General features: G+C 52.2%; 52 protein-coding genes and 1 riboswitch (2 of these 53 running past the window's edge). Of the genes, 39 read left to right on the forward strand and 13 right to left on the reverse strand.

Annotated features, from left to right (window positions below; translation table 11 throughout):
* Both ACTVDO_RS06105 and ACTVDO_RS06110 read right to left on the reverse strand, forming a co-directional pair.
* Positions 1 to 1,769, reverse strand: the 5' portion of a protein-coding gene (locus tag ACTVDO_RS06105) for a S9 family peptidase (protein ID WP_020959095.1). 250 nt of this gene lie to the left of the window's left edge; 1,769 of the gene's 2,019 nt are visible here — the first part of the coding sequence; it begins with the start codon at positions 1,767 to 1,769; its stop codon lies beyond the left edge, outside the window.
* A gap of 119 nt (positions 1,770 to 1,888) precedes the next feature.
* Positions 1,889 to 3,313 (reverse strand): amino acid permease, encoded by a 1,425-nt coding sequence (locus ACTVDO_RS06110; protein ID WP_020959096.1) that lies wholly within the window; start codon positions 3,311 to 3,313, stop codon positions 1,889 to 1,891.
* A gap of 88 nt (positions 3,314 to 3,401) precedes the next feature.
* Positions 3,402 to 3,580: riboswitch (Lysine riboswitch) on the reverse strand.
* 349 nt (positions 3,581 to 3,929) lie between these two features.
* Here ACTVDO_RS06110 and ACTVDO_RS06115 point away from each other — a divergent pair.
* From ACTVDO_RS06115 to ACTVDO_RS06155, 9 genes are all read left to right on the forward strand, one after another.
* Positions 3,930 to 5,624, forward strand: a complete 1,695-nt coding sequence (locus tag ACTVDO_RS06115; RefSeq protein ID WP_168369010.1) for a M3 family oligoendopeptidase — start codon at positions 3,930 to 3,932, stop codon at positions 5,622 to 5,624.
* Between the two features lie 79 nt (positions 5,625 to 5,703).
* Positions 5,704 to 6,219, forward strand: a complete 516-nt coding sequence (locus ACTVDO_RS06120) for a GNAT family N-acetyltransferase (RefSeq protein ID WP_020959098.1) — start codon at positions 5,704 to 5,706, stop codon at positions 6,217 to 6,219.
* A gap of 132 nt (positions 6,220 to 6,351) precedes the next feature.
* Positions 6,352 to 7,080: an ABC transporter ATP-binding protein gene (locus tag ACTVDO_RS06125; RefSeq protein WP_020959099.1), complete on the forward strand. Its 729-nt coding sequence runs from the start codon at positions 6,352 to 6,354 to the stop codon at positions 7,078 to 7,080.
* A complete protein-coding gene (locus ACTVDO_RS06130) occupies positions 7,077 to 8,102 on the forward strand; it encodes an ABC transporter permease (RefSeq protein ID WP_020959100.1) in 1,026 nt (341 codons plus the stop codon). The genes ACTVDO_RS06125 and ACTVDO_RS06130 overlap by 4 nt, the downstream gene beginning before the upstream one ends.
* 11 nt (positions 8,103 to 8,113) lie before the next feature.
* Positions 8,114 to 8,767: a TetR/AcrR family transcriptional regulator gene (locus ACTVDO_RS06135; RefSeq protein WP_020959101.1), complete on the forward strand. Its 654-nt coding sequence runs from the start codon at positions 8,114 to 8,116 to the stop codon at positions 8,765 to 8,767.
* Positions 8,768 to 9,241: 474 nt separating this feature from the next.
* Positions 9,242 to 10,990, forward strand: coding sequence for an alkaline phosphatase D family protein (locus ACTVDO_RS06140; protein ID WP_020959103.1), 1,749 nt, complete (start codon positions 9,242 to 9,244; stop codon positions 10,988 to 10,990).
* A 123-nt stretch (positions 10,991 to 11,113) separates the two neighbouring features.
* Positions 11,114 to 11,314: a twin-arginine translocase TatA/TatE family subunit gene (locus ACTVDO_RS06145; RefSeq protein WP_071990871.1), complete on the forward strand. Its 201-nt coding sequence runs from the start codon at positions 11,114 to 11,116 to the stop codon at positions 11,312 to 11,314.
* Positions 11,315 to 11,697: 383 nt separating this feature from the next.
* Positions 11,698 to 11,967, forward strand: coding sequence for a hypothetical protein (locus ACTVDO_RS06150; protein ID WP_442901209.1), 270 nt, complete (start codon positions 11,698 to 11,700; stop codon positions 11,965 to 11,967).
* 256 nt (positions 11,968 to 12,223) lie between these two features.
* Positions 12,224 to 13,633 (forward strand): MFS transporter, encoded by a 1,410-nt coding sequence (locus ACTVDO_RS06155; RefSeq protein ID WP_020959106.1) that lies wholly within the window; start codon positions 12,224 to 12,226, stop codon positions 13,631 to 13,633.
* 166 nt (positions 13,634 to 13,799) lie between these two features.
* Here ACTVDO_RS06155 and ACTVDO_RS06160 read toward each other — a convergent pair whose 3' ends face one another.
* Positions 13,800 to 14,969, reverse strand: coding sequence for an ROK family transcriptional regulator (locus ACTVDO_RS06160; protein ID WP_020959107.1), 1,170 nt, complete (start codon positions 14,967 to 14,969; stop codon positions 13,800 to 13,802).
* A gap of 299 nt (positions 14,970 to 15,268) precedes the next feature.
* Here ACTVDO_RS06160 and uxaC point away from each other — a divergent pair, with 299 nt between their 5' ends.
* The 10 genes from uxaC (at position 15,269) to ACTVDO_RS06210 (ending at position 26,053) form a co-directional block, all read left to right on the forward strand.
* Positions 15,269 to 16,672, forward strand: coding sequence for a glucuronate isomerase (gene uxaC / locus ACTVDO_RS06165; protein ID WP_442901210.1), 1,404 nt, complete (start codon positions 15,269 to 15,271; stop codon positions 16,670 to 16,672).
* 89 nt (positions 16,673 to 16,761) lie between these two features.
* Positions 16,762 to 18,561, forward strand: coding sequence for a beta-glucuronidase (uidA, locus tag ACTVDO_RS06170; protein ID WP_442901211.1), 1,800 nt, complete (start codon positions 16,762 to 16,764; stop codon positions 18,559 to 18,561).
* 132 nt (positions 18,562 to 18,693) lie between these two features.
* Complete coding sequence (locus tag ACTVDO_RS06175; RefSeq protein ID WP_020959109.1) at positions 18,694 to 19,962, forward strand: lactate racemase domain-containing protein; 1,269 nt, start codon at positions 18,694 to 18,696, stop codon at positions 19,960 to 19,962.
* A 21-nt stretch (positions 19,963 to 19,983) separates the two neighbouring features.
* Positions 19,984 to 20,754, forward strand: a complete 771-nt coding sequence (locus ACTVDO_RS06180; protein ID WP_020959110.1) for an SDR family oxidoreductase — start codon at positions 19,984 to 19,986, stop codon at positions 20,752 to 20,754.
* A 27-nt stretch (positions 20,755 to 20,781) separates the two neighbouring features.
* Positions 20,782 to 21,585 carry an ATP-dependent sacrificial sulfur transferase LarE gene (gene larE / locus ACTVDO_RS06185; protein WP_168368308.1) on the forward strand — a complete coding sequence of 268 codons (804 nt, stop codon included), beginning with the start codon at positions 20,782 to 20,784 and terminating at the stop codon, positions 21,583 to 21,585.
* A gap of 147 nt (positions 21,586 to 21,732) precedes the next feature.
* Positions 21,733 to 23,214: a gluconokinase gene (locus ACTVDO_RS06190; protein WP_442901212.1), complete on the forward strand. Its 1,482-nt coding sequence runs from the start codon at positions 21,733 to 21,735 to the stop codon at positions 23,212 to 23,214.
* Positions 23,215 to 23,222: 8 nt separating this feature from the next.
* Positions 23,223 to 23,972, forward strand: a complete 750-nt coding sequence (larB, locus tag ACTVDO_RS06195; RefSeq protein WP_041267862.1) for a nickel pincer cofactor biosynthesis protein LarB — start codon at positions 23,223 to 23,225, stop codon at positions 23,970 to 23,972.
* A 5-nt stretch (positions 23,973 to 23,977) separates the two neighbouring features.
* The gene (locus tag ACTVDO_RS06200) at positions 23,978 to 24,892 is read left to right on the forward strand and encodes a LarC family nickel insertion protein (RefSeq protein ID WP_442901213.1); all 915 of its coding nucleotides are present in this window, start codon (positions 23,978 to 23,980) and stop codon (positions 24,890 to 24,892) included.
* Positions 24,893 to 24,927: 35 nt separating this feature from the next.
* Positions 24,928 to 25,410, forward strand: a complete 483-nt coding sequence (gene larC / locus ACTVDO_RS06205; protein ID WP_442901214.1) for a nickel insertion protein — start codon at positions 24,928 to 24,930, stop codon at positions 25,408 to 25,410.
* Positions 25,388 to 26,053, forward strand: a complete 666-nt coding sequence (locus ACTVDO_RS06210) for an urease accessory protein UreH (RefSeq protein WP_442901215.1) — start codon at positions 25,388 to 25,390, stop codon at positions 26,051 to 26,053. Before larC ends, ACTVDO_RS06210 begins: the two co-directional genes overlap by 23 nt.
* Before the next feature lie 95 nt (positions 26,054 to 26,148).
* On the opposite strand, the gene ACTVDO_RS06215 is transcribed toward ACTVDO_RS06210, so the two are convergent.
* Positions 26,149 to 28,284 (reverse strand): AAA family ATPase, encoded by a 2,136-nt coding sequence (locus ACTVDO_RS06215; RefSeq protein WP_442901216.1) that lies wholly within the window; start codon positions 28,282 to 28,284, stop codon positions 26,149 to 26,151.
* A gap of 256 nt (positions 28,285 to 28,540) precedes the next feature.
* On the opposite strand from ACTVDO_RS06215, the gene ACTVDO_RS06220 reads away from it, so the two are divergent.
* Positions 28,541 to 29,275 (forward strand): FixH family protein, encoded by a 735-nt coding sequence (locus tag ACTVDO_RS06220; RefSeq protein WP_442901217.1) that lies wholly within the window; start codon positions 28,541 to 28,543, stop codon positions 29,273 to 29,275.
* A gap of 196 nt (positions 29,276 to 29,471) precedes the next feature.
* A complete protein-coding gene (locus ACTVDO_RS06225; protein WP_020959119.1) occupies positions 29,472 to 30,509 on the forward strand; it encodes a YkvI family membrane protein in 1,038 nt (345 codons plus the stop codon).
* A gap of 170 nt (positions 30,510 to 30,679) precedes the next feature.
* Here the strand turns inward: ACTVDO_RS06225 and ACTVDO_RS06230 are convergent, their stop codons facing one another.
* Entirely contained in the window at positions 30,680 to 32,293 is a 1,614-nt protein-coding gene (locus ACTVDO_RS06230) for a methyl-accepting chemotaxis protein (RefSeq protein WP_442901218.1), read from the reverse strand.
* A gap of 143 nt (positions 32,294 to 32,436) precedes the next feature.
* Between ACTVDO_RS06230 and ACTVDO_RS06235 the strand changes: the two genes are divergently transcribed.
* The 8 genes from ACTVDO_RS06235 (at position 32,437) to ACTVDO_RS06270 (ending at position 39,487) form a co-directional block, all read left to right on the forward strand.
* A complete protein-coding gene (locus ACTVDO_RS06235; protein WP_020959121.1) occupies positions 32,437 to 33,948 on the forward strand; it encodes a spore germination protein in 1,512 nt (503 codons plus the stop codon).
* A 12-nt stretch (positions 33,949 to 33,960) separates the two neighbouring features.
* Positions 33,961 to 35,046: a Ger(x)C family spore germination protein gene (locus tag ACTVDO_RS06240; RefSeq protein ID WP_442901219.1), complete on the forward strand. Its 1,086-nt coding sequence runs from the start codon at positions 33,961 to 33,963 to the stop codon at positions 35,044 to 35,046.
* A gap of 25 nt (positions 35,047 to 35,071) precedes the next feature.
* Positions 35,072 to 36,184 carry a GerAB/ArcD/ProY family transporter gene (locus ACTVDO_RS06245; protein ID WP_442901220.1) on the forward strand — a complete coding sequence of 371 codons (1,113 nt, stop codon included), beginning with the start codon at positions 35,072 to 35,074 and terminating at the stop codon, positions 36,182 to 36,184.
* A 179-nt stretch (positions 36,185 to 36,363) separates the two neighbouring features.
* Positions 36,364 to 37,029 (forward strand): 7-cyano-7-deazaguanine synthase QueC, encoded by a 666-nt coding sequence (gene queC, locus ACTVDO_RS06250; protein ID WP_041267863.1) that lies wholly within the window; start codon positions 36,364 to 36,366, stop codon positions 37,027 to 37,029.
* A complete protein-coding gene (gene queD / locus ACTVDO_RS06255) occupies positions 37,026 to 37,463 on the forward strand; it encodes a 6-carboxytetrahydropterin synthase QueD (protein WP_020959125.1) in 438 nt (145 codons plus the stop codon). The genes queC and queD overlap by 4 nt, the downstream gene beginning before the upstream one ends.
* Positions 37,463 to 38,197 (forward strand): 7-carboxy-7-deazaguanine synthase QueE, encoded by a 735-nt coding sequence (gene queE, locus ACTVDO_RS06260; RefSeq protein ID WP_020959126.1) that lies wholly within the window; start codon positions 37,463 to 37,465, stop codon positions 38,195 to 38,197. The genes queD and queE overlap by 1 nt, the downstream gene beginning before the upstream one ends.
* A gap of 51 nt (positions 38,198 to 38,248) precedes the next feature.
* Positions 38,249 to 38,746: a preQ(1) synthase gene (gene queF / locus ACTVDO_RS06265; RefSeq protein ID WP_020959127.1), complete on the forward strand. Its 498-nt coding sequence runs from the start codon at positions 38,249 to 38,251 to the stop codon at positions 38,744 to 38,746.
* A 45-nt stretch (positions 38,747 to 38,791) separates the two neighbouring features.
* Positions 38,792 to 39,487, forward strand: a complete 696-nt coding sequence (locus ACTVDO_RS06270) for an NAD(P)H-binding protein (RefSeq protein ID WP_020959128.1) — start codon at positions 38,792 to 38,794, stop codon at positions 39,485 to 39,487.
* Positions 39,488 to 39,520: 33 nt separating this feature from the next.
* Here ACTVDO_RS06270 and ACTVDO_RS06275 read toward each other — a convergent pair whose 3' ends face one another.
* The 3 genes from ACTVDO_RS06275 to ACTVDO_RS06285 form a co-directional block, all read right to left on the reverse strand.
* Entirely contained in the window at positions 39,521 to 39,703 is a 183-nt protein-coding gene (locus ACTVDO_RS06275; RefSeq protein ID WP_020959129.1) for a YkvS family protein, read from the reverse strand.
* 117 nt (positions 39,704 to 39,820) lie between these two features.
* Positions 39,821 to 40,405, reverse strand: coding sequence for a cell wall hydrolase (locus ACTVDO_RS06280; protein WP_442901221.1), 585 nt, complete (start codon positions 40,403 to 40,405; stop codon positions 39,821 to 39,823).
* A 192-nt stretch (positions 40,406 to 40,597) separates the two neighbouring features.
* Positions 40,598 to 40,792, reverse strand: coding sequence for a hypothetical protein (locus ACTVDO_RS06285; RefSeq protein WP_020959131.1), 195 nt, complete (start codon positions 40,790 to 40,792; stop codon positions 40,598 to 40,600).
* 171 nt (positions 40,793 to 40,963) lie between these two features.
* On the opposite strand from ACTVDO_RS06285, the gene ACTVDO_RS06290 reads away from it, so the two are divergent.
* The 4 genes from ACTVDO_RS06290 to ACTVDO_RS06305 all read left to right on the forward strand — a co-directional run bounded on the left by ACTVDO_RS06290 (position 40,964) and on the right by ACTVDO_RS06305 (position 44,320).
* Positions 40,964 to 41,656 carry a hypothetical protein gene (locus tag ACTVDO_RS06290; protein ID WP_442901222.1) on the forward strand — a complete coding sequence of 231 codons (693 nt, stop codon included), beginning with the start codon at positions 40,964 to 40,966 and terminating at the stop codon, positions 41,654 to 41,656.
* Positions 41,657 to 41,909: 253 nt separating this feature from the next.
* Entirely contained in the window at positions 41,910 to 42,659 is a 750-nt protein-coding gene (locus tag ACTVDO_RS06295) for an SDR family NAD(P)-dependent oxidoreductase (protein ID WP_020959133.1), read from the forward strand.
* Positions 42,660 to 42,723: 64 nt separating this feature from the next.
* A complete protein-coding gene (locus ACTVDO_RS06300) occupies positions 42,724 to 42,969 on the forward strand; it encodes a YueH family protein (protein ID WP_442901263.1) in 246 nt (81 codons plus the stop codon).
* Between the two features lie 55 nt (positions 42,970 to 43,024).
* Positions 43,025 to 44,320: an ATP-binding protein gene (locus tag ACTVDO_RS06305; RefSeq protein WP_442901223.1), complete on the forward strand. Its 1,296-nt coding sequence runs from the start codon at positions 43,025 to 43,027 to the stop codon at positions 44,318 to 44,320.
* Positions 44,321 to 44,603: 283 nt separating this feature from the next.
* Here the strand turns inward: ACTVDO_RS06305 and ACTVDO_RS06310 are convergent, their stop codons facing one another.
* The gene (locus ACTVDO_RS06310) at positions 44,604 to 44,732 is read right to left on the reverse strand and encodes a hypothetical protein (protein WP_008878800.1); all 129 of its coding nucleotides are present in this window, start codon (positions 44,730 to 44,732) and stop codon (positions 44,604 to 44,606) included.
* A gap of 26 nt (positions 44,733 to 44,758) precedes the next feature.
* On the reverse strand, positions 44,759 to 45,523 hold the full coding sequence (locus tag ACTVDO_RS06315) for an alpha/beta fold hydrolase (protein WP_020959137.1): 765 nt from the start codon (positions 45,521 to 45,523) through the stop codon (positions 44,759 to 44,761).
* Positions 45,524 to 45,685: 162 nt separating this feature from the next.
* On the opposite strand from ACTVDO_RS06315, the gene glcT reads away from it, so the two are divergent.
* From glcT to ptsP, 4 genes are all read left to right on the forward strand, one after another.
* The gene (glcT, locus tag ACTVDO_RS06320) at positions 45,686 to 46,543 is read left to right on the forward strand and encodes a glucose PTS transporter transcription antiterminator GlcT (RefSeq protein ID WP_020959138.1); all 858 of its coding nucleotides are present in this window, start codon (positions 45,686 to 45,688) and stop codon (positions 46,541 to 46,543) included.
* Positions 46,544 to 46,782: 239 nt separating this feature from the next.
* Positions 46,783 to 48,798 (forward strand): glucose-specific PTS transporter subunit IIBC, encoded by a 2,016-nt coding sequence (ptsG, locus tag ACTVDO_RS06325; RefSeq protein WP_442901224.1) that lies wholly within the window; start codon positions 46,783 to 46,785, stop codon positions 48,796 to 48,798.
* Positions 48,799 to 48,900: 102 nt separating this feature from the next.
* On the forward strand, positions 48,901 to 49,167 hold the full coding sequence (locus tag ACTVDO_RS06330) for a phosphocarrier protein HPr (RefSeq protein ID WP_442901225.1): 267 nt from the start codon (positions 48,901 to 48,903) through the stop codon (positions 49,165 to 49,167).
* Positions 49,167 to 50,888 (forward strand): phosphoenolpyruvate--protein phosphotransferase, encoded by a 1,722-nt coding sequence (gene ptsP / locus ACTVDO_RS06335; protein ID WP_442901226.1) that lies wholly within the window; start codon positions 49,167 to 49,169, stop codon positions 50,886 to 50,888. The genes ACTVDO_RS06330 and ptsP overlap by 1 nt, the downstream gene beginning before the upstream one ends.
* A 48-nt stretch (positions 50,889 to 50,936) precedes the next feature.
* Here ptsP and yyaC read toward each other — a convergent pair whose 3' ends face one another.
* The 3 genes from yyaC to ACTVDO_RS06350 all read right to left on the reverse strand — a co-directional run bounded on the left by yyaC (position 50,937) and on the right by ACTVDO_RS06350 (position 52,528).
* A complete protein-coding gene (gene yyaC, locus ACTVDO_RS06340; RefSeq protein ID WP_442901227.1) occupies positions 50,937 to 51,488 on the reverse strand; it encodes a spore protease YyaC in 552 nt (183 codons plus the stop codon).
* A gap of 80 nt (positions 51,489 to 51,568) precedes the next feature.
* On the reverse strand, positions 51,569 to 52,249 hold the full coding sequence (locus ACTVDO_RS06345) for a GNAT family N-acetyltransferase (protein WP_023817539.1): 681 nt from the start codon (positions 52,247 to 52,249) through the stop codon (positions 51,569 to 51,571).
* An 81-nt stretch (positions 52,250 to 52,330) separates the two neighbouring features.
* Positions 52,331 to 52,528 (reverse strand): YbxH family protein, encoded by a 198-nt coding sequence (locus ACTVDO_RS06350; protein ID WP_020959144.1) that lies wholly within the window; start codon positions 52,526 to 52,528, stop codon positions 52,331 to 52,333.
* Between the two features lie 145 nt (positions 52,529 to 52,673).
* On the opposite strand from ACTVDO_RS06350, the gene ACTVDO_RS06355 reads away from it, so the two are divergent.
* Together ACTVDO_RS06355 and ACTVDO_RS06360 are read left to right on the forward strand one after the other, a co-directional pair.
* Positions 52,674 to 54,650: a methyl-accepting chemotaxis protein gene (locus ACTVDO_RS06355; RefSeq protein ID WP_020959145.1), complete on the forward strand. Its 1,977-nt coding sequence runs from the start codon at positions 52,674 to 52,676 to the stop codon at positions 54,648 to 54,650.
* Between the two features lie 368 nt (positions 54,651 to 55,018).
* A protein-coding gene (locus ACTVDO_RS06360) for a 2-oxoglutarate dehydrogenase E1 component (RefSeq protein WP_442901228.1) crosses the window boundary here: on the forward strand, positions 55,019 to 57,671 show its 5' portion. The gene runs 203 nt beyond the window's last position; 2,653 of the gene's 2,856 nt are visible here — the first part of the coding sequence; its start codon is at positions 55,019 to 55,021; the stop codon falls past the right edge of the window.

Below are 57,671 nucleotides of genomic sequence, written 5' to 3' on the forward strand. Positions count from 1 at the left end.
GGCGAATGATGCCAAAGCCGCTCGGCGTCTTCCCAGACGTCGCACCCAACTTCCCATTTCGTGAAAAAGTAGCCGATGTCGCTCACGCCGGCGAAGCTGAGCCAGTTGGAAATCGAGCGCTGGGTGACGGCGGCCCGGAAGCGGTCGGTGTGCCCGACGATCCAGTTCGTCATAAATCCGCCGTAGCTGCCGCCGGTAACGCCAAGACGTGTCTCGTCAATAAAGGCGAACTGCTTGATGGCGGCGTCGACGCCGGCCATAATGTCTTCATAATCCATGCCGCCGTAATCGCCGCGCACTGCATTGACAAACGGTTGGCCGTATCCATGGCTTCCGCGCGGATTCGTAAACAGCACAGCATAGCCGGAAGAAGCGAGCAGCTGAAATTCATGGAAAAACGTAAATCCGTACATTGTATGCGGGCCGCCATGAATTTCGACGATAAGCGGTGCTTTTTCTCCGCCGCCAAGCCCGGGCGGCTTCATGACCCAACCTTGAATGTCCGAACCGTCTGTTGATTGGTAGGTAAACGGTTCGGCATCAGCGAGCGCGACTTCGTTCTCGAGCGCTTCATTGACCGTGGTGAGCCGCGTTTTTGCGCCGCTTTCAAGTGAGATGGCATATAAATCCCCAATCACTGTCGGCTCGCTAATCGCGGCAACGGCCTGCTGTTCGTTCGGATGGATGGCGAGGCCGTATACATGGAAGTCCCCTTCGATGATCGGAACGACGGGTCCGTCAAGCGGGATGAAAAATACGTTGACGCGTCCGCGCTCCGAGGCGGTGACGTATACACCGGTTCCGTCATGTTTCCAAACCGGGCCTGGGCCTTTTGCATCGGCGTGTGTATCGCCGACCATCGCATCGCCGAGATGAACGTCCCAATCGGCGGTCAGCACCCGCTTCGTTTGACGTTCTAGTTCAAAGACGTAGAGACGGTGAATGGTCGCTCCGAGATAAGCGAGATCATGGCCGATGGCCGCGAGCTTCATTCCGTCCGGCGACCAGGCGAGCGAGGCGAATGTGCCGCATCCGTTCGTCAAGTTCGTTTCTGTTTTTTTCTCGAGATCGAGCAAAATGATGTCGCGCGTAAACATGGTGTCAGGATCATTGTTCCGATTGGCGACAAAGGCGAGCGTCTGCCCGTTTGGCGAAACGGCAAATGAGCCGATTTCTTCCTCGAGGTTTGTCAACGCTTCCGCTTTTCCTGACGTTGCATCGATGCGCACGAGCACCGCCTGTTTGCCGTCAAGAAAACCCGATGCGTCTGATTTGTAGTAGAGCCGCTCCACCACGCGCGGTTTCAGGTCAGCCGGCTTCGTTTCCTTTTTTTCCGGCTCTTCCCGGTCGTCGATCGTTTCGTTGTCGCCAAGCGTTGTCAAAGCGATGAGAAACGCCCCGTCCGGCGTCCAAACGTAATCGCGCACCCCGTTTTTGAAAAACGTCAGCTGGCGCGCTTCGCCGCCGTCAGCCGGCAACAGCCAAAGCTGTGTGCGCCCGGAGCGGTCGGACAAAAACGCGATCGTTTTGCTGTCCGGGGAAAAGCGCGGCCTCGTGTCGCGCCAGCGGCCGAACGTCCACTGGCGGACGGCGCCGCCTTCGGTCCATATGTATAGATGGGAACGGTATTGTTTTTCCTCATCGATCGATTTTTGCACGAACACGCCGCGCGTTCCGTCCGGCGCGTAGTGCGGATCGCGCACCGAGCGGAGGCGAAGCAGATCTTCTACAGTCATGCCGCGGTGTTTCAGCGGTTGTCCATTGTTCATGAGCGACCTCCTCTTTCCATAAAGTAAAGTTAGGATAGTATCTTATTTCGTGTTTCGAAAGAAAAATCCTGCCGGCAATAAAAAAAAAGAACGTCCCGTTGAAGGACGTTCGGTGTTCGTTACGCTGATAATTTTTCTTTTTCGTTTGTTTGCTGCGCCGCTTTTTTCACTTGCGGGTAGAAGATCACGCCGCTGGCCAGCAAGGCGACGCCGAGCAGGAACGTTTTCATGTCCGCTGTGCCAGCGATGACGACCCAGACGGAGTAGACGGTCGCCAAAGCAGCGATCACGCCGTCAGCCAGCCGTCCGTGCGCTGCCCCATACGTTTCCCCGGTGAGCACGAGTTTCAGCTGGAAGACAGAGGCGATCAAATACGGAACGAGATAGGCGAGCGTAGCGATGTAAATGACAAAGTCGAACGCTGCCGCCATCGAATGGGAAATGGTCGAGAAAATGAACAGCTGGGCCAATGCATTCGATAGCGTCAACGAGAAGCTTGGCACGTTTTTCTTGTTTTCTTTCAAAAAGGCCGGCAGAAACAGCCCTTGTTTCGCCGCCTGGTACGGCACTTCTGCGCTCAACAAAATCCAGCCGAGCGTCGAACCGAGCAAGCTGATGAGACCAAGACCAGCAAGCACGTAGCCGCCGCCCGGGCCGACGATGGCGACAATGGCATCAACGAGCGGCTTCTCCGATTGAATGAGCTTGTCTTGCGGCAAGACGCCCATTACCAAAAAGCTGATGCCAATATAAATGGCCAAAGCGATCAAAAGACCGGCGATCGTCGCCCGCTTCACATCCGCCTGTTTGCGCGCCCGCGAAGCGAACACCATCGCCGATTCAACACCGACAAACGCCCAAAGCGTCGCTAACGCGGCGTTGTTAATTTGTCCAAGCAGGCCGAGCGGCTGTCCGTCTCCGTCATAACGCGGGGCATCAAGCGGACCGACGATCGCTCTGTCAAAAGCGAATAAGGCAATGACAATAAACAGGAAAAAGCCGAGCACTTTCGCCGCTGTCGCCGCGAAATTCAACTTGCCGGCATCTTCTACGCCGCGCAAAATAATGGCGTGCATCACCCAAAGAAGCGCCGTGCAGACGAGAAAGGTAAGCAAATTCCCAAGCTTTAGCGTAAACGAGCCCATCGTGAGAACGGTTTTGTCGCTCGTTAATACAGGGAAAAATGTCGACAAGTAGCTCGCAAACGTCGTGATGATGGCGACATTGCCGGCAAAGTTGCCGACCCAATAGCCCCACGACGACATAAAACCGGATAAAATCGACAAGTTCGAACCTTTCGGGAACAGCTCTTTCGCATAAATTTGCGGCCCGCCGCCCAAGTTCGGCTTGCGGATCGCCAAGTTGCCAAACACAAGCGCCGTCATTAACACGCCGACGCCGGTCAATAGCCAGGCGAACATGACGCCAATCGGGTTCGCCGCCTCTGCCAATGAGCGCGGCAGCATAAAAATGCCGGATCCGACCATATTGCCAACGACTAACGCCGTTAACACCCAAAATCCGAGTTGCCGGTTGTTATTCAAGATGGAAAACTCCTTTCTTCACCAAAGATAAACAATAAAAAAGCACCCTTATCGTTTCAACGGGTGCATGACACATCCGCATCCAACTGAATGCGATAGCGCTCCATCGCCCTAGAACGATGGCAGTCCTGCGTCTGTTCGGCCGCAGGCCCAGCTTGCGCCGCCGGAGCGCGCCGCAAACTTCGGCGATGAATCCTTTCATTCCGCTTCATCAGCGCTCCGGCCTCAGCGAAACTACTTTTACCCATCGCAACCTCTATCCCATTGAAGTGGAGAGGGGGATATCGTTGCCGACATTATCTTACCCGATTCGACAAAAAACGTCAATATATTTTTCTGAAATAAGGTTAAGCGTGTAGGTCTTCCGTCTGTTGCCGCGACCTCCGGGCGTGCGAAAAAAATTGGCGATCGTTATGTTTTTGGAGAAAATAACGTAGCATTTGGACGGCGACAGCATAGTTGCCTCACTTCTGAAACATGCAATAAAATGGAATTATATTCAGAAAGTTGGCAATGAGAAGGATTTTTGCGACAAACGGCGAATAAGCAATTGGTTGAAGCAAAAGAAGAAATTGCCGCCGTGTTTGGCGAAAAAATAAAGAAAGAAGGGATTGGCTTGAAATTTTCCGCATTTCATTATGAGCGGCCCGACATGGATCAGCTGCAGGCATCGTTTCAGGAGGCGCTCGATGCGTTCCGCCGCGCCGGGAGCGCTGCCGGGCAGCACGAGGCGATGAAACGGGTCAACGAACTGCGCCGCCGCTACAGCACGATGGCGAACCTTTGTCATATCCGCCATACGATCGATACAAACGATGAGTTCTATAAGAAAGAACAAGACTTTTTTGATGAAACGGAACCGGTCGTCAAAGGGCTCATCAACGATTATTACCGCGCCCTTGTCGAGTCGCCGTTTCGCGCTGAGCTCGAAAAAACGTGGGGCGCGCAGCTGTTTGCCTTAGCGGAAACGCAGCTGAAAACGTACGCTCCGGCAGTGATGGAAGACTTGCAAAAAGAAAACAAGCTGGCGAGCGAATATACGAAGCTCATCGCATCGGCAAAAATCATGTTTGAAGGCGAAGAGCGGACGCTTGCCCAGCTGCAGCCGTTCGTCGAATCGCCGGATCGCTCGATGCGCAAACGGGCGAGCGAAGCAAGGTTTTCGTTTTTCACCGATCATGAAAAAGAGCTTGATGAGCTGTACGATGAGCTCGTCCATGTCCGCACGGCGATCGCCGAGAAGCTGGGGTTCAAAAATTTTGTCGAGCTCGGTTATGCCCGTTTAGGCCGGACCGATTACAATGCCGAGATGGTTGCCAACTTCCGCCGGCAAGTGAAAACGCACATCGTCCCGCTCGCCGCCAAGCTGCGCGAGCGCCAGCGGCAGCGGATTCAGGTCGACCGGCTTACGTATTATGATGAGCCGTTCATGTTCCCAAGCGGCAACCCGGCGCCAAAAGGGGACGCCGCTTGGATCGTCGACAACGGCCGGCGCATGTATGAAGAGCTGTCGCCGGAAACGGGCGCGTTTTTCCGCTATATGGTCGAACATGAACTGATGGACCTCGTCGCCAAAAAAGGGAAAGCGAGCGGCGGCTATTGCACGTATATTGACGACTACCAGGCGCCGTTTATTTTCTCGAACTTTACCGGAACGTCCGGCGACATTGACGTATTGACCCATGAAGCGGGACATGCGTTCCAAGTGTACGAAAGCCGTCATTACGATATCCCAGAATACAATTGGCCGACGCTTGAGGCGTGCGAAATCCATTCGATGAGCATGGAATTTTTCACATGGCCGTGGATGGAGCTGTTTTTCGCCGAAGACGCCGACAAATACCGGTTCTCCCATTTGAGCGACGCGCTCTTGTTTTTGCCGTACGGCGTCGCCGTCGATGAATTCCAACACGCCGTCTACGAGCGCCCGGACATGACGCCGGCCGAGCGGAAGAAAACATGGCGTGACATTGAGAACGTGTATTTGCCGACAAGGGATTACGACGGCCACGATTACCTTGAACGGGGCGGCTTTTGGCAGCGGCAAGGGCATATTTACACCGACCCGTTTTATTACATTGACTACACGCTTGCGCAAGTGTGCGCGTTCCAGTTTTGGAAGCGGGCGCAAGACGACCGGGCTGCGGCGTGGCGCGACTATGTGGCGCTTTGCCGATTGGGCGGCAGCCGGCCGTTTACCGAGCTCGTCCAATGCGCCAACCTCCAGTCGCCGTTTGCCGACGGGGCGGTCGCTTCAGTCGCCGGCCATATCGAACGGTGGCTGGACAGTGTCGATGACAAAGCGTTGTGAATGAAAGAGGTGGAACGGCATCGTTTCACCTTCTTTCTTCAAGACGGAGAAGCACTCATTGCGCTAGGGGGGAAGAACGATGATCCGGAAAGCAGCTTTCAGCGATGCGCCGGCGATTGCTGCTGTCCATGTGGACAGTTGGAAGACAACGTACCGCGGCATCGTGCCGGACGCGTACTTGGAGACGTTGGCAGTGGAAGAAAAACAAGCGTTATGGGAGAAGGGGCTCAGCCAAGCGGACCATTCCGTGTTTGTCGCCGAGGAACACGGGCGCGTCGTTGGATTCATCTCCGGCGGACGAAACCGGGCGAGCGACGGCCCAGCGGCCCGATATGACGGGGAGCTGTACGCGGTGTATTTGCTCAAAGAGGCCCAAGGAAAAGGATGGGGACGGCGGCTTGTGCAAGCCTTGGCCCGCGACTTGGCGCAAAAAGGCATTCATTCGCTCGTCGTCTGGGTGCTTGCCGCCAATCCGTCGCGCGGTTTCTACGAACGGCTTGGCGGTGAAAAACTGGCCGAGGAAAGGGTGGAAATCGGCGGAACAGTGTTATCGGAGTGGTGCTACGGCTGGCAAGACATTCAAACGATGAACTAGGAAGGGGCTGCCGAACCGTCGGCAGCTTAAAAAACGTATTTTGTGAGTGATTACTCACTTTACAAAAAGATTTATCTTCATTATACTGTAAATGAGTGATTACTCACTGCCGTGTAAAAGGGGAGAAAAACAATGACCGCCAATCCATGTATTCAAGTCGAGCGTGTTTCCAAGCGGTTTAGAAAAAAAGTGGTCATCGACGATGTGTCGTTGGATGTTCGCGCGGGAGAAATTTTCGGTCTGCTCGGCCCGTCGGGAGCCGGCAAGACGACGTTGGTGCGCATGATCGCCGGCATTGATCAAGCGAGCGAAGGCGCGATTCGTGTGCTGGGCGTGAACATGCCTGATCTTGGCGCCATGAAGCGGATTGGCTTTATGGCGCAGTCGGATGCCTTGTACGGAGAATTGACCGCGCTCGAGAACATGCAATTTTTTGCTTCGATTTATGGGTTGCGAGGGAAAAAACAAAAAGAACGGATCGATAACATGCTCGCGCTCGTCAACTTGACGGATGACCGGAAAAAGCCGGTGCACCAATACTCGGGCGGGATGAAGCGGCGGCTGTCGCTGGCGATCGCCTTGCTTCATGAACCGAACGTGCTCATTTTGGATGAGCCGACGGTCGGCATCGATCCGGTGCTGCGTCAATCGATTTGGGCGGAACTCGAGCGGATTCGCCGGCGCGGCACAACCGTTGTCGTCACGACCCATGTGATGGATGAAGCGGAAAAGTGCGGGCGGCTTGGCATGATTCGCGAAGGTCGGTTGATCGCCGTCGGCCGCCCGGATGAGTTGAAACAAAAAGCAGGCGCGGAAACGATTGAACAAGCGTTTTTGGCGTTTGGAGGTGTCCGGCGATGAGAGTGTTGGCGATGGTTGTCCGCATCATCCGCCAGTTTTTCCGCGACAAGCGCACGCTGGCGCTCATGATTGTCGCCCCGATGTTCGTCTTGTTGTTAATGGATTTAGTATTCAACGGGGAGGAATACAAACCAGCCATTGCCGTCAGCGACAATGTGCCTGAGGCGGTTGTTGATAAGTTAAAAGAAGCGGGAGCGAACGTGAACGAGCTGTCAGCAAAACAAGCGCAAAAGCAGCTGGACGGCCAAGATATTGACGCATGGCTTGACATGGGCGGAAGCGCTCCGCACCTTACGCTGGAAGGAAGCGACCCGACGGCCAATCAGGCGGTGATGGCCGCGGTGCAGCAGGCGTTTCAGTCCATGGCGCCCAAGCCCCCGTTTCAGTTGAAAACAACGTATTGGCACGGGTCAAGCGACATGGCGTCGTTTGATTATTTCGGCCCGGTGCTCATCGGCTTTTTCATCTTCTTTTTCGTCTTTTTGATCGCCGGGGTATCGTTTTTGCGTGAACGGACGAATGGGACGCTCGAGCGGTTGATGGCGACGCCGCTCAGGCGCTGGGAAATGGTCGCCGGCTACATGGTCGGGTTCGGGCTGTTTACGACGATTCAAGCAAGCTTAATTTCATGGTTTGCTATTGATGTGCTCGACATGATGATGGAGGGTTCGTTCGGGTATGTGCTGCTCATTACGTTTTTGCTGGCGATGACGGCGCTGGCGCTCGGGATGCTGCTGTCGGCGTTTGCCAACAACGAGCTGCAAATGATGCAGTTTATCCCGCTTGTCGTCGTGCCGCAAGTGTTTTTTTCCGGCTTGTTCAACCTTGACACGATGGAAGAATGGCTGCGTTCGCTGAGCGTCGTCATGCCGCTCAACTACGGGGCGGATGCGCTGCGCGATATTATGGTGCGCGGAGAGGGGTGGAGCGCTATCGCTGTTGACGTATACGTGCTGCTTGGTTTCACGCTGCTGTTTATGGTACTAAATGTAGTAACGCTGAAAAAATATCGCAAGCTGTAAGGGGTAGAGCAATGAGCGAGCATTCATGGATTCAGGAATTGCTGCAAATCGGCGGCAAGGACGGGAAGTTCAGTGAAAAACAGCTGAAAATTTTGGAAGCGGCGGTGGAAATGTTTGCTGAAAAAGGCTATGCGGCGACTTCCACGAGTGAAATCGCCAAAAAGGCCGGGGTGGCGGAAGGGACGATCTTCCGCCACTATAAGACGAAAAAAGACTTATTGTTGGCGATCGTCACGCCGACATTGTTTCAGTCCGTCGCCCCGTTTTTGGCGAAAGAGTTTGTTCGCGAAGTGTTTGACAACGAATATGAGACGTACGAACAGTTTTTGCGCGCGGTGCTCGCTAACCGCTACGCGTTTGTGAAAACGTATTTGCCGGCGATTCGCGTGCTCTGGCAGGAGCTGGCCTTTCATTCCGAGATCAAACAGTGCTTTCAACGCGTGTTTGTCGAGCATGTGTATCCGAAATTCGCCCGCATTGTCCGCCACTTTCAAGAGAAAGGGGAGTTGGCCGAGCTGCCGGTCGATTCGGTCATCCGCTTGACGATCACATCGCTCGCCGGCTTTTTGGCCGCCCGCTTTCTCCTTTTGCCTGACCACAACTGGGACGATGAGGCGGAAATGGAACGGACGATCCGCGTGTTGATGAACGGTCTGCGGCGCTAACCGGCCGGCTTCCGCGCAGGAGCCGGCCTAGTTGTTTTCTTTTTTTACATTCACCCACCGTCCCGAAGCGCCGACAACGCTTGATCAATCGGTGTCCCCGATGACTGTTGAAGATACGGGATGTTCTGGTGCATCACATCCGCCAACAACCGTCCTGCCTTCCGTTACTAACACTTGTATACAGTTTTTACACAGTTCAACACTGATATTTGCAAAATTTACGTAAAGGAAATGTAATCAAAAAAGGGAAAAAGGACATAGCGACCGGGAAGGAAAATAGTCAGTCTTTTTATCGATATGAACATTTGTTTTTTTTGTACTTTTTTCATTTTGCTGATTTCCTCCTATGATCAAACTCCTTTTTTGCTGCTGCTGCCGTTTTCCCCCTTTACCTCGACTTTATACTCCATTAAAAAAAAGTTCCTATAATCAGTCGTGTATGGAACATCTTTCATAGCTGGGAGGGAACGAGAAATGAAAGAGGAGAATGTTGTCAATGAACTGATGAAACGGTTGAATGAGGAGGTGCTGAACAAACGCATAGACCGCCGCACTCTTTTGCACAGCGCCGGCAAAATCGCGGGCCTGTCTCTCGGGATGGCGATCGCTCAGTCTTTAGGAGGATTTGACGTTCATGCGGCCCCGAAATTCGCCGATTATCCGTTTCAGCTTGGCGTTGCTTCTGGCGATCCGTTAGCAGACAGTGTCGTCTTATGGACAAGACTGGCTCCGGATCCGCTGAACGGCGGCGGAATGCCCCCGCATCTCGTTCCTGTTCATTGGGAAGTGGCGGCCGATGAACATTTTCGGCATGTTATCCGCCGCGGCACCGAAATGGCTTCGCCTCGTCTTGGACACTCTGTTCACGTCGAGGTGAACGGCTTAAAGCCCAACACGGTCTATTACTACCGTTTTAAATGCGGAAATGAGATGAGCCCGGTCGGCAGAACAAAGACGATTCCTGCACCGGGGGCTGAGGTGCAGGAAATGCTATTTGCCTTTGCCTCGTGCCAGCAGTTTGAGCACGGGTATTACACAGCGTACAAACATATGGCAAGAGAAAACCTCGATCTCGTTTTTCATCTCGGCGACTACATTTACGAATATGGACCGAACGAATACGTATCTTTTACCGGCAATGTGCGCACCCATAACAGCCCGGAAATTATCACCGTTGAAGATTACCGCAACCGCTATGCGTTGTACCGGTCTGACGCAGACTTGCGGGCGGCGCATGCGGCCTTTCCGTGGGTCGTGACGTGGGATGACCATGAGGTCGAAAACAACTACGCCAATGTGATCCCAGAGGATGGACAGTCTGTGGAAGCGTTCATTCACCGCCGCGCGGCGGCATACCAAGCGTATTATGAACATATGCCGCTTCGGAAATCGTCGCTTCCGCACGCAGAACATATGCGTCTGTACCGCTCATTTGCCTATGGCGACTTAGCTAGTTTCTATGTTTTAGATACGCGCCAATACCGCGATGATCAGGCAAACGGAGATGGGACAAAGGCGCATTCGCCGGAATCGCTCGACCCAAACCGAACCCTTCTTGGGGCTGAGCAGGAGCAATGGCTGCTCGATCACCTCGGCCGTTCAAAAACAAAATGGAATGTCTTGGCCCAGCAAGTGTTTTTTGCCCAGCGAAACTTTGGGACAAGCCTAGCGCCTAAATACAGCATGGATGCTTGGGATGGATATCCGGCGGCCCGTCAGCGCATTACTGAGTTTGTGGTGCAAAACAAGATGAAGAACTTGATTGTATTGACTGGCGATGTCCATGCGAATTGGGCGTCCAACTTGGCGACAGACTATGATGATCCGGATGCGCTGATCTTTGGCGCGGAGTTCATCGGCACGTCTATCACGTCCGGCGGAAACGGTTCAGATTGGCGGGCGGATACAGAGCGAGTTTTGGCGCAAAATCCACATCTTCGCTTTTTTAATAATTATCGGGGATATGTCCGCTGTCGGGTCACTCCGGAGCAGTGGCGCGCTGACTACCGGGTTATTCCGTACGTCACCGAACCTGGGGCCGATATTTGGACGAGAGCATCGCTCGTGTATGAGAAAGATGGGCGGGGAATCCGGGAAATTTCGTCTACATCATTGCCGATCGGCGCTAAAATGTCTAGCGAGGTGGAAGAAGACCGCCACCGCGCCCATGCGCGCGCCAGAGAAAAGCAAAAAGAAAAGAAAAAAGGAAAAATCGCAAACTGAAGCAACGAGTATGGGCATTCGTCCCGCTGTTTGGGCCGAATGCCTCGTTTTCTCCTAAGGGGCGAGCATAGATGTTGAGCAATATCGGGATTCTTGGATTCACTCTCCTTTTGATTTTTTGCCTTGCTCATCTTCGGCCCTTTGAAATTGCCGGAAATTGGGCAGACGTTAGGTGAATTTCAGAGTGCCACACGCGACTTTGCCTCTAACGAAACAAAAGGAGGAACAGGGCCTTTGAAAAAGGTGAATGGATCAAAGAAGCGGGCGGCGGTCACCCGCTTCTTTATATTTTCATACACCGCTCGCCTTCCGTCTTTCGTTTGAATACCGGCATTCACTTTTTATCCAGCCCCGCATACATTGTCAACGTTTTGATTTCAACCTTCGCAAATGATTATGAGTCATGTTTCTCCACATATGAAAAGTGTTTGCATTTTCTGGACGTTGCCTATTGTCTGTTCGTTCCACGTTTTGCAATGGAAATGACCGATAGAAAACGTTTTCTGAATTTTGTTGACGAGGAAATGAGACAAGTGATATCATTTCAATAGAATGATGTTTTATTAGTTAAGTAAACAAATTATTTAAGGAAGGGGGCGGCCCATAAATCTTGACCATGTCTAGACGGTTTTATCACTCTAGGATGATCAAAACGAAAAAAGGGGGGACGATTAATTATTACTTGGTTTGCAGCGTTGGTGGGGCCGATGTCCGTTCCGATGATTTTAGGGTTGCTTCCGCAGTTTAAGCACAGTGATGGGAAGATAGCGATTGCTTCCATTATTGGGGGAGTTTTCGGATTTGTCGTTACACAGACAACAGATTGGGTCCCTGCCGATATGGAAACAGCGTTTCCACTTTTCGTTACGTTGCTTGCCTTTATCGTTGGGGGAGTGCTCAATAAGAAACGTGGAGGAAGTGTGCCCCCTGCTGTCGATGAACTGTTAATGTATTTAGGTAAGGAAGAACGGAAATAATATCTTTTGGAAAGCGGAGAGCCCATGTTCTCCTGTTAAACGATCAGGGACATTTGTTTTCCTATCTTTTGCGTGCTAGGTTCTTTGAATGTTACGAAAAAACTATTGACGACTGGACTGTGCCGTGATAGGCTAAATACACGGGGTAAATTTATTAGTTTACTGAACTAATTAAATAGTTAGTGAAGGAATTTAGTTTGTGCATCGGTGTAAGGGGTTTCAAAAAGGAGTTTTTGGACACTAGGGAGGGGCTGCTATGAGTCAAGTAACAAAAATGGAGACGAGGGCTACAACGTCTGGTGAAAACAAGGTACGGCCGTTTGGAATTAGGGACCAGATCGGTTACTTGTTTGGTGATTTCGGCAATGACTTTTTCTTCATTCTTGTCGCTTCATTTTTGATGGTTTATTATACGGATGTGTTTGGGTTGAACGCAGCGCTGGTGGGGACACTCTTTTTAATCGCTAGGCTGTGGGATGCGGTCGCTGATGTGGCGTGGGGCCGGTTTATTGACACGAGAAACCCGAGCAAACATGGGAAGTTTAAGCCTTGGATTTTCCGGATGTCGTTGCCGCTTGTCATTTCCGGTGTGCTTATGTTTGTCTATATTCCTGGCATGACGACGGGATTTTATGAGGCGTATGCTTTTGTGACATACCTCCTTTGGGGGACGCTGTATAGCACGGTCAACATTCCATACGGCTCGATGGCGTCAGTCATTACGAGCGATCCGGTTGAGCGCACATCGTTGTCCACGTTCCGGACGATGGGGGCGATGTTGGCGGGACTCATTATTAACACGGTTGGTCCGCTCATTTTATTTGTCAATAACGAGGCGAACGCCAATCGCTTTTTCCTCGCTGCGGTCATTTTCGGAATTTTGTCGCTTGCCTGCTATATGGCGTGCTACAAGTTATCAACGGAACGGATCGTCTTACAAGAATCGGAAAGCACGAAACTGAATTTAAGCAAAACGTTAAAAGGATTGCTAAAAAACAAGCCGCTCATTTGGATTTTAATTGCTTCGCTCACGTTTATGGTTTGCTTTATGTTAATCGGAGCTGTAAACGTCTATTTATTTAAAGACTATTTTGGAAGCGCTAAATCGCTGAGCCTTGTCGGGCTGTTGCAGTCGGTTGCCGTATTTGTCGCCATGCCATTTGTGAAACCGCTTGTAGCGAAGTTTGGGAAAAAGGAAACGGCGGCAGCGGGGTTGTTGCTGGCTGCTGCAGTGTACATTCTGCTTTACTTTTTGCCGCAATTGACGGCCATGCAATTTATCGCTCTTTTAACTGTAGCGATGTTCGGGTACGGATTTTTCAACTTAGTGATTTGGGCGTTTGTTACGGACGTTATTGACTATCACGAATATTTGACCGGTTTGCGCGAAGATGGAACCGTTTACTCGATTTACTCGTTTTCCCGCAAAGTCGGCCAGGCGGTCGCCGGCGGTTTGGGCGGATGGGCGATTGCGGCGGTCGGGTATAATGCCGGGTTGAAAGAACAGACAGAAAGCACTCTTCACGGCATTTACATGTTAGGGACCCTAGTGCCTGGATTGACCTTGTTGGTCATTGCCCTTATTTTAATCTTCTTGTATCCATTAAATAAGGAGCGGGCAACCCAATTGGCGATTGAACTTGAGGAAAAACGGAAAGCGAAATGATAAAAACGGTTGATTGGATATCCCCCTTCTGGACAAGCTGTCCATTGAAGGGGGATGTTTTTTGGGCAAAGAAACCTTCGTTTCAAAGCGAAGTAAAATGAACTTGCTTTGAGCAAAGGGGAACGTAGAATCCCTCGCTTCAACTGCCGATCAGAGGGGGAGAGGGTCAAGGCTCATACGGCAAGTTCACGATCGGAACGTCCAAAAAGTGGGTGATGGCGAGCGCACAGGCGCCTAAAATGCACGCTTTTTTTCCAATGGAAGAGAGCGATAGTTCCCGGTAATGGCTGATTGAAGAGCGCAAGTGCTGCTGAATATGCCCGAGAGCGTCCGGATGCATGCCGAGCAGCCGGCTGTTGAGCACGACGACTTCGGGATTGTAAAGGTTAATAATATTGTTAATGCCGACCGCTAAGTAATAAATGAACTGTTCCATGATGCGTTCCGTTTCTTCATCGCCTTCGGCCAACAGTTTTTGAATATACTCGTACGTGACGTATTTGACTTGTTTGCATTTGGCCAAAGACTCAAATACACACGATTCGGAAGCGTATTTTTCCCAGCATCCTTTATTGCCGCAGTTGCACAGTCTGCCGTCGGGGACAACGATCATATGGCCCGCTTCGCCGGCAAACCCGTCATGCCCTTGAAAAAACTCGTTGTTAATGATCATGCCAAGGCCGATGCCGGAATAAAGGGTGACGCATAATAAGTTATTCGTTTGATGGTGGATAAATACCCGCTCAGCCAAGGCGGAGAGATTAGCGTTGTTTTCAAGGAAAATTGGAATATCTTGCCCGATTTCGTTTTCCAAGTCTTTTTTTAAGTTGAGATGATGCCAACGGAAACGCGGCACAAAATGGATTGACTCCCTTTTAGAAACGAGACCGTGAATAGCGATGGCAATGCCGACAATGCCGTAGCGGCTCGGTTTGTATTCCTCGATATACGCGCGAATATGGTGGGCAAGTAGGCGAACGATCTCTTGATATTCCGGCGTCTCGAGCGTGACCGTTTTGGACGATACCGGTTTGCCGAGAAGGTCGGTGACGGTGAAGGAAATTTCGCCATAGTCTAAGTCAATGCCGATGGCATAGCCGGCTTGAGCGTTCAAGGAAAGCATAATCGGCTTTCGGCCGACGCTGCTATGCTCATGCTCGATTTCACGAAGAAGTCCTTCTTCTAATAAATCCGCCACTTGTGCGGAAATGGTTGCCCGCGTTAAGGAGGTTGCCTTCGACAAATCGGCCCGCGAAATCATTCGCTCGTTGACGATCGTTTGAATGATCAAGGAGCGGTTCATTTTTTTTATATAGGCTGCATCTCCGGTCACCATGAATGAAAGTCCTCCGTTCCCGGCCGCGTGAACACGTTAGAAAAGAGTGGCGATAGACAGAATGAATGGTTGTAATCGCTCCGATGGCGGCCAATAGTGTTGTCTGAAGAATAGGCTATCATATTAGAAAGAAATCGACAAGAATCCATCAGTTATTCGTTGACGAAATGAACAAAAAGTGATATCGTTAAAGTGAATTAATTAGTTAAGTAAACAAATTAAATAGGAAGAGTCTATTCTTTTTTTACTTGCTTTTGAAAGTGTTTGCAAAAACGGGTAGGGGAGATGAAGGGAAACGTATGAAGACGTTTTTAGATGACCATTTTTTGCTTGAGACAAATACAGCCGTCCGGCTTTATGAAGAAGCGGCGAGACACTTGCCGATTTTTGATTTTCACTGCCACTTGGACCCGAAAGAAATATGGGAAAACAAGCCATATGATAATATCACGCAACTTTGGCTCGGCGGAGACCATTATAAATGGCGGGCGATGCGCATGCATGGAGTGGGCGAGAAGTTCATCACCGGCGATGCGAGCGATTGGGAAAAGTTTCTCGCCTGGGCTGAAACAGTGCCCCATTTGATCGGCAACCCGCTTTATCATTGGACCCATATGGAACTGAAGATGTTTTTTGGGATTGAAAAGCCGCTAAACCCAAAAACAGCAAAAGAGATTTACGAAGAATGCAACGAAAAGCTGCAACAGCCGGAGTTTCGACCGCGGGCGCTCATCCGGCGGGCAAATGTCGCTTTTATTGGCACAACGGATGATCCGCTATCGACGCTTGAGTTTCATCGCCGGCTTCGGGATGATGAGTCGTTTCAAACGATCATTGCGCCGACGTTCCGTCCGGATCAGGCGCTGTTTATTGAACGCCCGTCGTTTACGGATTGGCTGAGGAAGCTGTCGGAAGCATCGGGCATCGCGATTGACTCGTTTGCTGATTTTTTGGCGGCTCTCAAGCAACGGATCGATGAGTTTCATGAACACGGTGGCCGGGCGTCAGACCACGATATTCCGAAAATGGAGTATGTCGCTGTTACGGAATCAGAAGCGGCGGCGATTTTTCAAAAACGGGTGAACGGCGGGGCGCTTTCCGCTGCGGAGCTCGTTGCTTATCGGTCGTTCTTGCTTACGGAGTTAGGAAAAATGTACGCCGAAAAACAATGGGTGATGCAGCTGCACATCGGGGCGATGCGCAACAACAATACGAAAATGAATCGGCTTCTTGGCCCGGACGCCGGATTTGATTCGATCGGGGAAACGAATATAGCCGAAGGACTGTCGCGTTTTCTTGACGCCCTTGACCGGGAAGACGCGCTGCCGCGAACCGTATTGTTTAACTTGAATCCGAAAGACAATGCTGTGATTGCTGGGATGATGGGAAACTTTTATGAAGAGGGCGTGCCGGGAAAAATCCAATTCGGTTCGGCATGGTGGTTTAATGACCATATCGATGGAATGGAAAAGCAAATGCGCGATTTGGCGAATGTCGGAGTGCTCAGCCATTTTATCGGGATGTTGACAGATTCGCGCAGTTTTCTTTCTTACGCCCGCCATGATTATTTCCGCCGCATTCTTTGCAATCTTCTTGGCGACTGGGTGGAAAAAGGGCTTGTCCATAACGATATCGATTTTCTTGTCCAGATGGTGAAAAATATAGGCTACTACAATGCCGAAAGTTATTTTTTGCAACGCTAAGCGGCTTTTCCGATGGTGGATCCCCCTTCCTGCTCTGCCATGCTGGAGTGGGGAGCAAAAATAAATGACGGCTAAGGAGTGGAGAGAGAATGCTGTATCCAATTGTGACTGAAACGCGCCATATCATCGACTTAAACGGTGTTTGGAACTTTAAGCTCGATTCAGGAAACGGGTTTGAAGAAAACTGGCAACGCGCGCCATTAACCGATCCGCAGCCGATGGCGGTGCCGGCGTCGTTTAATGACCTCGGTGTGACTTCTGATATTCGCAACCATGTCGGCTGGGTTTGGTACGAGCGGGAGTTTGTCGTTCCGTCGAGCTTATTGTCAGAGCGGGTCGTGTTACGGTTCGGTTCGGCGACACATGTGGCAAACGTTTATGTGAACGGCCAATTGGTTGTCGAACATAAAGGAGGGTTTTTGCCGTTTGAAGCGGAAATCAATTCGTATATTCAACCAGGGAAAAACCGTCTGACCGTAGCAGTGAACAATGTGATCGACTCGTCGACATTGCCGGTCGGCCTTTATCAAGAAAAGGAAGTAAAAGGACTTGGCACGGTGGTGCGCAACAATCCGAACTTTGACTTTTTCAATTATGCAGGGCTGCACCGACCGGTGAAAATTTATACGACACCGCATGTTTACGTGCAAGATGTGACGATCGTAACCGATGTCGCCGGTTCGACAGGAACTGTCCGTTACGCGGTGGAACAGATTGGCGAGGCGGATGTGCGCGCAGCTGTCATTGATGAGTCAGGAAACGAAGTGGCGAAAGGGGAAGGGGCGGCAGCCGAGCTGACCATTCCGGACGTCCGTTTATGGGAACCGCTGAATGCGTATTTGTATACACTGCGCATTGAACTTGTGAAAGATGGAAAAACGGTGGACGTTTATGAACAACCGTTTGGGGTTCGAACGGTAGAAGTAAAAGACGGCCAATTTTTGATTAACGGAAAGCCGTTTTATTTCAAAGGATTCGGAAAACATGAAGATACCCCAATTCACGGAAGAGGATTCAATGAAGCGGCGAACGTGCTTGACTTCAACTTGATGAAATGGATCGGGGCCAACTCGTTCCGCACAGCCCATTATCCGTATTCGGAAGAACTGATGCGGCTTGCTGACCGCGAAGGGTTCGTCGTCGTCGATGAAACGCCGGCTGTCGGTCTCCATTTGAATTTCTATGCGCTTTTATCCGGCTCGGAGCGGAAAAACAACACATGGGAATTGCTTCAAACGTTTGAACATCATAAGCAAGTGATCAAAGAGCTGATCGCCCGCGACAAGAATCACCCGTCGGTCGTGATGTGGTCGATCGCCAACGAGCCGGCTTCAGAGGAAGAAGGGGCTTACGAATATTTCCAACCGCTTGTTGAGCTGGCGAAACAGCTTGACCCGCAAAAGCGGCCGGTGACAATTGTCGTCCACCTTGGGGCCACCCCGGAAACGGACCGCGTCGCTGAGCTCGTTGACGTGATTGCCTTAAACCGTTACTACGGCTGGTATATCGACAGCGGCGATTTGGAAGTGGCAAAAGTAAAGCTGCGCGAAGAGCTGGCCGGTTGGACTGAGCGCTGCCCGGGCAAACCGATCCTCATGACTGAATACGGCGCCGATACCGTCGCCGGATTGCATGACGTCGACCCGGTCATGTTTACGGAAGAATTCCAAGTTGCCTTTTTACAAGCGAATCACCAAGTGTTTGATGAGTTTTCCAACTTCATCGGCGAACATGTATGGAATTTTGCTGATTTTGCGACAAGCCAAGGCATTATACGGGTGCAAGGAAACAAAAAAGGGATTTTCACCCGCGAGCGCAAACCAAAATATGCTGCTCATGAACTGCGCCGCCGCTGGATGTCTATTCCAGACTTCTACTATAAATGGTAAAATAAAAAGTGAAGATGGCAGACGAAACGCCAGCGCATCCTAATTGGACGGCCCGCTGGCGTTTCCAACGATGAGGGATCAAAAATGGAGACATTGGGCAATAGGGCCGACATGATGAAAAGGAGGAAAAACATGGGCATTTTGCATGACCTGTTAAAAGATATTCCGATTCCGAAAGTGGCGAAAGTGAACGTTCATTTTGATGACACTTGCATTGAAAACGTGCCGCTCGCTCTAATGGAAAAGTTGCAGCAAGACCATATCCGCAGTCTCATTCGTCCGGGCATGGAAATCGCGGTGGCGGTCGGAAGCCGCGGGCTGGATCGGTTGGTGGAGATTGTCGCTACAACTGTTGCCTTTCTAAAGGAACAGGGGGCGAAACCGTTTATCGTCCCGAGCATGGGAAGCCACGGCGGTGCAACGGCGGAAGGGCAGCGGGCGGTGTTGGCCCATCTCGGCGTAACCGAGGAAACGGCCGGCTGTGAAATTCGCTCATCGATGGACGTCGTCCAACTTGGGCAGCTGCCAAACGGCCTTCCGGTGTATATGGACCGGTTTGCGGCCAACGCCGACGGCATTGTCGTCATTAACCGCATAAAACCTCATACCGCTTTTCGCGGCCCGGTTGAAAGCGGGCTGATGAAAATGTTGAGCATCGGGCTCGGAAAACAAAAAGGGGCGGAAGCATGCCACCAGTTAGGATTTAAATACATGGCGGAAAATGTTCCGGCGATGGCGAAAATGATGATGGAGAAAAAACCGGTGCTGTTCGGGGTGGCAACGATTGAAAATGCATTTGACAAAGTAGCGATCGTGGATGTGTTGACGCCAAAGGAAATCATTGAGAAGGAGCCAGAGCTGCAGAAAAAAGCGAAGCAGCTGCTGCCGCGCCTGTTTTTTGACCAAATTGACGTGCTTGTCATCGACCAAATCGGAAAAAATATTAGCGGCGACGGAATGGATCCAAACATTACGGGCCGCTATCCGACTCCGTACGCGCATGGCGGTCCGGATGTGAACAAAATGGTCGTGTTGGATTTAACCCCGGAAACGGAAGGGAACGCCAACGGGGTCGGGACGGCCGATTTCACGACCAAACGGCTTGTCGATAAGATGGACTTGGAAGTGACATATGCAAACGGCCTGACTTCAACTGTTGTCGCCCCGACGAAAATTGCGACGACACTGCCAAACGACCGGATGGCCATTCAGGCTGCCATTAAAACGTGCAATATTTTAGATTTTACAAAAGTGAAATTAGTGCGCATTCAAAACACCTTGAAAATCGGTGAAATCGAAGTGTCGGAAGCGTTAATTCCTTATGTGGAGAGCCACCCGAATATGGAAGTCGTTGCCGGTCCATATGAATGGGTGTTTGATAAACATGGACAATTATTTTAACAAGCAAAGGGAGAGGACAACATGGATCGCTTATTTGACTTGACAGGAAAAGTAGCTGTAGCCATCGGGGGAAATAGTGTATTAGGGTCAGCGATGGCCAAAGGATTGGCTGCATACGGAGCGAAGGTCGCCATTGTGGGGCGCAATTTGGACAAGGCGGAACAAGTCGCCGCAGACATCCGCCATCACGGCGGGACGGCTCAAGCGTTTCAAGCCGATGTCAGCGACCGCGCTTCGCTTTTGCAAGTGGCTGAGCGCATTGAACAATGGGCAGGAGGCTGGGACATTTTGCTCAATGCACCCGGGAAAAACAGCTCGACCCCGTTTTTCGAGCTTGATGCGGACGAGTGGGATGACATTATGGATGTCAATCTAAAAGGGATTGTGTTTACATGCCAAATTTTCGCCAAACGGATGATCGAGCAAGGGAGAAAAGGAAGCATTATTAACATTTCGTCCGTGTCGTCAACGACGCCGCTCTCAAGAGTATTTACGTACTCTGTATCAAAGGCGGGGCTCAACAGCGTCACGCAATATTTGGCGCGCGAGTTGGCGCCGTATGGCATTCGGGTGAATGCCATTATTCCTGGATTTTTTCCGGCTGAGCAAAACCGGAAAATATTGGATGATGAACGGGTTGAAGCGATTATGCGCCATACGCCGATGAAACGGTTCGGCGAGCCGGAAGAACTGCAAGGAGCGGCGGTATGGCTGGCATCCGACCGTGCTTCAAGCTTCGTCACCGGCGCGCTCATCCGCGTTGACGGCGGGTTTGGCGCCATGACGATTTAATATAAAGTAGGCAGGGAGGTGAAGCCGATGCTTGAGCAAAAATATGAAAAGCTGCAGTCCATTCTTCGGGATATGGGATCAGTGGTGGTCGCGTTTTCCGGCGGGGTCGACAGCACGTTTTTGCTGAAAGCGGCGGTGGACACGCTCGGAGCAGATCATGTGCTGGCCGTTACCGCTGATTCGGAGACGTATCCGTCCAGCGAACTCGAGGAAGCAAAGCGGCTGGCGAAATGGATCGGGGCTCCGCATGAAATTATTGAAACGTCGGAACTGGCGATCCCGGGTTATGCGGAAAACTCGAAAAACCGCTGTTATTTTTGCAAAAGCAGTTTGTTTGACCATTTGATCCCCCTTATGGAGGCAAAAGGGTTTCAAAATGTCGTTTACGGTGTCATTGCCGATGACGCCAACGAATATCGGCCGGGAATGAAGGCGGCGAAAGAAAGAGGGGTGCGCGGCCCCCTTCAAGAGGCGAACTTATACAAAAAAGAAATTCGTGAACTCTCCCGCCGGCTCGGCTTGCCGACATGGGACAAACCGTCTTTTGCCTGTCTGTCGTCGCGCATTGCCTATGGCGAATCGATTACAGTGGAAAAATTGACGAGGGTGGAAAAAGCAGAACAATTTCTCAGACAGACGTTTCAGATTCGCCAAGTGCGGGTCCGCACTCACCAAGAGATTGCAAGAATTGAAGTGGAGCCAAACGATATGGCGGTCATTTTGGCGCATCGCGACCGCATTGCGAAACAGCTGCAAACGTACGGCTATCAATATGTGACGCTCGATTTAGTCGGCTATCAGAGCGGAAGTATGAACAAAATGTTGCCGTAAGCGATCGATCAGCGAACGGGCCAGCATGTCGAAAGCAGGTTCTTAAGCGTAAAGATTTCTGACGTGTTTCTGTTCCGGAATAACTTTTTTCGAATTAATGGACTAGCGTTCGAAATGGTTGGTTGAATGCGAAAAAGGAGAGGCATCATGGCAAAAGAATATGTGATCGGGTTGGATCTTGGAACGACAAGTGTGAAAGCATGTGTGTTTCATAGGAGCGGCCAATTGATGGCCGAGGCTGAAAAAATGAATACGTTCCATTACCCGAAACAAGGGTGGGTGGAACAAGATGCGGCGGAAATTGAGCGTTCCGCGGTCTTGGCCGTGCGCGAAGCAATCAGACAGGCTGGAATCAGCCAAAAGGAACTGTTGGCGGTCGGTTTATCGGCGGCAATGCATTCGCTCGTTTGCGTGGACAAGGACGGACATCCGCTTTCTCCGGCGCTCATTTGGGCTGATGGGCGAAGCGCTCCCCAGGCGGAACAGCTGCGGAAAACGATGGGGAAAACGGTGTACGCCAAAACGGGAACTCCGGTTCATCCGATGACCCCGTTGGCCAAATTGTTATGGATGAAAGAAACGAAGTATACGCCATATGAGCGGGCGTTTTCCTTTCTGTCGATCAAAGAGTATGTCGTGCGGCGCTGGTTTCATACCAATGTGATCGATTACTCGATGGCATCGGCGACCGGGTTGTTCAATCCGAGCACATTTCAATGGGAACCGGAGTTGCTCAAGTTAGCGGGGATTCGTGAAGATCAACTGTCCGAGCTCGTCCCGCCCACATATGTGATGACAGGGGTGGATGAGGCGGTTGCTGAGCAGATGGGAATTCCCCGTGATTTGCCGTTTGTCATAGGTGCTGCCGACGGCCAGCTCGCCAATTTAGGCATTGGCGCCATTTTTCCCGGCGAAGTGGCCGTCTCGGTCGGCACGAGCGGAGCGGTTCGCCAAATCACCCGTGAACCGAAAATGAGTGAAAATGGCGAGACTTTTTGTTATGCTTTTACAAAAGAGCGGTTTATTATTGGCGGGCCGTCAAACAACGGCGGCATTGCGCTGCAGTGGCTGAAAGACATCATGAACGATCAACGGAGTTTTAGTCAGTTTTTGGAAGATGCTGCACGAGCAGTGCCCGGGGCGGACGGTCTGATTTTTCTTCCGTATATTAACGGTGAACGGGCGCCGCTTTGGGATCCGCGGGCGAAAGGCGGCTTTTACGGAGCGACGGTCACCCATAAGCAAGAACATTTTATCCGGGCAGTGATGGAAGGGATCACGTTCAATCTTTACCAAATCGGAAAGGCGTTGGAAACATTGGCTGGAAAGCCAAAGAAGTTATACGTCAGCGGTGGGTTGGCGCGTTCTCCGCTATGGCTGCAAATCTTAGCGGACGTGTTTGATGCAGAAATCGGCGTTCCAAAAAGCCATCACGGGGCAGCGTGGGGCGCGGCATGGACAGCGCTTGTCGCCATCGGCGAAGCGGAATCGTTGGAAGCGATTAAGGCGCACATTCCGATGGGGGAAACAGTCATGCCGAATGAGGACAACCGGAAAGCCTATAAAGAGGTTTATGAACGCTACGAGCGCCTTGTCCGCCATATGGCGAGCTACTTTCAAAAGGAATAGGTGATGTGATGCTCGAAGACATTTTGCGACAAGTACAAACAGGGGAACTGAGTGTCGAAGAGGCGAAGGAGCGGTTGAAGCCGTTTGACCGCTTAGGATTTGCCAACGTCGACCTTCATCGCCCGAAACGGCAAGGGTTTCCGGAAGTGGTGTTCGGGGAAGGAAAAACGGCAGACCAAATCATCGCCATTGTCCGAACACTAAAAGAACATCACGACCGCGTGCTCGTCACCCGCGTGACACAAGACAAAGCAGCGGCTGTGCGTGCGCTGTTTCCTGAGCTGGTGTATCATGATGCCGCGCGTCTGTTATATTGGAAAAAGGAACAGGCGAAAACGAAGGAAACGGATGCGTATATCGCTGTGATTTGTGCCGGCACGTCAGATCTCGGCGTCGCCGAGGAAGCGGCGATCACCGCCGAGATGTTCGACTGTGAAGTGCGGCGGTTTTACGATGTCGGCGTGGCGGGCATTCACCGGCTGTTTCACCATATCGAAGCCATTCGTGCGGCGACCGTTTCGATCGTCGTGGCCGGAATGGAAGGGGCGTTGCCAAGCGTCGTCAGCGGCCTTGTCTCCCACCCGGTGATCGCCGTGCCGACAAGCGTCGGCTATGGCGCCCACTTCCAAGGGTTATCGGCATTATTGACGATGTTGAATTCATGCGCGCCGGGCATTAGTGTCGTCAATATTGATAACGGATTTGGCGGCGGATATAGCGCTGCCTTAATTCACCGGCTCGCCTGCCAAAAGGGGTGAAACGAATGACGATAATCTATTTCGATTGTTTCTCGGGAATCAGCGGAGATATGGTGATCGGCGCGCTCATCGATGCCGGCGCCGACCCGAAGCTGCTCGAAGCAGAATTAAAGAAACTCCCGTTGGAAGAGGAATACACGTTAACATGGCGGAAGATCGTCAAAAACGGCATTACGTGCACAAAGTTTGATGTTGTCCTCAAGCATGATGACCATCATCGACATCACTCCGGCGATGATCATCGTGACCACCATCACGAGCACGCTCATGATGACGGACACCATCATCATCACGGGCACGGTCATGATGACAATCATCACCATCATCACGAACATGATCACGGCGATGGCCGTCATCTCGCACACACTCATGGCGGCAGCGATCATCATCATGGGCACGGCCACCATCACCGGTCATACAAAGAGATTGCGGAGATGATCGACGCATCTGATCTGGCTAAGGAGGTCAAAGAAACAGCGTTGGCGATTTTCCGCCGCATTGGCGAGGCGGAAGGGCGGATTCATAACGTTCCGTTAGACCGCGTTCATTTTCATGAAGTCGGAGCCGTTGATTCGATTATCGATATTGTCGGGACAGCGATTCTCATTCACCAGCTTGGTGCCGTTTCGATTCAGTCGTCCCCGATTCCGGTCGGATCGGGAACAGTGCAGATTGATCACGGGGAATATCCGGTGCCCGCTCCGGCGACATTGGAATTATTAAAGGGTATTCCGATTGAACAGTCGGCAATCAAAGGAGAGTTGACGACACCGACAGGAGCGGCGATCGTTTCGGTATTGGCCGAACATTTCGGCCCACTTCCATCTATGAACGTCACCGCTATTGGGTATGGGGCCGGAACGAAGACGTTTCCCCACCGCCCGAATGTGTTGCGCGTCGTCATTGGCGAACAGCGGTAGGAGCGGACGCCGGATGGAAGGGAGGGATGTAGACGGTGGGCAACCATCCTCCTCATCACGAACATATTGATGAACAAATGATGAAAGTGGAAGTGAATCTTGATGATACGCCCGGGGAATGGCTTGGCTATGTGATGGAGCTGCTGTTGGAAGCAGGGGCAAACGATGTATTTTATACGCCAATTTATATGAAAAAAAACCGCCCGGGCGTTTTGCTGCAACTATTATGTTCGCGCAAAAAGCTAGAACAGATGAAAGAGATTTTGTTCCGCGAAACGACGACGCTTGGGGTGCGTTACTATCCGTTGACGGTGCACCGGCTTGAGCGGCGGTTTCGTGAAGTGCAGACCGACTGGGGGACGGTGGCGGTAAAAGAAGGGATACATCGCGGCCAAGTCGTCCAGAGAGCTCCAGAGTTTGAACAATGCAAAGCGATCGCCAAAGCGAACGGCGTGCCATTAAAAAAGGTGTACGAGCAAGTTTGGAAACAATTAAATGAGAAACTGGAGGAAAATTAGGGGGAAGAAACCGGTGGAAAGTGTAGCGTTGACGTTGTTATTTGGCCTTTTGTTAGGAATGAAGCATGCGACAGAGCCGGACCATGTCGTGGCGGTGTCGACGATCGCAAGCCGCACGAATAAACTGTCTCTTTCTTCGCTATCCGGCGTTTTTTGGGGGATCGGCCATACGTTGACATTGCTTGTCGTCGGCATGATCGTAATCAGCTTGAAACAACATATCCCGGAAACGATCGCTACATGGATGGAAATGGCAGTCGGCGTGATGATTATCGTTTTATCGATTGCCAGTTTCCGTGCTGTACGGGCGGCGGGTGATGCTCAGGCAGTCCACGTTCACCGTCTCCACATGAAGTCGCTGCTCGTCGGGGTGGTGCACGGCATGGCCGGCAGCGCCGGAATGGTGCTTCTCACTTTGACGACAGTAGAGACGTCGTGGCAGGCGTTTGCGTTTATTATTATTTTCGGACTTGGAACGGTTATCGGCATGATGATTTTTACGACATTGTTCGGCTTGCCGTTTTTGTTCGCCCGCCCGAAACAAACGTTGTATCGCGCGCTTGTGCAGGTTGTTTCTGCCATCAGTCTCGTTTATGGCGTTTATTATCTCTATGAAGTCGGTCGGGAAGGCGGATTGTTTTAACCAAAAAAGGCTGCGCAACATCGGAGCGCAGCCTTTTTTTGATTCAAAAAACCGCCCCACCCCGAACACGGGGTGAGGCGGCATTCGTCAGACGGTTATGATGCGATTTGCGCCACAATGGCATCGCCTTTGACATCGATGCGGATCGCACGCACCGATTGATCGGCGTCAAGCAGGCAGTCGGCGATGTTGTCTTCGACATGTTCCTGGATGGCGCGGCGGAGCGGGCGGGCGCCAAAGGCCGGATGGTAGCCGAGCTCAGCCAGCTTTTCTTTCGCCGCTTCGGTCACGTCGAGTTCGATGCCTTGTTCGCGCATTGCCGCTTTGACATCGGCGAGCATCAAGTCGACAATCTCAAGCAATTGCGCTTTTTCAAGCGGCTTGAACTCGATGATGGCGTCGAAGCGGTTCAAAAATTCCGGCTTGAAGTAAGCGTTTAAGGAGTCGAGCACGCTTGATGCGCCACCGCTTTGTTTTTCAAAGCCGACGGTGATTTTTTTGTCTGTTACACCAGCGTTGCTTGTCGCGATGATGACCGTATCTTTGAAGCTGACGGTGCGGCCTTGGCTGTCGGTCAAGCGGCCGTCTTCTAAAATTTGCAGGAAAATGTGCTGGACATCCGGGTGCGCCTTTTCCATCTCGTCGAGCAAGATGATGCTGTACGGGTTGCGGCGCACTTTTTCTGTCAGTTGGCCGGCTTCTTCAAAGCCGACATAGCCCGGCGGTGAACCGATCAGCTTCGAGACGGAATGTTTCTCCATGTATTCGCTCATATCGAGGCGAATCATGGCGTCTTTCGTGCCGAACAACTCCTCGGCGAGCGTTTTGGCGAGCTCCGTTTTCCCGACGCCGGTCGGGCCGACGAACAGGAACGAACCGACCGGACGGTGTTTCGCTTTCAAGCCGGCGCGGCTGCGGCGGATCGCTTTGGCGACTTTTTTCACCGCTTCCGCTTGGCCGATCACTTTTTTCGCCAAGTTGTCTTCGAGATGTTTCATTTTTTCTTTTTCATCGGCTTGCAACTTGCCGACCGGGATGCCCGTTTTTTCAGCGATGATTTGCTCGATGTCAGCGACATCGACCGTCGGGCGTTCTTGCGCGATGCCTTGTTCGAGTTGTTTTTCGAGCTTCAGCTCTTCATCGCGCAGTTTCGCCGCCCGTTCATAGTTTTCTTCTTTCGTCGCTTGTTCTTTTTCTTTCGCGATTTGCATCAACCGCTCTTGCAGCTGTTTTTCATCGGTCGGTCCGAGGCGCAAGTTCGCTTTCGAGCCGGCCTCATCCAACAAGTCGATCGCTTTGTCCGGCAGGAAGCGGTCTTGGATGTAGCGGTGCGCGAGTTTGACGCACGCTTCGATCGCTTCGTCCGTATAACGGACATGGTGGAACTGTTCGTATTTCGGCTGGATGCCTTTTAAGATCGCGATCGCTTCGTCAACGGTCGGCTCGTGGACGAGAACCGGCTGGAAGCGGCGCTCAAGGGCGGCGTCTTTTTCAATTTGCCGGTATTCTTTCAATGTCGTCGCCCCGACGACTTGCAGTTCACCGCGGGCGAGCGCCGGTTTTAAAATGTTGCCGGCGTCCATCGACCCTTCGGCAGCGCCAGCACCGACGAGCAGATGAATTTCGTCAATGAACAAGATGATGTTTTTCCGCTCTTGCAGTTCGGCAATCATCCGTTTCATCCGCTCTTCAAATTGACCGCGGATGCCGGTGTTGGCGACAAGCGACGCCACATCAAGCAGGTATACTTCTTTGTTTAACAGTTTTTCCGGCACTTGCCCCTCGGCGATCTTCAGCGCAAGCCCTTCGACGATCGCCGTTTTCCCGACACCCGGCTCCCCGATCAACACCGGGTTGTTTTTGTTGCGGCGGTTTAAAATTTCAATGACGCGCGCAATTTCTTTGTCGCGGCCGATGACGGGGTCAATTAAGCCCGCTTTCGCCATTTGCGTCAAGTTGCGGCCAAATTGATCCAAAAATCCACCGCCATGGCGCTGCGGGCGTTTGGTCGCCGTTTCCGGCGCGGCCGCTTGCGCGTTGGCCGCCGCCAAATGGCCGGTGAAGAAATCATCGAACGAAAACGGCGAAAAGCCGAAGTTCATTGGAATGGACAGTTGTTGCTTTTGCTTTTCATAGCATGTATGGCAAAGGTGAAGTTCTTGTTTTTCCCCGTTCCATTGCAAGTTGACGAACACCGATGCTTTATTTTTTTGGCATGCTTGACATAGCATAAGGCATACCCCCTTTTTTGCTGTTTGTCTTTGACTTTCTTTGACCTTCTGGTTTTATTATACTTTGACCTTTTTTGACTTTCAAGTGTTTTGTACAAAAAAATTGTGATAACGGTGAAATGTTTTTGAAAAAATAGTGAATACTAATGTAGGTGCAGCCAAACTATGATAAAGTGAAAAACAGAAAAAGAGGCGAAAAACAGCCTGTTGCCGCCGTTTGCCGTAAAGTTTTATTGCTAAAAGGAGAAAGGTGAAGATGAGAAGACGTTTGCTTTTTACGTGGATGGCGTTGTTGGTTGTCGCTATGCTCGCGGCTTGCTCGAACAACGATGAGCAGGCGGAAACGCCGGCTATGCTCGAAGTCAAACTGGATGTTCCCGACCATATTGAATTGAACAAGGCGGCGACACTTGCCTGTGTCGTGACGTATGACGGAGAAAACGTGGACGATGCGAGTGAAGTGAAGTTTGAAGTATGGAGACATGGAGACGGCGAGCGGGAAATGCTTGAGGCGAAGCATGACGGCGATGGCCGCTATTCGGTGGAAAAAACGTTCACGGAAGCAGGGACGTATTCCGTTGTCGCTCATGTGACGGCGCGCGATATGCATAATATGCCGAAAAAAGACATTGTCGTCGGCCAGCCGGAACAAGCCGCCAATGGCCCCGATGCCAGCAGCCTGGATGATGAGAAAGGCCATCACAGCAGTGTGGCGATGTCGTTATTATCCCATTCATTCGAAGCCGGGAAACCGGCCTCATTGGTTGTCCATCTGACAAAAGACGGACAGCCGCTGACAGGTGCAACCGTGCGCTTTGAAATTTGGCAGGCCGATAATAAACATGAATTTGTCGATGCGGCCGAAAAAGGGAACGGTGAATACGAAGCGGCTGTCACGTTTGCGAATCAAGGCACGTATTCAGTGAAAGTACATGTTGAAGGAAGCGGCGGGCTGCACGAACATCAAGTCGAACAAGTGACAGCGAATTGATCGAGCAGAGATGACAAAAACTGTCTTTCCTTTTCAACAAGATGATGCAGTTTGTTTCTTCTACACACCGGCAAGAGGAGGGGGTCCTGTTGATTGGATGGGATCCCTTCTTTTTTTCATTCCGGCGTCTTTCTTGTCCATGCCGGACATATATATGGCAATGAGCAGCGGACAAGAGAGAAGGGGATGGCAAACAGTGGGCAAGAGAAACGAGTGGTCGGAAGCGTGGCAAATCGCCGCTGTTTACATCGGTACCGTCATTGGAGCAGGATTTGCGACCGGAAGGGAAATCATCGAATTTTTTACTCGCTACGGGGCGGCGGGAACCGTCGGTGTGGCCGTCAGCGGTTTTTTGTTTACATGGGGCGGGGTTCGCCTTATGGTGATGGCGCGCCGCATTGGAGCGTCGTCGTACGATGAGTTGAACCGGTATTTATTTGGAAAAACGGTGAGCCCGTTCGTGACCTTGATGATGACTGCGATGATCGGCGGAGTAACGGCGGTGATGATCGCTGGAGCGGGGGCGGTGTTTGAAGAGCAGCTCGGTTGGACACGGCAGGGGGGCGTTGCACTGACGCTTGCTTTGGCGCTTATGGTGATGCTGTTGGGGCGGAAAGGGCTGTTTGGGGTCAATGTCTTTGTCGTGCCGATGATGGTCTTATTTAGCGTTTTCACTTTTATGAAGACGGTGATGGCCGGGGAGTTGTGCCGCGCGGATGTTGTGGCCTCCGACTATTCTTTAAAAGCGGTGTTGTCGCCGTTTTCTTATGCGGCGTTCAATTTGGCCATGGCACAAGCGGTGCTCGTCCCGGTCGCCCGTGAAGCGAGCGACGAACAAATCGTAAAGCGCGGGGCGGTCTTGGGCGGAATCGTCTTGACCGTTTTGTTGCTGTTAAATCATATTGTGTTACTGTCGTTTCCGTACAAGGGCAGTTACGACATCCCGATGGCGGAAATCGTTCATACGTTTTTTTCAGTGTTGTACTGGTTTTACGTCTTTGTCATTTACGGGGAAATTTTCACATCGGTCATCGGTGGCCTATTTGGGTTGGAGCGCCAAGTTCGCGTGTGGGTTCCGGTTCGCGGAAAATGGCTGGTGATATTGCTCGTTGTACTGTTCGCGGCCGTCAGCCCGTTTCATTACGGCGAGCTGCTGTCTTTCATCTATCCGTTGTTCGGCTATATCAGCCTCATATTATTATGGCTTCTTTGGCGCCGCAAGTTGCCGCGCTAGCAAACAGGCCCTTTCGCTTTCCCCGCCTCTTCCGTTCTGGAGCGGGGGCGAAAGGGCTTATTGTTTTTCTGTACAACGCCCGCCCAATCGGCATCCCTTCGCTTTCATGGCGTTTCGCAAAACGGGGGCTTTTTTCGAAATGGTCCTCCCGCATACGGATGTTGAAAGCATCATCGCGAGCGAAAACGGGCGATCATCGTTTCCAAATCGCGGGCTGCGGAGGCCAAGGCATCCGCTTCCCCCGCCAGTTCGTGAAGGGCGAGCGTTTGCCGCTCGAGCCCCGCCGCCGTCTCTTGCACCATATCGGAAAAATCGGCGGCGACCGCGCGCACGCCGCTCATCAGCCTGCCCAGTTGCTCGCCGTCGGCGGTGATGGTGTTGACGTGGGCTTCGTTTTGCTGGAGCAAGTCGTTCAGCTGGGAGAACATGCCCTGAAACGATGTGAACGTCTCGCCTGTTTTCCAAAGCGAGTCTTTTGTCGTTTCAACGTGGCGGCCGCTTCCTTGCACGGCCTGCACGGCGGCTTCCAACGCGCTCGTCATGTCGTCGAGCGAGGCGAAAATTTTGGCAGCGAAGGCGTTCGTATTTTCGGCGAGCGTCCGCACTTCTTGGGCGACGATCGAAAAGCCGCGGCCTGCTTCCCCTGCGCGCGCCGCCTCGATCGAAGCGTTTAGGGCGAGCAAGTTCGTTTGTTTGGCAATCGTGCGGATGGCGGCGATCATGTCATGGACGCGCGCCGCTTCTTTAGCCGCTTTGTCAATGAGAGCGGTCGTCTCACCGATGCCGCGCTGCATCGCATCCATGTTTGCCTTTGTTTCATCGATCAGGCGGATTCCTTCGGATGCGGATGACCAAGCCTGACCCGCCTGTGTGACGACGCGTTCCACCGCCGCACGCATGAGCTGCACGCGTTCCACCATCTGCCGGATGACGTCATCCGCTTGCTCGACGGCGGCTGTCTGTTGTTTCGTCCCTTCCCGGAACGTTTCAACCGCGGTGGCGATTTCATCAAACGATTCGGACAAACGGCGCATTTCCGCTTGCTGCTCATGGCTGACGTCATGCACCGTTTTTGCCGCTTTCGCCAGTTCGGCGATGATCGTGCGGATGCCGAGAATCATCTTATTGATTTCATAAGCGATTTGGTGAAATTCGTCCCGTTTCCCTGTCGTTTGAAGTTCCGCTTGCAATTGGCCGGAAGAAACGGTACGGGCAACGCTGTACCATTGGCGCAGCTGGGCGGTGAGCACCCGGTGCCAAACGGCGCTGAGCCCCACCCCGGCTGTTATGGCAAACAGCGCGGCCCAAATAGGCGGCGCCCCGGCGAGGGAAGAAGTCAGCCCAACCACCGCCGGGGTGATGGCGATGCCGGCTAGCACCCATTGCAAATACGGGCGGTGCATAAGACGGCCCATCCGCAGGTTAAGACGTTTTCCGCCCGGTTCGGTCCAAAGCGGACAGCTGGCGTCAATCAACACTTCGCCGGTATCCCGTTCGTACACTTGCAATAGCGGCTCATGCGTGCGGGCGGCGGCGAGCCCGACCGGGTCGGCAAACACTCTTCCCTCGCGGAGGCGATTCGTATGGACAAGCCCGTATCCGCTTTCATCGACGACCACAAAATATTCATCATGCCCGAGATGGTCGTCTAAAAAGGAGCGGATGCGGTCGAACTGCTCGGCAATGGGCCGCTTCGAATCCATCAACTGCCGCAGCGCTTCCGCCGTTTCCGTCACTTTTTTTAACGCCTGTCTTGCCCGGCGCCGTTTCGCCAGCCCCCTCATTTATGATTCTCCTTTTTCTAGTTTTTTGTCTATCTCCAATAATATATAGAATATTCCGTCCAATCAATAGGAAATGTGGGGATGCATAAAAATATTCGTTTATTGGAAGACTATGCCGTAAACGGAAAGGCGAGGGGATGGCCGTGGGCTTTTTATCATTTTTTAAAAAGAAAAAGCGCCCTCTGGAACAAACGATGCCGCAGCTATGGGAAAAACTCCGGCGGTCGAGCGATTTTGTTGAAGTGTCGTTTTCAGCTGGGGACAAGGAGCTATCGATTTGCTATTTCGATTCGCTCGTCGACCCGAAAGTGCTGCAAGAGCATGTTCTTTGCCATCTACAAACTGACCTTTCCCGCCATCCGGGTGTGCGGTTGGAAGATTTGCAACAAATCGTGCCGATTCAGCGGATCGAGGTGAGCGAAGATCCGGCGCTGATTGAAGAAAAAGTGTTAAAAGGATTCGTCGCTGTCAGCTTCCGGGAGCAGCCGGGCAAAGCGGCGCTGATCAGCGCGGCGAACGAAAACTTGGGGTTGCGGGAGAACAACGATTCGGAAAACGAGTTTAGCGTTGTCGGTCCGAAAGTCGGCTTTGTCGAAAATGTTGGGACGAACTTGCATCTCATGCGCCGGCAAATTGCAACGCCGAATCTTGTGTTTCGGGAAATGATGATCGGCTCAATGTCAAAAACGAAAGTCGTGATCGCATATATTGACGGCGTGGCGAATCCAGAAACGATCCAGACGGTGATGCAACGGGTTAAAGCCATTCATTTTGACATTGTGTTTGATAATGCGATCATAGACCAGCTAATCGCCGACAATTCGCGGACGCCGTTTCCGCTTTTCGTCTCTACCGAGCGGATTGACCGCGCCGTTTATGCGCTCGCATCGGGACAAGTTGCTGTTTTTTGCGACGGTTCACCGTATGCGGTGATCGGCCCTTCCACGTTTTTTGATTTTTTTACTTCACCGGAAGACTATTATTTGCCGTGGGTGCTCGGCTCGTTTTTCCGGCTCATCCGCTTTTTCGGCGTCATGTTTTCCATCTTAGCATCGCCGGTTTATGTGGCGGTATTGACGTATCATTATGAAATGATTCCGGAAGACCTGCTTGGCCCCATTATTTATTCACGTTCGAACGTGCCGTTTCCGCCGGTGCTCGAAGTGTTGTTTTTAGAGATTACGATTGAACTGCTGCGCGAAGCCGGGGCGCGGCTGCCGACGAAAGTTGCGCAAACGCTCGGGATCGTTGGCGGGATTGTGATCGGACAGGCGACGGTGGATGCCGGACTGGCAAGCACGATTTTGTTGATCGTCGTCGCCCTAGCGGCGCTCGCCTCGTTTACGACGCCGATTTTTAAAATGTCAAACACCATTCGGTTTATCCGGTTTCCGTTTATTTTGTTTGCCGCATGTTGGGGCGGGATTGGCATCATTTTTGCCGTCTGCGGACTGCTCATTCATTTAGGGCGGCTACAGTCGCTTGGTTATCCGTATTTAGTGCCGTTTTATCCGTTACGCCTGCGCAATTTCCGCGATACGTTCGTCCGCTCACCGTACAGCGCGACAGCGGAGCGGCCGACGCTTTTCCGCCCGCAGTCGCGGTTTCGCTATGACCCGGAAGACGCTAAGCAAAAACGCGATATTGACGAGTAAGGTGTGATGGGGATGAAGCGTTGGCTCGCATGTTTGGGGGGATTGTTGCTGCTCACCGGCTGCACGAGTTCACGGCCGATCGATGAAATTCAAATTATTCAACAGATGGGCTATGATTTCGAGGATGAGCATTATACCGGTACCGCCGTCTACCCGACGTTTAAACAAGGACCAATGACAAAGCCGAATCTGTTGACAACGTCATCGCCGACCGTCTACGATCTCATCCCGCGCCTGTCGGCAAAATCCGCATTGCCAATCGAGGAAGGACAGCTGCGGCTCATTTTATTCGGAAAGCGGTTTGCCGAACGGGGGATTGAACAAATTACACACAGCCTTGCGCGCAATAACAAAGTGGGCAGCGATTTGTTTCTCGGTGTAGCGGAGGGAAGTGCGAAGGAGCTGTTAGAAATTACGGCGAAGACGACATTGAGCGATACGTTGTATTTGCCGAACCTCGTTAGGCAAAATGAACAGTCAATGAATTTGCCAAAAACGAACTTGCATTTGTTTTTGTACCGTTATTTCTCCCCGGGGAGCGATCCGTTTTTACCGTATTTTGAAAAAAAAGGGGAGTTCGTCAAGTTAGAAGGGGTGGCGTTGTTTCGCGATGGCCGGTATGTCGGACGCGTGAGTTTGCGTGATTCTTTTTTGATGAAAATCTTGCTGGGCGAAACGAAAAACGGCGTCTATCAGCTAAAGATTGGGGAGCGCGGCAAACAAGGCGAAGATCGGGTCATGTTGCAAAACTTATGGGCCAAACCGACCTATGAATGGAGGCGGGACGGCGGCCGCCATGTGTTGGATGTTTCCGTCCATATTCACGCTTCCGTGAAGGATTACCCGTCATGGCTCGATAAACCGGGAGCCAATTTGTTTGCTGATGTAAAGGAGAAAATGGAAGAGGAATTGGAACGGAATATGCGTCGATTGTTTCACTATTTTCAGGAAAAACGTATTGATCCGCTTGGCATTGGCGACTTTGTCCGGAGTGTCACGAGACAGTGGGACCGTGAATCGTTTTACCATGAATATCCAGATTTAGAGATTCGTCCGCGTGTAACGGTGGATATTATTCATACGGGAATTGGCGAATAAGACGGGATCATGAGGAGGGATAACGGTGAAGCAGGCGATCGATGAACGGTTTCTCATCTCCCCGTTTCTCGTCTTTTTTGTCATCCATGCCACCCAAGTCGGCGTCGGGGCGCTTGGCTTCCAGCGGACGGTGATGAAAGAGGCGGGGCAAGATGCCTGGATGGCTGTATTGTTGGCCGGATTGGCTGCGCACGGGCTTATTTGGTTGATGTACCGTTTGCTTGCCTATGCCCCGTCCGGTGGTGATATTGTGTCGCTTCATAAGCATTATTTCGGGCGCTGGTTCGGCGGGGTGCTAAGCGCCGGGTTGCTCTTTTATTACGCCTTGGCCGCGTTCACGGTGCTTCAATCATATATTGAAATCATTAAAGTATGGGTGTTCCCTCTTATGGGAACATGGCAGTTCAGTTTGCTCTTTTTGGTGTTGACGTATTACGCGGTCTCTGGCGGATTTCGTGTCGTTGCCGGCTTATGCTTCTGGGGGGTTGTCATCCCGCTGTTGACGATTTTTCCTATGTTGTTTTTCCCGCTCGAGTATGCACAGTACCGGAACTTATTTCCGATGTTTGACCATTCGCCCATACAGCTGGCGCAAGCAGCAAACGATATGGCGCTTCAATATTTAGGATTTGAAATGTTGCTTGCGTACTATCCGTTTTTAAAAAACGCCTCGTCATCGCAAAAATGGGCTCACGCTGCCAACGCGCTGACGATGTTGATTTATTTGATCATCATGTTTATCTCCATCATTTTTTACAATAAAGAGCAAATCAAGCATATTACATGGCCGACATTGACGCTCGCCAAAATTCCGGAAGTGCCGTTTATTGAACGGATGGAGTATATTGTCATCTCCATCTATGTGCTTGTCGTATTTCCGATTATTACCGTTTCGGTTTGGGCGGCGACGCGCATTGTGAAACAATTGTTTGCTATTCAACAGCGACGCTCCCTTCCCGTCCTGCTCGCCTGTTTGTTTGTCGGTACGTTGTTTTTCGAAGAAAAAAGCGAAATGGAACGGCTGATGGAATGGACGGCCAACGTCGGTGTTTATCTCGTTGCCGGCTATATCCCGCTTTTGTATGTGCATGTGTGGGCGGCGGAAAAAGTGAAAAAGGCGCTACAACAAAAGCGGTAAGTGTGGTATAGTAAAGAGCGAGAACAGAAGAATCACAATTCCGTACACTTGTGCGGGAGAGGTTTCTAGCAAAACCCTCTATAAAAAACTAGGGACGGCTGTATCCTAGGGGGTATGGCCTTTTTTGTTTTGGAAACCTCTTCTTCTGTCCATTCAGAAGGAGGTTGGTCAAGGTGAAGATGAAGGAAGAAAAAGCGGTCGTCGTCTTCAGCGGCGGCCAAGACAGCACGACGTGTTTGTTTTGGGCAAAACAGCGGTTTGGCGAAGTGGAGGCGGTGACGTTTGATTATGGCCAGCGCCATCGCCGCGAAATTGATGTCGCTCAAGCGATCACTGCCGAGCTTGGCGTCCGCCATACGGTGCTCGATATGTCGCTGCTTGGGCAATTGGCGCCGAACGCCCTAACGCGCCGCGATATCGCCATCGAGCAAAAGGAAGGGGAGTTGCCGACCACGTTTGTCGATGGGCGCAACTTGTTGTTTTTCTCGTTTGCGGCGGTGCTCGCCAAACAACGGGGAGCGCGCCATTTGGTCACCGGAGTGTGCGAGACGGATTTCAGCGGTTACCCCGACTGCCGCGACATCTTTATGAAGTCGCTCAACGTCACACTGAACTTAGCCATGGATTATCAGTTTGTAATCCATACACCGCTCATGTGGCTGACAAAAGCGGAAACGTGGAAGCTTGCTGACGAGCTTGGGGCGCTTGAATTCGTCCGCACAAAGACGCTCACATGCTATAACGGCATCATCGCCGATGGCTGTGGCGAATGCCCGGCGTGCGTGCTGCGCAAGCGCGGGCTGGATGAGTATTTGCGGGAGAAAGCTGAGGTGGAGTCGCGATGATGCATCAGCTCTATCCTCAAGTTTGGCATGATTATCGGTATGAGTTGAACAAAGATATGCATATCGCCGCCGCCCATTTCATTCCGCATGAGGCGGCGGGGCGCTGCATGAATATGCACGGTCATACGTATATCGTCAATGTGACGATTGCCGGCGATGAGCTCGATGAAAGTGGATTTTTAGTCAATTTCCAAACGATCAAACAGCTTGTGCACGGAAAGCTGGATCATACGCTGCTCAATGACCATGCCGATTGCTTTGATGAAAACGACCCGAACCGGTTTCCGACGACGGAAGTGGTGGCGCGCACGATTTATGAAACGATTCAGCGCCATCTTGATACGTTGCCGCACAAGCCGAAATGCTTGCAAGTGTTTGTGCGCGAGACGCCGACGAGCTATGTCGTCTACCGGCCGAAAGCGGGGGGACGGTGATGGCGCGCACGATTCCGGTATTGGAGATTTTTGGGCCGACGATTCAAGGCGAGGGAATGGTGATCGGCCAAAAGACGATGTTCGTCCGCACGGCCGGCTGCGATTACCGTTGCCGTTGGTGCGACTCCGCCTTCACGTGGGACGGATCGGCCAAAGAAGAGATCGAACAGCTGACGGCGGAAGACATTTGGCGGCGGCTTGAGGTCCTTGGCGGCCGCCGCTTCCGCCATGTGACGATTTCAGGGGGCAACCCGCTTCTCATTGCCGCTCTTGGAGAACTTGTCAGCCTTCTTCATGAAAAAGGGGTGCGCGTCGCGGTTGAAACGCAAGGGAGCCGCTGGCAAGACTGGCTGCTCGATGTGGATGACGTCACCATTTCCCCGAAACCGCCAAGCTCGGGGATGGATACGGACTGGGCGGCGCTCGATCAACTCATCGGGCGGCTGCAGGCGGACCGAAGCAGGGCGCGGCGCGTCAGTTTGAAAGTCGTCGTGTTTGATGATGCCGACTTGGCGTACGCGAAAGAGGTGCACCGCCGCTACCCGGGCGTTCCGTTTTATTTGCAGACAGGCAACCAAGATGTGGCCGATGCGGATGTCGATGCGCTTCGCGCGAAGCTTCTTGCCCAGCTCGACTGGCTTGTCGGGCAAGCCGCCGAGTCGGAGGAGCTGGCTGATGTCTACGTCTTGCCGCAGCTGCACACGCTCCTTTGGGGAAACAAACGCGGCGTATAAAGCAGAGGCTCGGCGGCTCATTTTGCATGAATCAAAGGGAGGAATGAAGGAATGGCAGGGAGAAAAGACGAGGAATTGAAAGAGTTGACGCTGCTTGGCCATCAAGGGACAACGTATTCGTTTACGTACGATCCCAACCTTCTTGAAGTGTTTGACAACAAACATCCTGACCGGGATTATTTCGTGAAGTTCAATTGCCCGGAGTTCACATCGCTATGTCCCAAAACCGGTCAGCCGGACTTCGCGACGATTTACATCAGCTACATTCCGGACAAAAAATGCGTCGAAAGCAAATCGTTGAAATTGTATTTGTTCAGCTTCCGCAACCACGGCGATTTTCATGAAGACTGCGTCAACATCATCATGAACGACTTAATCAAAGTCATGGAGCCGCGCTATATCGAAGTATGGGGCAAATTCACCCCGCGCGGCGGCATTTCGATCGACCCGTATTGCAACTGGGGGCGCCCCGGGACAAAATACGAAAACATGGCTGAATACCGGCTGCTCAATCACGACTTGTACCCGGAAAACATCGACAACCGCTGAAGACGGCAAAAAAAGAGGTAGTTTTTTCGCCAAAACTCATATATAATGAACAATGAATTTTTTGCCTTGGAGGTTTTGGCGTTGGAGCGAAGAACAGCTCTTTTGCTTGGAGCGAGCGGTTTGGTCGGCGGCGAGCTGCTCGGGTTGTTGCTTGAGTCGGATTTGTACCGGCAAGTCACCATTTTCGTCCGCACCCCGCTGCCGATCGAGCATGAAAAACTGCAGCAAGTCGTCGCCGATTTTGCGCGGCTTGAGTCGTATGAACGGTATTTTTACGTGGATGACGTCTTTTGCTGCCTCGGAACGACGCGCAAAAAGGCGAAAACAAGGCAGCAGTTCATTCAAGTCGACTATGAATATACGCTGCGCGCTGCGGCGCTGGCGGAAAAATGCCGCGCGAAAAGCTTTCTGACCGTCTCCTCGATCGGCGCCAACCCGTGTTCGCTATTTTTTTACCAGCGCGTCAAAGGGGAAACGGAAGAGGCGCTGCAGCGGCTTTCCATTCCGTCGCTCCATATTTTTCGTCCGTCGCTGCTTATCGGCAAGCGTCGGGAGTTCCGTTTCGGCGAGACGCTCGCCGGATGGCTGTTATGCCGGCTGCCGTTTTTGTTTGTCGGCAAGTGGAAAAAATATAAGCCGGTTGATGCCAGACAGCTGGCTTTGGCCATGTTTTACCGGGCGGCGTCAGCGGCGAACGGTATCCACATATATGAATGCGATGAACTGGCCCGTATTTCATAAACAAAAAAAGAGGCTCCCGGCAGCCTCTTTTTTCTATTCAACAATTTTGTAATTTTTATGATTGACCACCGTTCGCTCTTGCAAGTCGAGCTCACGGTAGTTTTCCATATATGTTAAATCGACGATAACCGAGTTTTCATTCACTTTTTCCACAATGCCGCGCAATCCATTTTTAAATTCAATAATATCCCCGACTTTTGCTTTTTTATTAATCATCATCATTCCCCTTTTTCATCGTCTTTTGTTCTAGTTTGCCTTATTTCCCGTTGTAAGTAAAGGGGTTTCTTTCCTAAAATTTAAAAAACAAGGAGCGAAGTCGCCCCTTGCTTTCGTTTACTTGGCAAACACATGGTTGCCGATGACAACGGTCACCGGACGAGAGCGCAGCCAGTTGCTTTTCGCCGTTTTCGGATTATAGAAATAGAGCGAGCCGTTTCCTAAACCGCGAAAAGCAAGTGCTTCTTCAACGGCGCGATATACCTCACGATCGGCCGGTTCGTTGATCGTTCCGTTTGCCACCGGTGTGAAGGCATAATGGCCGCCAGAGCGCTCATAAATCACTTCGCGAATGGTGTCCGGAAAATCAGGATGATCGACGCGGTTGAGCACGACCGTCGCCACAGCCACTTTCCCGGCATACGGTTCTCCCTTCGCTTCGGCATGAACAAGGCGGGCCAGCAACTCTTTTTCCGCCGCTGTAATGCCGGCATTCGGGATGATGAGTGTTTCCCCAGGATAGAGCAAATCACCTTTGCGATTTTTTTGTTTTAGCTGTTTTAGCGGCACACCGTATTGTTTCGCGATTTTCCAAAGCGTGTCGCCGCGTTTGACCGTATGGACTGTTGCGGCATCAGCGTGGCCGGCAAAGAAAAACATTCCGCACAATATCGCCATCATCCATGCTTTTCTTTTTTTCATTCACATCCCTCCTCTCGTAAACTCGCTACTAGAGTAACAAGGATGAGGTGGTTATTCATTATCTAAATGTTGGAAAAACGCATGAAGCATTGATACAGCTAGTTTTATAGAGAGGATGGAAATTTCTCCGCGAAAAGAAACATCCGACTTTCAGACCGGAAAGTCGGATCGGCAACGATGGAAAACAGAAGCTCAGCTGCGCGGGGTATCCATGTAATGGTAGAGGACGTGACCGCCGCGTTGGGCGATGCCGCGAAACTGTTTAAAGTCGGGCTGTTTGACGAGCACGGCCCGAAACGTGAGGAAGTCCTCTTTTTTTACTAACAGCTCGGCTATGGCACCGTTGCGCAGTTCGGTGATTTGTTTGGTTGCTAATGCTTCGTCCATCCGATTCCCTCCCAGCGTCCATGTGAGGTTGCTGCTGTTATTTATCATAGCGCAACCGGCGTTTAGGATAAATACCTATATTTTGGCCGGGCAAACACCCTTTGCTTGTTCCGACATACAATATGGGTGGGTACGCGCCCCGACAACTATGAGCGAGAAAGGGAGAGGACAATGAATCATTGGGACCCGCATATGAATGATCCGTTTCTGAACGCCTCAAGCCAAGGCGACGAGGCCGGGCGAATGGACAATAATGCACCGCCGATGGCGCCAATGCCGGCAGCAATGCCGACGGGGGTGATGCCGACAGCGTATTACCCGCCGGTGACTCCTTATGGCTACTGGTGTCCGCCAGCCGCGCCGATGGCTCCTTTAGTCAGCCCGGCCCACCTTGACAGTCCAGACGGATTTGACAGTCCGGATGGATTTGACAGCCCGGACAGCTCTGATATGATGCCCCCGGCACCGCCGCTTGGCTTGGGAGCAGTGCCGAATGTGGCTCCAACCTTCGCCTGGCCGATGGGAGGGGAAGAAAATGCACCGCCGCTGCCCGCTGACGGTGCTGTCGCTCCATACGATATGGCAGCTCCTTATGCAGGGGCGGGAGCCGCTGTTGCCGGTATGGCGCCCGGCGTCGTTCCTAGTGCGCTGCCGACGATGGGTGTTACGCCCGGTGTTGCCCCTGGCATCGCCCCCGGCGCTGTTCCGTATCCCCCGATGTACTATCACTATCCGCCGGCTGCGCCGCTGCCATACGCCCCAGCGGCACCGTATGGTTATTCTGCTGCACCACTGCCGTCGTATTATGGCGGGGTGGCTCCATATGTGCCCGGCTTTCCGGCACCGTACGGCCCATATCGGTAAACCGCCAACAAGACCGCTTCCACGCGGTCTTTTTTCATGTTCCATAGGGGGCGAGCCTGGCATAGAGGCTCACCGGCTTGCCAGGCGGCCGCTGCTCGTACGGGCGCCAGCATCAACCGCATTGTTCCAAACGCCCCCTTATTGCGGCATATATATGTTCCGGCTGCTGGCAATGGTATAATAAGGAACGTAGTTTTTCCCTCAAGATAGGGATGAGAAGACGAGGTTGGAGAAAAGAAAGGAGAAGAGGCAAATGGGCATGGAGCGGAAAACAGTGATTGTCACCGGTGGAGCGAACGGCATCGGCAAGGCGGTCTCCGCGATGTTTGCCAAACAAGGCGCGAATGTGGCCATCGTGGATCGGGATGAAAAAAAAGGGGAAGCGTTTGCCGAACAGTTGCGGGCGGACGGACGACATGCCATATTTGTGGCGGCTGATGTCCGGGAAGTGAGCGACATCGAACGGTTTGTGAACGAAACAGTCAGCCGTTTTGGCCGCATCGACTATCTGATTAATAACGCCGGCGTTTCGCGTTGGAAATCGCCGTACGAGCTGACAGTGGACGAGTGGGATGATGTGTTGGCGACAAATTTACGCAGCGCCTTTTTGGCTTCACGGGAGGTGGCGAAACATATGCGTCGCAGCGGTAGAGGTGGGGCGATCGTGAATATCGCCTCGACAAGGGCGCTCATGTCCGAGCCGAATTCAGAGGCGTACGCGGCATCCAAAGGCGGCCTCGTCGCTCTCACCCATGCGCTGGCCGTGTCGCTTTCCGCCGATCGCATTCGCGTCAACTGCATCAGCCCCGGTTGGATTGAAACGGGCGATTACGGAAAATTGCGGGATATCGACCACGAGCAGCATCCGGCCGGCCGCGTCGGCAAACCGGATGATATCGCCCGTGCCTGCCTTTATTTATGCGATGAGGAAAACGATTTTGTGACCGGAGTGAATCTTGTCATTGACGGGGGGATGACGAGGAAAATGATTTATATTGAGTAGGTGGCAAACATTTGGTAAAATAAATGAAATAGAGACGGCTTTGCAGCAAAGGTGGGAGTCAATGATGAAAATCCGTAAAACGCCGCTAGTAGACGGACAAGCTCCAGCCTATGTATATATTTACGAAAACCGAAAAGAGGAATATGTCGTGCTGGCCATTCCGGCGCTCGAGTGGTCATTTTCGTTCTCTTATGAGGAGGAAGCAGAGGCAGTGGCACAGCGGCTCGGGATGTCGCTGCAAAAGCGGATCGGGCATGAACGCGCTGCCGTGCTGGCCGACCGATTGCTCGGGTGGGCGCGTGAAATGTAACCAGGCGGACGGCGCGGCCGCCACTGACTTTGCATGTTAGGGGTTCGATGACAAAGTGTTAAACAAATCAAAAGTCATGGCAAGTTACATTGTATGCAGTGTTTTATGGGTAACTTTGACCGACGCCCTGCTCAATGTGCTGCCGGTCAGCCGCGGCGTGTACGTTGCGCTTAGCGCCGCCAAAGGAACAATCTTTATTTTGCTGTCAGTCGTGTTTTTGTACCAGCTGCTAAAAAAGCGTGAACAGCTTGAGAAAGCGGAAGAAAATGAGCAGCAGCTGTTAACGCTCATTAACTCGATGCCCGACTTTGTTTGTTTTAAAGACAGTGAAGGGCGTTGGCTTCGCGTCAATGATTTTGGCCGGCGGCTCTACCATCTCGAGCATATTGACTATGTCGGAAAAACGGATCGCGAGCTAGGTGAACTCGTGCCGTTTTTTAAAGCAGCGTTTGAGCAGTGCATCGAATCGGACCGCGAAGCGTGGGAAAGTGGGACGTTAACCCGGCGTGAGGAGTCGTTCGAGACGCTCGAGGGGGAATTGAAGACGTTTGACGTCATTAAAGTGCCGCTGTTTGAGGAAAACGGCGCGCGCAAAGGATTGTTGACGATCGGCCGCGACATTACTCAACAAAAGCTTACCGAGGAGCTGCTGCTGAAAAAGGAGAAGCTATCGGTGCTCGGAGAGCTGGCCGCCGGCATTGCCCATGAAATTCGCAATCCGCTCACATCAATGAAAGGCTTTATGCAAATGATGCAAGAAACGCGCGAAGTGAATGAGGATCACGTGCGCATTATGCTGAGTGAGCTTGGCCGCGTCAACCAAATCGTCAGCGAGCTGCTTGTACTTGCCAAGCCGCAAAGCCATGATTACCGGCTGTTTTTGTTGGGTGAGGCCATCTCGTATGTCATTAGTTTGATCGGCCATGAGGCCACATTAAATAACGTTTCCATCTCCGTCCATAACAACGCGCCAAAAGCCTGTGTGTACGGCGATCAAAACCAAATTGTTCAAGTGCTTTTAAACGTGATGAAAAACGCCATTGAAGCAATGCCAGACGGCGGGAGCTTATATGTCCGTGTTTCTGAAGCCGAAGGCCTGATCCGCTTGGATATTGTCGACACGGGTATCGGCATTTCGAAAGAGCGGTTACAAAAGATCGGTGAACCGTTTTTTACCTTGAAGGAAAAAGGGATGGGGCTCGGACTGACAACAAGCATGAAAATTGTTCAGGAACATAAAGGAATCATGCAGATTGAGAGTGAAGTCGGGAAGGGAACGGTCGTCCATTTGACGTTTCCGTCCGGCTATGCGTTTGCCGACGCGAATGACCGGCAGAAGGTGCCATCATGAAAACAGGCGTCCCCGCATGGTGCGGGGATGCCTGTTTTGCTATTGACCCCCTGTGTCGACACGGCCTCGAAAGGCTGACGGATTACATGATGGGCGAGAGCGGTTGCCTTGCCGATTGTAATAGACGGCGTCGGTACATAGTAGTTCGAAATGCGTCCCTCGTTTTTGTTGTTGTATTTTTCCTGCTTGGAAAGTAGCTTCGCCCGGTTTCGGATGGTTGCTCCGCTGTGTGCGGCTGCAGCGGCCAAACGGCGAGGGGGGGGTTGGGTCAGCTCCGCTGTCGTTATGAGCGGTTTTTCTTCGCTTGTTTTGCTGTATCAATGCTATCTTTGGCCATTTCTGCTTCCGCCTTTGAAACGGTCGGATTGGCCACCTCTTGGCTGACTTTGTTTTGTCTTCCCTTTTTTGACATGTTTTCTCCTCCTTTCCTTCTATAACTTATCGCCGGCCGTACACACGCAAAATGTGATTTAACTCCCCGCTATGTTTGGTCGGAATTTGATGGCGGGCCCGGTCGATCAACACGATGTTGGCATGCGGCACATAGTGGCGGAACATAGCGATATAGGCATGGATGTAACGGTCACGCGCTCCGTAAATGAGCAGCAAAGGCAAGCGGAGGGAAGCCAGCTGCTCTGTGCAGCAGTAGACAAGCCCGGCCCGGTAGGTTGTGTCTAAATCTTGTTTGTCAGCCAGCCGGACGTACTGTTTGAACAGCTTCCGTTCGCGTCGGTTCGTTCCATGTCCGATGGCAAGCGCCGAGGAGAGCAAAGAGAAGGCCCCAAGTTTGGAAGCCAAAATGCCAAGCCAAAACTCACCGTACAAAAGCGGGGTGCATACTTCAGGAAACCCGCCGATCAAAACGAGCTGTTCGACGTGCTGCGGGTAGCGAAGCGCAAACTCGAGCGCAATCGACCCGCCGTTCGAATAGCCGCAAATGATGGCGCGCCTGACGCCAAGGGAGCGGAGCAATATGGAAACGTCGTCCGCGAGCAGCGGCACGGTAATCGGTATATCTGACGGACTGCTTCTCCCATTTCCGCGCATATCGTACAAAATAAGACGAAAATGGCGTGCGAGCGGCTCCTGCTGGCGAAAAATGATATGTCCCAGCCCCGGAGGGTGGATGAACAAAAGCGGTGGTCCTTCCCCTTTTTCCTCATAATAAAGACGGACGCGCTCATTAATGGAAACGTATGGCATATAAATCCCCCCTCTCTTGGCTTGGCCTCTATAGTATGGAAAGAAGGACAATATCCCATCCAAAAAAACGCCATCTTTTTTCATTGAGCAGGACGGTGTTTCCGGTTTATAATTAGTCGCGTAATGAATAACGGGCAAGCGTCACGGAAAGGAGGGAGCTTGATGGAACAGTCGTTTCGTGTAGAAAAGGCGCTCAATAACAATGTGTTAATCGCTTCCCATCCAGCGTATGGCGAAGTCGTCCTGCTTGGCAAAGGAATCGGCTTCGGCAAAAAAAAGGGGGACGAAATTGCTGAGAGCGCTGTTGAAAAGTGCTTTGTTCTCAAAAATGAACGTGAACAAGAGCAATACAAAAAACTGCTCCCTGAATTGAGCGAAGAGTTTATCGCCCTTATGAACGAGGTGATTCAACATATTAAGCAGCGCGTCGGCGTGCCATTAAACGAGCACATCCACGTCGCGCTGACCGATCATATCGCGTTTACGCTAAAGCGGCTTGAGCAAGGATTGGACGTCAAAAACCCGTTTTTGGCCGAGACGAAAAGTTTGTACCCGCTTGAGTATAAAATCGCGGCTGAAGTCGCCGGGCTGATTGGCGATAAGCTCGGGGTCGCACTGCCGGAGGGGGAGGCTGGCTTCATCGCCCTTCACATTCATAGCGCCATTTCAAAACAAAGCTTGTCGGAAGCGAATCAATATTCCCAGCTTATCGCGAAGCTCGTCGGGATTGTCGAACGGCAACTTGGCATCGACATCGATCGTGAGAGCATTCACTATTTGCGTTTCGTCCGTCATTTGCGCTATGCGATCGATCGACTGAAGAAAGGCGAAAAAGTCGAAGAACCAAAAAATTTGTCGAAAATCTTGAAAGAGGCTTATCCGCTATGCTATAATCTAGCATGGAAGTTAGTTAAAGTCATGCAGCAAACGCTTCATCTGCCGGCTGACGACGCCGAGGCAGTCTATTTGACGCTGCATTTGCAGCGGTTAGCGGAAAAAAAGAGCGGCACAACTATATAACACTGTCTCGCTTTACGTGTTACTGATTCGATCAGGCATGAGTAAAGAGGGCGAAATAGAGCGGCAACAACCGAGAATTCGCATTCGGGTTGTTGTAAGCGTTCTTTTTGTCTCTCTTTATTCATGCCTTTTTTATTGCTGGCGGTTTGTCTGAAAAATGATCGCCTGCCCATTTTCAGTACATGAATCCGCTGTTTGCTGCAAAACTTAAGAAAAGGAAACTAAAGGAGGTCGTAAAGATGAAACGAGCGTTTGGCACGCTGCAAAAAGTCGGGAAAGCGCTCATGCTTCCGGTAGCTCTCTTGCCGGCGGCGGGGATTTTGTTGGCGCTTGGCAACGCCTTGAAAAACCCGGCGCTCACCGACAAAGTCCCGGCCTTAAAAGCCGACTGGGTCGTGCTCGTCTCAAACGTCATGGAGCAGGCGGGCGGCATTGTTTTCGCCAACTTGTCGCTCTTATTCGCGGTTGGTGTCGCCATCGGCCTGGCGGGCGGGGACGGAGTTGCCGGTTTGGCGGCGATCATCGGCTACTTAATTATGAACGTCACGATGGGTGTCGTTTTAGGCGTGACGGCCGATATGGTCGGCGCGAATCCGTCGTTTGCCAACATTCTTGGCATTCCGACGCTGCAAACCGGCGTTTTTGGCGGGATTATCGTCGGGATTTTGGCAGCGTATATGTATAACAAATACTTCAACATTGAATTGCCGCAATATCTCGGCTTTTTTGCCGGCAAGCGGTTCGTGCCAATCATCACGGCTGTATCTGCGGTCGCGCTAGGCATTATTATGACGTTTATTTGGCCGCCGATCCAACAAGGGCTCAATGCGTTCTCGCACAATATGATTGATGCGAACAGAACGGTTGCGGCGTTCATTTTTGGTGTTATCGAGCGGGCGTTGATCCCGTTTGGCCTCCATCATATTTTTTATTCACCGTTTTGGTATGAGTTTGGTGAATACGTCAATAAGGCCGGACAAATTGTGCGCGGCGACCAAAAAATCTTTTTTGAGCAGCTGAAAGACGGCGTCGAGCTGACGGCCGGCACGTTTATGACCGGAAAGTTTCCGTTTATGATGTTCGGCCTTCCGGCGGCAGCGCTCGCGATTTACCATGAGGCGCGCCCGGAAAACAAAAAAGTGGTCGCCGGCATTATGGGCTCAGCAGCGTTGACGTCGTTTTTAACGGGGATTACGGAGCCGATCGAGTTTTCGTTTTTGTTCGTCGCGCCGGCGTTGTTTGCCATTCACTGCGTCTTTGCCGGGCTGTCGTTTATGATGATGCATTTGTTAAACGTCAAAATCGGGATGACGTTCTCCGGTGGGGTCATTGACTTTTTGCTGTTTGGCGTGTTGCCGAACCGGACGGCGTGGTGGCTCGTCATTCCAGTCGGCTTAGCATTTGCTGTCATTTATTACTTTGGGTTCCGTTTTGCGATTCGCAAGTGGGATTTGGCGACTCCGGGCCGCGAAAAAACGGTCGATGAAACGCCAAAAGTGGAGGCGGCCGCCGGCGATTTACCGTATGAAGTGCTCGCCGCTCTCGGCGGAAAGGAAAATATCGAACATTTGGATGCGTGCATTACGCGCTTGCGCGTGTCAGTCCGCGACATTGGTGAAGTCGACAAAGGCCGGCTGAAGGAGCTCGGCGCCGCCGGTGTGCTCGAAGTGGGCAACAACGTGCAAGCGATCTTCGGCCCGAAATCGGACATTCTTAAAGGGCAAATTCATGAGATTATGCAAGGAAAAGCGCCGGCAAAAGTGAAAGAAGAGTCGAGGGAAGCAGCGCCGGCTGCAGCCGGGGTGGAAACGGTCGCTTCTCCGCTTGCCGGAGAAATCGTTCCGCTTTCCGATGTGCCGGACCAAGTATTTTCGCAAAAAATGATGGGCGACGGCTTCGCTGTTATGCCGACGGAGGGTACAGTCGTCTCTCCTGTCGACGGAAATATCATCAACGTGTTCCCGACAAAGCATGCCATTGGCATTCAGTCGGCTGGCGGGCGCGAAATTTTGATCCACGTCGGCATTGATACGGTGAAGCTGAACGGTGAAGGGTTTGAAGCACTCGTAAAAGAGGGCGATGAGGTGAAAAAGGGACAGCCGATTTTGCGTGTTGATCTCGATTATGTAAAAAACAACGCACCATCCATTGTGACGCCGGTCATTTTCACGAACTTGCAAGCCGGCGAGACGGTGCGTGTGAAAAAGCAAGGCGCGGTCGCCCAAGGTGAAAACGGCGTCGTCGAAATCGGCTGACCGCCGCCGGCATTTGCGGGGGACAAGCGCTTTCCGTTGCCTCCCCCCGGCGCATTTGATATGATAGCAAGGAAAAATTAACGAAAAGGGGATTGATGAACGATGGCAGAAAAAACGTTTACAGTGACTTCAGACTCCGGCATTCATGCCCGCCCGGCGACGATTTTGGTGCAAACGGCGAGCAAGTTTAACAGCGAAATTCAGCTCGAGTACAACGGCAAAACGGTGAATTTAAAGTCGATCATGGGCGTCATGTCGTTAGGCATTCCGAAGGGGGCCACGATTAAAATTACGGCAGAAGGGGCCGATGCAGCAGAGGCGATGGCAGCGTTGACGGACACGTTGGCGAAAGAAGGCCTTGCCGAGTAATGGAAAAAACTATCCGTGGGATTGCTGCATCGAGCGGTATTGCCATTGCCAAGGCATACCGCTTAGAAACCCCTCATTTGGCGGCTGAAAAACGAGCTGTCGCCGATGCCGAGGCGGAAGTGGCGCGGCTTGAAGCAGCGGTCGCCAAGGCGAAGGAAGAGCTTGAAGCGATTAAACAACACGCCCTTGAAAAGCTCGGTGAAGACAAAGCCGCCATTTTTGCCGCCCATTTGTTGGTGCTTGACGATCCGGAGCTGCTCAATCCGATTAAAGAAAAAATTAAAACCGAACAAGTGAACGCCGAGTATGCGCTTGATGAAACGGCATCGTTCTTTATTTCCATGTTTGAAGGCATGGACAATGAATATATGAAAGAGCGGGCCGCTGACATCCGCGATGTCACGAAGCGCGTCCTCGCTCATTTGCTCGGCGTTGCCACCTCCAACCCGAGCTTGATTTCTGAAGAAGTCGTCATCATTGCCGAGGATTTGACACCATCCGATACGGCGCAACTAAACCGCCAATATGTCAAAGGATTTGCGACTGACATCGGTGGGCGGACATCGCACTCAGCGATTATGGCCCGCTCGCTCGAAATCCCGGCCGTCGTCGGCACGAAGGTGGTGACGGCGGAAGTAAAAAATGGCGACATCGTCATCATCGACGGGCTTGACGGACAAGTGGTTGTCAATCCGTCACCAGAGCTGCTCGCCCGTTATGAGGAAAAACGGGCCGGCTATGAAGCGCAAAAAGCGGAATGGGCGAAACTCGTCCACGAGGCGACCGTAACAGCTGACGGTGTCCATGTCGAGCTGGCGGCCAACATCGGCACGCCGGACGATGTAAAAGGTGTGCTCGCGAACGGTGCAGAAGGCATCGGCTTGTACCGGACGGAGTTTTTATATATGGGACGTTCAGATTTGCCGACCGAAGAAGAGCAGTTTGCCGCCTACCAAACGGTGCTTGAGCAAATGAAGGGCAAGCCGGTCGTTGTGCGCACGCTTGACATCGGCGGCGACAAAGAGCTGCCGTATTTGCAGCTGCCAAAAGAACTAAACCCGTTTTTAGGGTTCCGGGCCATCCGCCTTTGCCTTGAGATGCAAGATATGTTCCGGACGCAGCTGCGCGCCTTGCTGCGGGCGAGCGTGTACGGCAACTTGAAAATCATGTTTCCGATGATCGCAACGCTCGATGAATTCCGCCAGGCGAAAGCGATTTTGCTTGAAGAGAAAGAGGCGCTTCTCCGCCAAGGGGTTCCGGTCGCAGACGAAATTGAAGTCGGCATGATGGTCGAGATTCCGGCGGCTGCCGTCATGGCGGATCAGTTTGCGAAAGAAGTCGATTTCTTCAGCATCGGAACGAACGACTTGATCCAATATACGATGGCAGCCGACCGGATGAACGAACGTGTTTCATATTTGTACCAGCCTTACAATCCGGCGATTTTACGGCTCATCAGCCACGTGATCGATGCCGCTCATCGCGAAGGGAAATGGGTCGGCATGTGCGGTGAAATGGCCGGCGATCCGATTGCGATTCCGGTTTTGCTCGGCTTGGGGCTCGATGAGTTCAGCATGAGCGCCACCTCGATTTTGCCGGCGCGCGCCCAGTTGAAACAGCTGTCGAAAGAAAAGGCGGCCGGTATCAAAGAGACGGTGCTGTCGCTCGGAACGGCCGAGGACGTTGTGGCCTTTGTCAAACAAACATTTTCTCTTGCCTGAATGAACGCGTGGCGACGTGTGTGTTCGCCGCGCTTTTTCTGTTTCACCTTAGGCGAACAGCGGCGCGGATGAACTGTAGCCATAGCGCTGCCTGACGGTGAGGGTGAGGCCGATGGCGATGACTTTCGCCATTTGATAAACAATGTGCAAATTCGTATACGAAAGTGCGCTCACATCCGTACTGTCTTCCATCATAACTCCCATGATGCTCATGTCGCCGATGCGCGGCAGCGATTTGCCGAGCGCAGTGCCAGGGGAAAGGGCGCCAGGGCGGATGGCGATCGTATGGACAAACGGCCGCGGCCCGACAATGCTGTCGATCGCCACTACATACGCTTTGTGCTCGTTTTGCAATTGCTCGGAAACGCGGCGGATGTTTGTCGCATCAACGGGCTGCCTGAGCGTGCCGATTACGGTCAAATGATCCGGATAGGCATTTTCAAGCAGCGTGCCGACGAACGGCCCTAAGCTGTCGCCGTTGATGCGATTGCTGCCGATGCAAACGACGGTCAAACGGGGGACATGTGCCGGCAGCAAAGAAAACAGTTCATTGCGAATAAGCAAAGGAGCGAGCGGATCGCTGTAGGAAATCGGTCTCATCGATGGCGATTCCTTTCCGTCTATATTCTCCTTTTCTTATTTCGCGGCTGCTGCCGGCGATTCCTTTCTTTTTATTGTTGTTACTTTTTTCCTTTCACTTGCTTAAACGGATTGCGCCATTCCATTAACACGGCGTGGTTGAGTGATTCTTCATCCTCTAAATAATTGCGGACAATCGCAAGCGGTGTGCGTCCGCAGCGAAGCAAAAACGTAATGACCGGATCTTTCAGTTCGCCGGCGACGACTTTATTGATGTACGCTTCCGGCGTCAGTTCGCCCGCATAACGGTGGTAGCCGGGCATGCGCCCGCCGCCGAGCAGCCGGTCGAGCCCGCGGTGGACGACGACTTCGTACATCGATTGCATGAGCCATTTGCCGAGGCCGAGCTTCCGATACGGCGGGGAAACGCAAATGTCGACGACATACAGCGTATTGCCGTCCGGGCGATGGTTGCGAATGTAGCCGCTGTCCGTGATTTCTTCCCACGTATGATCGACATGAGCCGGATCAAAATCGACGATGAGGCCGGTCATGGACCCAACGATGCGTCCGTCAACTTCAACACAAAGCGCTCCTTCCGGAAACAAGGTGATATGGTTGTTCAGCTGCTCTTCATTCCACCACAGCTCGGACGGGAACGGGGGCGGAAAGCTTTCTTGCTGCACGCGGATAAGGGCGGAAAAGTCATCTTTCGTATAGTTGCGGATGACCGCCTTGCACGGAATGTCACCGTCGAAAACGTACAACTGTTTCTCATACATCGCCAATCGATCCCCCTTAGTTTTTACTCCCATCATAACCGAAAAGGGGAAAACGCGGCAAGAAAAGAGAACGGCCGCTGTTTAGCGGCCGTAGACGTGCTGTTTGACGTATTCGCTGACCAAGGACTCGATTTGCTGCTCGTCCGGTTTTTCACCGGAAAACGAAAATTCGATTTCTTCAATAAATTCACCGTTGCGGTAAACGTGCAGCGCCCCCTTTTGCAGCAAGACGCTGTACTCGATCTCAAACATATAGCCTTCGTGTTCGATCGCGCCCATTGTGATTCACCTGCCTATGTTTAATGTCCCACAGGCGCGGCTCTCTATGTATGAATAAGAAGCTCATCCTATAGACGCAGGACGATTGTCCTTTTATAATGGACATGGTTCGACAAAAAGAGGAAATAGAGGGGAGAAATAGCGAGTGTTCCGGACATTGCGCAGCAAATTGATCGTCTTGATGGCTTTATTGTTGATTGTCTCGTTGGCTGCGACGCAACTCGTCGGCGTTATGCAAATGCGGAAAATGGTGGATGCTGATGTGAAGCAACGGGCGCAAGCAGCGCTTGATGGCCTTCTTGGCGATATTCGCGACAGTTTTCAAAGCGAAGAAAACGGCTTAGTGCAGTTTAGCGAGTCACCGTCGGCCATGCAAATGGTTCAAGATGAAAAAACGTGGCCGCAGCTCGAGAAACAGTTCCGCACGTTTTTGCGCCTCCATGAAAATGTGCAATTTATTTATATCGGCACGGAGCGGAAGACGATGCATATTGCGCCGACGGCACAATTCCCGGATGGGTACGATCCGACAAGCCGCCCATGGTACAAGAAAGCGATGGAGCGTCCCGATGAAGTCGTATGGACCGAGCCGTATGTCGATGCCATTACCGGCAACCATGTTGTGACATTGGCCAAGGCAGTGAGCGAAAACGGACGGATCGCTGCTGTCGTCGGCATCGATATGACGCTTGATGCGGTAACGAGAATCGTCAATGGGAGCGATGTCGGTTATCACGGCTATCCGGTATTGTATGATGGGAAAGGAATGGCGGTCGTCCATCCGGAATATAAGGGGAAAAATATGGCTAAAGATGCGACGGTCCGCTATATGCTCGAGCATGAAAAAGGAATGCGCCAATACGAGCAAGACGGTGAACAGCGAGTCATGTACTTTACAACCGTCCCGGAACTTGGATGGAAGATCGGTGCTGTTTATAAGGAAGACGATTTATCCGCGATGAGCCGTTCGCTCGGGATGAACATGCTTGTCATTACAGCGATTGCGCTTATTGTGGCGTTTGCTGCCGTTTATTTTTTGGCGCGCTCGATCACCAGACCGATAATGGCGTTGCAAGGACAAGTGGAAAAAGCAGCAAACGGTGATTTGACCGTGCAAGTGCACACCACCGGCAAAGACGAAATCGGCCGCCTTGCGCATCATTTCAATGAGATGATCGATCATATGCGCGCGTTGATCGGCGAAGTGAACCGATCGGTGAACGAATTAGCAGCCTCTGCCGATCATTTAAGCGCCGTCTCGGAAGAAACGATGGCAACGAGCGAACAAGTGGCGAAAGCGATCGGTGAAATTGCGAAAGGGACAACCGACCAGGCTGGAAGCCTTGATACAATCAATGAGCAGACGTCGGCGCTGTCCCAGCAAATTGAAGCGGTAACAGGTGCGACAGCCAGCATGGAATCGCTGTCAAACGACACGAAAACGGCCAGTTATGATGGATTGGAGCATTTAAATGTCCTGCAGCAAAAATCGGAGGAAGCAAAACACGAGCTGTCCGCAGTAGAAAGCGTGATTAGCGACCTCGTGAAAAAAATGGATGAAATTGATGAGGTTATTCAGACGATTACCGCTATTTCCGGACAGACGAACTTGCTCGCGTTAAATGCTAGCATTGAGGCGGCGCGCGCCGGCGAGCATGGCAAAGGATTTGCCGTTGTCGCCGACGAAGTGCGAAAGCTGGCGGAACAATCGGCGAAAGCGACCGAAATGATTCGCACGACGATTGCAGCCATTCAGCAGCAAGCTGGATTGGCCATCGAGGCCGTCGGCCGTTCCAAACAGGCGTATAGCGAACAGCGGGAAGCGGTGCATACAACCGGCGACTCGTTTGTGAAAATTACGGGCATGATGGAACAATTGACCGACGCGCTCGCGAATATCATGGAAGAAGCGAAGCGGATGAACGGAAGCAAAGATGATGTGATCGGCGCGATGCAAAACATTGCCGCCATCGCCCAACAATCGGCGGCAGCGGCGGAAGAAGTGGCCGCTTCCGCTGATGACCAGCTACAGGCGTTAGCGACGGTGACCGAATCGGCGGAAACGTTGAGCGAGATGAGCCGGCAATTGAAGCAGCTCGTGGAAAAATTCAAGCTATCGTAAAAAAGCGCAGCCGGACAAAGGCTGCGCTTTTTCATCGGCGCAGCCAGGATTCCGCCGCCAGTTCACTAATATTTGGGCGGCCGTGCTGAAACAGAGGGGGCTGGCGCAGCCTTCAGAACACGCCCTTTTTCCGCCGCTTTATTATCACCATCTTTTTTTCTATTCGTACAATGCTAATGAGTTGAATTTTTTTAAGTTTCTGCGTCGATTTTAACGGACAATAGTGCTAAAATAAACAGTGAAAACGTTTATACAGTTATTTTGTTGTTCATTCGGGAATAATGGTAGCCAAATGAGGGCGCGGCGTCTTGATAACCGCTGCCATGTTGACCCGAGGAATACGAAAACGAGTTGGAGGTTTTTTTACGATGGCAAAACAGACGAACTACGCTCAACCGTGGAGCCAGTTTTACGGGCCGAACCTCGGTTATGTCATCGAAATGTACGAACAGTATCTCGATGACCCGGACAGCGTCGACCCGGAACTAAAACGACTGTTTGAGCAGTGGGGAGCGCCGGTCGTCGAGGAGCCGGTTTCTCCTGCCGGTAACGAAGCGGCACAGACGCACCAAACGTTCCGGCTGCCGGAAACACCGACCGTGTTCAGCAAACTTGTCGCCGCTGTCAAACTGGCGGACAGCATTCGCCATTATGGGCATCTGGCCGCCGACACGAACCCGATCGTGAAAGAGGAGAAAAAGCTGCGCCGCCTCGAACTTGATGAGTATGATTTAACGGAAGAAGATTTAAAGCGCATTCCAGTTGCGTTCCTTTGTCCGCATGCTCCGGCCCATGTTCAAAACGGCTGGGATGCCATCTTGCACTTGCGCAAAATCTATACCGATAAAATTGCATTTGAATTCTCGCAAGTACATAATCTAGAGGAAAGGAATTGGCTCATTCAGCAAATCGAGTCCGGAGCGTACTACCCGAGCTTGGCGAACAAAGAGCGGGTCGCTTTGTTGCGCCGCCTGACGGAAGTGGAGGGGTTTGAAAAATTCATCCACCGCACATATGTCGGGCAAAAGCGGTTTTCGATTGAAGGGCTTGACGCTATGGTGCCGCTCCTCGATGAACTTGTTCGCCAGGCGATTGAACATGAGATTGACGCCGTCAACATCGGCATGGCGCACCGCGGCCGGCTGAACGTGCTCGCCCACGTGCTCGGCAAGCCATATGAAATGATTTTTGCCGAGTTCCAGCATGCAGAAAGCAAAAACTTCATCCCGTCTGAAGGGGCGGTGGCCATCACCTACGGCTGGACGGGCGACGTGAAATACCATTTAGGAGCGGCGCGCCGCCTGCGCAATAAAAGCGCACACACGATGCGGATCACGCTCGCCAACAACCCGAGCCACCTTGAAGTGGTCAACCCGGTTGTGCTTGGCTACACGCGCGCCGCGCAAGAGGATCGGACGAAACCGGGCGTGCCGGAACAAAAGACAGATGCTTCTTTTGCCATTTTAATTCATGGCGACGCCGCTTTCCCGGGGCAAGGCATTGTCGCCGAGACGTTCAACTTAAGCCAGCTGCGCGGTTATACGACCGGCGGGACGATCCATATCATCGCCAACAACATGATCGGGTTTACGACGGAGAGCCGCGATTCCCGTTCGACCACATATGCCTCCGATATGGCGAAAGGGTTTGAAGTGCCGGTCGTGCACGTCAATGCCGATGACCCGGAGGCTTGTTTGGCGGCGGCAAGCTTGGCGTTTGCGTATCGCCAGCGGTTTAAAAAAGATTTTGTCATCGACTTGATCGGATATCGCCGCTTCGGCCATAACGAAATGGATGAACCGATGGCGACGAACCCGATCATGTACAGCATCATTCACCGGCATCCGACCGTGCGTCAGCTGTATGCGCAAAAATTAATTGAAAAAGGGATCATCGCCGAGCGGGAAACGGCGGAAATGGAGCAAGAGGTGGCGGAACGGCTGAAAATTGCCTATGAGCGGGTGCCGAAAAACGAAGAGGAACTCGATTTCATTATGGATCCGCCGAAACCGGTCGTCGACCGGCTCCCGGAAGTGAAAACAAGTGTGGCGAAAGATGTGCTTCATCGCATCAATGAGGAGCTGCTCGAGTTCCCGGCCGACTTCCATGTCTTTAATAAGCTCGAGCGCATTTTAAAACGGCGCAGCGGCGTGTTTGAACAAAACGGCAAAATCGACTGGGCGCATGCGGAAACGTTGGCGTTTGCTACGATTTTGCAAGACGGTGTGCCGATCCGTCTCACCGGCCAAGATTCGCAGCGCGGCACGTTTGCACAGCGCCATCTAGTGCTGCACGATGTGAAAACCGGGAAAGAGTATGTTCCGCTTCATCACATCAGCGGTGCGAAAGCTTCATTTGTCGTTTACAACAGCCCGCTGACGGAAGCGGCCGTGCTCGGTTATGAATACGGCTACAACGTGTACGCACCGGAAACGCTCGTGCTTTGGGAGGCGCAGTTTGGCGATTTTGCCAACATGGCGCAAGCAATATTTGACCAGTTTATCTCTTCGGGCCGAGCGAAATGGGGGCAAAAGTCCGGGCTGGTCATGCTTCTGCCGCACGGCTATGAAGGGCAAGGTCCGGAACATTCGAGCGGCCGTGTCGAGCGGTTTTTACAGCTCGCAGCGGAAAACAACTGGACGGTTGCCAACTTGTCGACGGCGGCACAATATTTCCACATTTTGCGCCGACAAGCGGCGTTGCTGAAAAAAGAAGAAGTGCGCCCGCTCGTCTTAATGACGCCGAAAAGTCTGCTTCGCCATCCGCTGGCGGCATCCGACGCTGATGCGCTTGCCAACGGCACATTCTCACCAGTGCTCGAGCAGCCGGGATTAGGGACCGACGCCAACAAGGTTGAGCGGATCGTATTTGGCACCGGCAAACTGATGATTGATGTAGCGGAACAAATCGGCAAAACGGACGGGCTTGACTGGCTGCACGTCGTGCGCGTCGAAGAGCTGTATCCATTCCCGGAAGAAGCGGTGAGAGACATCATCGCCCGCTATCCGAACGTGAAAGAAC

This window comes from Geobacillus sp. BK01 (genome assembly GCF_052220245.1).
Classification (GTDB): Bacteria; Bacillota; Bacilli; order Bacillales; family Anoxybacillaceae; genus Geobacillus.

Excerpts from the sequence above, each read along its gene's own strand:
- ACTVDO_RS06120 (WP_020959098.1), top strand. The coding sequence starts at position 5,704 with ATGATCCGGAAAGCAGCTTTCAGCGATGCGCCGGCGATTGCTGCTGTC.
- ACTVDO_RS06125 (WP_020959099.1), top strand. The coding sequence starts at position 6,352 with ATGACCGCCAATCCATGTATTCAAGTCGAGCGTGTTTCCAAGCGGTTT.
- ACTVDO_RS06130 (WP_020959100.1), top strand. The coding sequence starts at position 7,077 with ATGAGAGTGTTGGCGATGGTTGTCCGCATCATCCGCCAGTTTTTCCGC.
- ACTVDO_RS06135 (WP_020959101.1), top strand. The coding sequence starts at position 8,114 with ATGAGCGAGCATTCATGGATTCAGGAATTGCTGCAAATCGGCGGCAAG.
- ACTVDO_RS06140 (WP_020959103.1), top strand. The coding sequence starts at position 9,242 with ATGAAAGAGGAGAATGTTGTCAATGAACTGATGAAACGGTTGAATGAG.
- ACTVDO_RS06150 (WP_442901209.1), top strand. The coding sequence starts at position 11,698 with ATGTCCGTTCCGATGATTTTAGGGTTGCTTCCGCAGTTTAAGCACAGT.
- ACTVDO_RS06155 (WP_020959106.1), top strand. The coding sequence starts at position 12,224 with ATGAGTCAAGTAACAAAAATGGAGACGAGGGCTACAACGTCTGGTGAA.
- ACTVDO_RS06160 (WP_020959107.1), bottom strand. The coding sequence starts at position 14,969 with ATGGTGACCGGAGATGCAGCCTATATAAAAAAAATGAACCGCTCCTTG.
- uxaC (WP_442901210.1), top strand. The coding sequence starts at position 15,269 with ATGAAGACGTTTTTAGATGACCATTTTTTGCTTGAGACAAATACAGCC.
- uidA (WP_442901211.1), top strand. The coding sequence starts at position 16,762 with ATGCTGTATCCAATTGTGACTGAAACGCGCCATATCATCGACTTAAAC.
- ACTVDO_RS06175 (WP_020959109.1), top strand. The coding sequence starts at position 18,694 with ATGGGCATTTTGCATGACCTGTTAAAAGATATTCCGATTCCGAAAGTG.
- ACTVDO_RS06180 (WP_020959110.1), top strand. The coding sequence starts at position 19,984 with ATGGATCGCTTATTTGACTTGACAGGAAAAGTAGCTGTAGCCATCGGG.
- larE (WP_168368308.1), top strand. The coding sequence starts at position 20,782 with ATGCTTGAGCAAAAATATGAAAAGCTGCAGTCCATTCTTCGGGATATG.
- ACTVDO_RS06190 (WP_442901212.1), top strand. The coding sequence starts at position 21,733 with ATGGCAAAAGAATATGTGATCGGGTTGGATCTTGGAACGACAAGTGTG.
- larB (WP_041267862.1), top strand. The coding sequence starts at position 23,223 with ATGCTCGAAGACATTTTGCGACAAGTACAAACAGGGGAACTGAGTGTC.
- ACTVDO_RS06200 (WP_442901213.1), top strand. The coding sequence starts at position 23,978 with ATGACGATAATCTATTTCGATTGTTTCTCGGGAATCAGCGGAGATATG.
- ACTVDO_RS06210 (WP_442901215.1), top strand. The coding sequence starts at position 25,388 with ATGAGAAACTGGAGGAAAATTAGGGGGAAGAAACCGGTGGAAAGTGTA.
- ACTVDO_RS06215 (WP_442901216.1), bottom strand. The coding sequence starts at position 28,284 with ATGCTATGTCAAGCATGCCAAAAAAATAAAGCATCGGTGTTCGTCAAC.
- ACTVDO_RS06220 (WP_442901217.1), top strand. The coding sequence starts at position 28,541 with ATGAGAAGACGTTTGCTTTTTACGTGGATGGCGTTGTTGGTTGTCGCT.
- ACTVDO_RS06230 (WP_442901218.1), bottom strand. The coding sequence starts at position 32,293 with ATGAGGGGGCTGGCGAAACGGCGCCGGGCAAGACAGGCGTTAAAAAAA.
- ACTVDO_RS06240 (WP_442901219.1), top strand. The coding sequence starts at position 33,961 with ATGAAGCGTTGGCTCGCATGTTTGGGGGGATTGTTGCTGCTCACCGGC.
- queC (WP_041267863.1), top strand. The coding sequence starts at position 36,364 with ATGAAGGAAGAAAAAGCGGTCGTCGTCTTCAGCGGCGGCCAAGACAGC.
- queD (WP_020959125.1), top strand. The coding sequence starts at position 37,026 with ATGATGCATCAGCTCTATCCTCAAGTTTGGCATGATTATCGGTATGAG.
- queE (WP_020959126.1), top strand. The coding sequence starts at position 37,463 with ATGGCGCGCACGATTCCGGTATTGGAGATTTTTGGGCCGACGATTCAA.
- queF (WP_020959127.1), top strand. The coding sequence starts at position 38,249 with ATGGCAGGGAGAAAAGACGAGGAATTGAAAGAGTTGACGCTGCTTGGC.
- ACTVDO_RS06270 (WP_020959128.1), top strand. The coding sequence starts at position 38,792 with ATGAACAATGAATTTTTTGCCTTGGAGGTTTTGGCGTTGGAGCGAAGA.
- ACTVDO_RS06275 (WP_020959129.1), bottom strand. The coding sequence starts at position 39,703 with ATGATTAATAAAAAAGCAAAAGTCGGGGATATTATTGAATTTAAAAAT.
- ACTVDO_RS06280 (WP_442901221.1), bottom strand. The coding sequence starts at position 40,405 with ATGAAAAAAAGAAAAGCATGGATGATGGCGATATTGTGCGGAATGTTT.
- ACTVDO_RS06285 (WP_020959131.1), bottom strand. The coding sequence starts at position 40,792 with ATGGACGAAGCATTAGCAACCAAACAAATCACCGAACTGCGCAACGGT.
- ACTVDO_RS06290 (WP_442901222.1), top strand. The coding sequence starts at position 40,964 with ATGAATCATTGGGACCCGCATATGAATGATCCGTTTCTGAACGCCTCA.
- ACTVDO_RS06295 (WP_020959133.1), top strand. The coding sequence starts at position 41,910 with ATGGGCATGGAGCGGAAAACAGTGATTGTCACCGGTGGAGCGAACGGC.
- ACTVDO_RS06300 (WP_442901263.1), top strand. The coding sequence starts at position 42,724 with ATGAAAATCCGTAAAACGCCGCTAGTAGACGGACAAGCTCCAGCCTAT.
- ACTVDO_RS06310 (WP_008878800.1), bottom strand. The coding sequence starts at position 44,732 with ATGTCAAAAAAGGGAAGACAAAACAAAGTCAGCCAAGAGGTGGCCAAT.
- ACTVDO_RS06315 (WP_020959137.1), bottom strand. The coding sequence starts at position 45,523 with ATGCCATACGTTTCCATTAATGAGCGCGTCCGTCTTTATTATGAGGAA.
- glcT (WP_020959138.1), top strand. The coding sequence starts at position 45,686 with ATGGAACAGTCGTTTCGTGTAGAAAAGGCGCTCAATAACAATGTGTTA.
- ptsG (WP_442901224.1), top strand. The coding sequence starts at position 46,783 with ATGAAACGAGCGTTTGGCACGCTGCAAAAAGTCGGGAAAGCGCTCATG.
- ACTVDO_RS06330 (WP_442901225.1), top strand. The coding sequence starts at position 48,901 with ATGGCAGAAAAAACGTTTACAGTGACTTCAGACTCCGGCATTCATGCC.
- ptsP (WP_442901226.1), top strand. The coding sequence starts at position 49,167 with ATGGAAAAAACTATCCGTGGGATTGCTGCATCGAGCGGTATTGCCATT.
- yyaC (WP_442901227.1), bottom strand. The coding sequence starts at position 51,488 with ATGAGACCGATTTCCTACAGCGATCCGCTCGCTCCTTTGCTTATTCGC.
- ACTVDO_RS06345 (WP_023817539.1), bottom strand. The coding sequence starts at position 52,249 with ATGTATGAGAAACAGTTGTACGTTTTCGACGGTGACATTCCGTGCAAG.
- ACTVDO_RS06350 (WP_020959144.1), bottom strand. The coding sequence starts at position 52,528 with ATGGGCGCGATCGAACACGAAGGCTATATGTTTGAGATCGAGTACAGC.